Source organism: Helcococcus sp. KG196 (assembly GCF_046035495.1).
Taxonomy (GTDB): Bacteria; Bacillota; Clostridia; order Tissierellales; family Peptoniphilaceae; genus Helcococcus; species Helcococcus ovis.
The window spans coordinates 1-55,646 of record NZ_JBFNFI010000003.1 but is presented as its reverse complement, the minus strand read 5'-3'; the positions used below and the strand labels follow the sequence as shown (position 1 = coordinate 55,646).

Here is a 55,646-nt window from a genome sequence, read left to right as displayed (position 1 = left end):
AAGGAATTTAATCAAAATATTGAAGTTATTGGACTTGTGAAAAATGATAAACATAAAACCCGTGCAATAATTTATGAAAATAGAGAAATACCGATAGAAAATGATACGGCGATTTATAGATTTTTATATGGTATTCAAGAAGAAGTGCACAGATTTGCAATAAATTATTTCAATACAGTTCATAAGAAAAAAATGTTTGAATCTGAACTTAAAAATATTCAAGGTTTAGGGCAAAAAAGAATTTTATCATTATTAAAAAAGTTTGGCTCTATTTCTAATATTAAAAATGCAACAAAAGAAGACTTAATTGAGGTTGAAAATATAAATGAAAGTGTGGCGAACAATATTATAAAATATTTTGGAGAGAAAAATGGCTAAAAGTGTTAAATTATCAGAATTAGTACAAGAATTAGACTTGAAAGTAATCATGCCTGCAAAGGATTATGAAGAAATTGAAATATCAAATGGAGATGTAAATAGACCCGGGTTACAATTATCAGGATTTATGGAGGCTTTTCCATATAAAAGAATTCAAATAATTGGTAACGTAGAATATAACTACTACATGCAAATGACACCTGAATTAAGATATGAAAGATTTAGAGGGATTTTATCAGAAGAAATTCCGTGTATAATTTTTTCATACAATAGAGAAGTTACACAAGATATTTTAGATTTAGCAAACTATTACAATAAAACTTTAATTATTTCTGAATATGCTACAACAAAATTAATCAGTAAATTGAGTATGTCACTTGAAAAGCATTTAGCTGAAGAATTAACAATTCATGCCGGATTAATGGAAGTTTATGGTTCCGGAGTTTTAATAAAAGGACAATCGTCTGTAGGAAAATCTGAAACAGCTTTAGATTTAGTAATCAGAGGACATAGACTTGTAGCGGATGATGTGGTAGATATTAAGAAGATAGATAACCAACTATATGGTACTTCTCCTGAAAACATTAGACATTTTATGGAAATAAGAGGTTTAGGAATTTTAGATATTAGAAGATTATATGGTGTAGGGTCTGTTAAAATTGATTCTAGGATTGATTTGGTTATAGAACTTGAAAAATGGGATGAAAATAAAGAATACGATAGATTAGGTTTAGAAGATGATTCTGACTTTATTTTAGGTGTAGAAGTCCCAAAATTAACTGTTCCGGTAAAACCTGGTAGAAATATTGCTATGATACTAGAAGTTGCCGTTAGAAATTTAAGACAAAAGAATTTAGGATATAATTCAGCAAAATATTTAACAAGCCGATTATTTAATGATATGAATCCTAGTGAAACAAAAAATAATCATTATGTAAATATGTATGAAAATTTATAATTTTTAATTGCCATATATATTTAAATGTTATATAATGTTTATGTTTAAAAAAATAACAAATGAAAGGCAGATTATGGAAAAAAGTTTTAGATTTTATGTTGCCTTGTGGAGTACTAAATTTATAATTAAATTTATGAATTTTATAGGTAGAAGAGCTACATATTTACCGGGAATGATAGCATATAAAATGTGTCCTGATATATTAAAATATATGAAAGTGCCTAAAACTACTATAGCCCTTACAGGAACGAATGGAAAAACAACTACTGCAAATATGATTTCTGATTTTTTGAAAAAGAAAAATATTTCTTTTATTCACAATAATTATGGATCAAATACGGTTGAAGGTATAATAGCATCATTTATTAAATTTTCAGATTTAAAGGGAAATTTAGATTATGAATATGGAATCATAGAAGTTGATGAAAGGTCATCATATAGAGTTTATGAGTATTTTACACCTGATTATTTGATTGTAACAAATCTTTTTAGGGATTCATCAAAGAGAAATGCTCATGCAGATTATATTTTTAATATTTTAGAAGATTCCGTATCTGAAAAAACTAAATTGATATTAAATTCAGATGATTTGATAAGCTCATTATTAGATAAGAATAGAGAAAAGACATTCTTTTCAATTAATTTACTTGATGGAGAAGAAGAGGAAAGAAATTCTAGGATAAAAGATATAGAAAATTGTCCGAAATGTAATCACAGATTAACTCCTGAATTTATTAGATATAATCATATTGGTAGATATCATTGCGATAACTGTGGGTTTGAAAATTTCAAATCAGACTATTTAGTTAAAAGTGCAGATTTAGAAAATAGAGTTGCAGTAATCGAACATGACACTAAAGAATACAAATTTAATTTACAAAGCAGTAATATTGTTGATTTGTATAATTTATTAGCGGCTATTTCGGTCTTAAGTGAAACGGGATTTTCTATGAGTGAGTTAAGTGAAAATTTTGAAGATGTTGAAGTAGTTAAATCCAGATATAATGATTGTATGATTGGAAATACAAGATTAGTTTACATAATGGCTAAAGCAATAAACCCAATATCTGCATCGAGAACTTTCGATTATATTAGAAAGCAATCAGGAAATATAGCTGTTATTTTTGGAAATTCGAAACATGATATAGGCTATAAAAATTCTGAAAACACATCATGGTTGTACGATTTAGATTTTAGATACTTAAAAGATTCAGAAAATATAAAACAATATATTACATGTGGTAAGAGATTTAAGGATCAAGAAGTAGCATTGCTATTATCCGGCATTAAAAAGGATAAGATAGTAAGTATTGAAGGTTGGAATGGTGTGGCTCAAGCAATAGATTATGACAATATTGATACAATATTTTTACTAAATGATATTGATACATTAGATTTGACAGGTAAAGTAAAAAAAGAAATAGAAAATATATTGCAAGAGAGGTTAGAAAAATGAAAATAGAAGTATTATATCCTGATATTGCAAATTTATTTGGAGAAATGGGACATATAGACTTTATAAGAAATATATTTCCATATGCTCAATTGGTAAAAACACATATTACAGAAAAACCCAGATTTTTAACAGAAAAAATAGATTTAATCTATTTAGGACCTATGGCTGAGAAATATCAAGAACAAATTATAGAAAAATGGCTGCCTTATAAAGCTAAAATAAATGAAAAGATTGAAGAAGGAAATATATTTTTGTTTATTGGAAATGCTATGGAAGTATTATTTGAATATATCGAAAAAGATAACGGTGAAAAAATAAATGGATTGGGTATATTTTCCTATTATGCAAAAAGACAGATGATGAGCCGTATTAATTCGCTATATCATGGAAAGTATAAAAATGATATAGAAATAATCGGATTTAAGACACAATTCACATATGCTCATCCAATTAAGGCTAATGTGCCGTATTTATTTGAAACAATAAGAGGACTTGGAATGGATAAAGAAACTAAAAATGAAGGTATCCATTACAAAAACTTTTATGGAACATACTTAATAGGACCGCTATTGGTTATGAATCCTGATTTCACAATAGATTTCATGAAAAATTTTGTAGAAAATCCAAAATTGGAGTATTATAAAGAAATGAAAGAAGCTTTTAATATAAGATTAGAAGAATTTAAGGATTCAAAGACAACATTATAAAATTATTTGAAATTAATAAAATACTGTTATTAAATTTTGAAATTTAATTTAAAAGGTGAAAATGATGAAAAAAAATACTTTTGGAAGTAAACTTGTAAGATTACAAGAGAAGTTAAGAATTATAAAATTAAAAAACAAAGAGAGAAGTTATTTAAAATATAAAATGGAAAAAAATGGATATTATGAAGGTTCTGATGAAGAATATAATAAAGTTGTAGTTCCGTTTTGGTCCAAATATGGAATGAAGCCGGATAAAAAATGGTTTCAATATTCCGGATATAAAAAACAGAAATTTGATCCATATATGATACCGGATGATTTTTATTATGCAGAATTAAATAGATTCTTAAATGACTCAAGATATGATGAATTTTTAGATAATAAAATTTATTTTGAATATTTCTTACCAGAAGCAAAAAAAGCAAATACAATTATTAAATATGCTCATGGGTTTTATAGAACGAAGGAAGATAAATTAGTATCGAAAAGAGAAGCTATTAATATTTTAAAAAAATATGGTAAGATCATAATCAAACCTTCAGATAAAATGAAGGGTATAGGAATAGATTTAATTGATTTTAGTTCTGATGAAGAAAAAGCGATATTAAAATTTGAAGAAAAAGTTAAAGGTGGAGATTTTGTTGCTCAAGAATTAATCAAACAATCTGAACAAATGAATAAGTTGAATCCTTCAAGTGTAAATACTATTAGACCAATGACTTTTATTATAAATAACGAGGTTGTTGTTTTATCAAAGATTTTGCGAATCGGTGCTGAAGGGGCTTTGGTTGATAATTACTCTAGTGGGGGAAAATCCAGACCTATTGATGATGAAGGATACTTAGAAGATTACGAGTTTGTAAATGATAGAAAAGTTGATTTTGATGTAAATGGCAATAAAATTCAAAAAGAAAAATTAATTGGATATGAAAAAGTCGAATTATTAGCAAAACAATATCATAAAAAATTTCCACATTTAAGAATAATTGGATGGGACTTTGCGATTGATGAAAATTATGAACCGGTTCTAATTGAATTAAATGGATATGTTGGAGATAATCAAAGAGAAGATGGCCATGGAACATTTGGAAAATATACAGAACAAGTATTAAACGAGTATTTTGAAAACAAAAAAAATAAAATATAGATTTAAGATATTTTGAGAGGAAAGTATGGTGAATATTACTAATTTTGCTAATAAACTGTTATTAGAACTAAGATATATGGTATATAGAAAAAGACAAAGAGATATACTAAATAAAAATATGAAAGATTATGAGTATTATGAAGGTTCAAAAGAGGAATATGAAAAAGTTGTATTACCATTTTGGGAAAAATACGGAATGAAGCCTGATATAAGATGGTTTCAATTTTTTGGATACAAAGACCAGAAATTTAATCCTCATTTTATTCCTGATGACTTTTTTTATACTGATTTATATAAATTCTTAAATGATGTAAATTTTGATGAAAAATTACAAAATAAAATATTTTTAGATTCAATGTTGCATGATGTAAATAGACCTAGAGCTGTATTAAAATATGAAAATAAACTTTTTGTAAGTGAAAATAATGAGTTTTTAACTAAAGAAGAAGCATTACAAACATTGAAAAAAGAAGGGAAAGTTATCGTAAAACCTTCAGATGATATGCAAGGTAATGGTGTTGAAATACTTAATTTTACTGATAATGAAAAAAAGGCAAAAAAACTTTTTGAAGAAAAAGTAAAATTAGGAGATTTTATTGTTCAAGAGTTGGTAAAACAATCAGACCAAATGAATAGACTTAATAAATCAAGTGTTAATACATTTAGAATTACAACATTATTAATTAATGATAAAGTTGAGTTTGTATCTTCTATTGTTAGATATGGTCAAGAGGGTTCTATTGTTGATAATATGGCTAGAGGAGGCATATCTAGAGTTTTAGATAAAGATGGATACATGTCAAAACAAGCTAAAATTCACGAAAAATTATTTACCACAGAAGATTTTAAATCTGAAAAACTAGAAGGATTTAAAGAAGCATTAGCTCTTGCAAAAAAATTACACCCTAGATTTTCACACGCCAGATATATAGGATGGGACTTTGCAGTTGATCAAAATAATCAACCTGTATTCATTGAATTAAATGCATATCCTGTAAATAACCAAAGACAATATGGACCTGCATTAGGAGATTTTACAGCACAAATTTTAGATGAGTATTTAGAATACAAGAAATCAAAAAAATAATATTTTTAGTTTAATAAGTTAATGTATTACAAGGGTTTTTTATTTAGTAGTTTCATTAAGATTAAACTATTTTAAGAGGTCATATGATTAAAAAAATATTAAATTCTAATTGGAAAGGTATATTAACTGTATTAAATGATATGTCTAAAAGATCTAAAAGATTGAGAATAGATATATTTGTTGATATGTATAAGATGTATAAAAAGTATGGATATACATGGTTAAATTATTACACTTACAATTTTGATAGAGTAAAAAATTTAGAAATTAGAAGGACTTTTTTATCTCAATATGGTGATAATAGTAAAATTTATAGAGAGTTTATAAAAAAAGAGAATATTAAATATCTTAAGGATAAGATGCAATTTAATAAAAAATTTACTGAATTTCTAGGTAGAGAAATAATTAATTTAGAAGATAGTAATCTTGATGAATTTAAATCGTTTATTCAAAGAAATCCGATATTTTTTGCTAAAGATCCTGTGTTAATGGGGGGTAAAGGTGTAGAGAGAGTGGTTTATAGTGAAAATGATAGCGTGGATAAGTTATATGAAAGATTGTTATCAGATGGAAAAATAATTTTAGAACAATCAGTAATTCAACATCCGGAAATGAAAAAATTATCTTTAAATTCACTAAATACTGTTAGAATAGGAACAGCCATCGATAAAGACGGAAATATAAGTATATTATACAATGTGTTAAGAGTATCTGGAAATGACAGCTATCTAGATAATGCAAGTCAGGGAGGGTATTGGACTTTATTAAATGAAAATGGGGTTATAGATAAACCATTATATAGAGATTTGCCAAAGGAAGATATAATTGAGATAAACCCAATTACTAAATTTAATTATATTGGATTTAAGATACCATACTTTGAAAAAGTAAAAGACCTTGCTGTACAAGCTGCTTCTATATGTAAAGATCTAAAATACGTAGGATGGGATATTGCTATTACTGAAAAAGGACCAATCCTAATAGAAGGTAACGATTTTCCAACCACAGAACTCTACCAAGCCCATGTTCATATGAAAGATGGGAAAGGTAAAGTTAAACTTTTTGAAGAAAAATTGGGGATTAAGTTGAGGTAGAAGTTAAAATCTGCTATAAAACAACTTTATAGTTGTTTTATAGCAGATTTTTTTCTAATAGAATTCATTATTTCTGATAATAAATATTCATAAATTATATGAGTTATATCATTGTCTCAATTAATCATTATAGCATTCATTAAAACTATAGTAGTAAAGCTGTTCTATTTGTGTTTTTATTAGTAATAGTAGTAAATTACATAGAATAAATTATTTAATTAAATTACCACCTAAAAGTTAAAAAATGCAAAAATAAGATGTAAATCTCAACATAACAATATACAAAATTGATTATATAAAAATGTACATGAGGTTGTGATAAATTTTGTGTATAAAAATCTTTCTAATTAAGTTAATATAAACTTAATTAGGAGGATTTTTTTGTGGAAAAAAAGACTGGAAATACAATAAAGTAGATCAGCAAAACAATTAATAGAGTCATACAATATAAAAGCGGCACAATATATACAATATGCATTAAAAGATTTGTTGTGAGACACAATAGAAAGTATGTTAAAATCAGGGGGTTATTTGCTATTTTTGTAATAGTAACAATTTAATTCTAATTGATGGCTATTATATATAAGTATATAGTTTTATTTATATTTTATCGGACTTTATTTATTAAAGAGATCTTTATTTATTAATTACAATTTGTCAACAACCGGAGACATTATTAATATTAATTAAAAATATATTTTTGTTATTATCTATATGAGGAGGATAGTTTATGTTTAATGATAAGGAAATATACATATTGCGACTTTTTTTACAAAATAAATATATACATTTTGATTCTATCGCTGAATCTATGTCTATTTCCAGTAGAACTGTGAGCAGAATAATATCTGGCTTAAAGGTTAAATTAACAAAATACAATATGGATTTTAAATTCAATAACCATAAGGGATATAAGTTAAATATAAAATCCAAGAGAGACTATTTTAATTTACAAAAAGATTTAACATTGTTATCTAAAGCAACAGTTGAACTCAAAATAATAGAAGAGATATTAAAAAATTCTCCAATTACTATTACGAGTTTAGCTGAAAGGTTATATTATAGTGAATCAATAATAAGTTCGAAACTTAAACAAGTAGATAAATTACTTAGTAGATATAAATTAAAATATTATTCAAAGCCTAATTATGGAATAGAGATTCAAGGTAATGAATTGGAAATTAGAAATTTTTTGATTAATGAGTATATGATATTTAGCGATAATAATATAGTGGATTGTATTTTAACAGATTTTACAGGATATTATTTTAATAAAATATCTGATATTGTTACAGCTACTTTAATTAAACATCATTTGATTTTATCTGATATGGATTATTCGAATCTTTTGGCAACTACTATAGTAGCTATGTTTAGAAGTAAGTCTACTCAAAATCTCTTAAATAATCAATATGAAGATTATTCTGATCTGGTGAAGGATATTGTAATTTCTGTCAATAATTGTTTTGACATGGAAATTGGATTAAATGAAATAGGATATATAAGTTCTAATACTATTTTCTCAAGAAGTAGTGATTTAAATGATTTATCTAATAATAAGTTAAAAAATATAATTGATATGGCTATAAGTATAATTGATAAAGAGAATCCAAATTACTATAAATTTAATAATCATTTTTACAACTTATTGTTTATACATATAGATTTGTTGATAAAGAGATCTAAGGGGGCGAAGATATTTATTAATCCATTGTTAAATAATATAAAGCAAGAATATATTGTTGAATTTAATGATGCAATAAAGCTAGGGGGGTTAATAAATAGGTATTTTGGGTTAAAAATCAGTGATGATGAAATAGGTTATTTAGCGATACATTTAGCATCTGTAAGTAATCGTGAAAGCAATAATAAGACTGCCATCATTATTTGTAATTATGGAGTTGGGACATCTTTAATAGTGAAAGAAAAAATTGAAAAAGCAAATCAAGGAGTTAATATTATAGGAGTCTATCCTTCGACATATTTAGATTTAGCTTTAGAAATTAAACCAGATTATATAATTAGTACTATTAAATTAAAAAATTATCAGTCAAATATACCTTTAATTGATGCAAGTGATATTTTAATAAATAAAAACTACAAATTAGATTTTAATAAAGGAGATGATTTTAAATTTTTTTTTAATGAGAAAAATTTTTTTGATGTAGATTATCAATCTAAAGAAGAGCTAATTAATGATTTAAAAAATAAAATAAAAGCTTCTACCAATATTAGTGACTATGTTTTAGATGCTGTTATTGAAAGAGAAAATTTGTCAACTACAGAGACCGGCTATTTATTTGCTATGCCTCATGCTATAGTTGAAGGAGATTTTGATTCAATAATAGCAGTTTTTAGAAATAAGGGTAATATTCATTGGACTTTGGGAGAGGTAAGGTTAGTATTTGTATTGATATTAAACAGGAAAGACTTTGAGAAAATTGAAATATTAAAAAAAATTTACAAGAGGATAAATGATAAAAGACTGATAGATAACCTGTTATTAGCTTCAAATTATCAAGAATTTTTAGAAATTTTATATCAAGGAGATTTATATGAATGAGATTCTTACAAAAGATTCTATTATCTTAAATGCAAATATTACATCAAAGGATGAATGTTTTAATTTTTTAGTAAAAAAGGCTATAGATTTAAACATTGCGACAGATCATGATGAGTTATATAAAAGTTTTTGGATTAGAGAAAAAGAAATGAGTACAGGCTTTACTGATGGCATAGCTATACCACATGCAAAGAGTTCGTGTATTTTAAGGCCGGCAATAATTTTTATAAAAAATAATACGGGAATTCAATGGGAAAGTCTTGACGGAAAATTAGTAAATATAATTATATCAATAATAGTTCCACAAAACTCAGAAAATGATTTACATTTGAGGTTGTTGAGTAAATTAGCAAAAAAATTAATGGATGAAAATTTTAGAGCTCAGATTTCATTTAGTAATAGCGTTAATGATATTTATCAAGAACTAAGCATAGTTTTGATTAATACATAAAAATTAGGAGGTATGTAATGTATGTAATAGGTATTTCAGCTTGTCCAACAGGTATAGCACACACTTATATGGCGGCAGATGCGATAGAAAAAGCTGCGAAAAATATTGGAGCAAGCTATAAAGTTGAAACTCAAGGATCAATTGGCATTGAAAATAAACTTAGTGATGAAGATATTAGGAATGCGGATATTATTGTAATAACTGCAGCTGTCGCTGTTAGAGAGTTTGAGAGATTTGAAGCATTCAAAGATAAAATATTTGAGGTTTCACTTCAAAATGTAATAGTTAATGGTGATGAACTTATAAAAAATGAAATGATAAATAGAGGGGTTTTGAAATGAAAAAAAATCTTGAAAATATTCAAAAACATTTAATGACTGGTATTTCGTATATGATGCCAATTATAGTAATAGCAGGGGTAACTTTAGGTCTAACCTCGTTATTAGGGCAAACTTTATTTAATATAAATGTAGGTTCTAAGGAAATTATTAAGGAATCTACAGGATTAAAATACATATTATGTTGGTTAAATCAAGTTGCTGGGAAAGGAATGTTTAGTTTAATGTATCCAGTTTTAGCAGGATATATCGCTTTTGCTATAGGAGATCGTCCTAGTCTTGCACCAGGTATGTTAGGTGGTTATTTGGCGGTGAATTTAAATGCAGGATTTATCGGAGCGGTGATGATAGGCTTTTGTTCTGGATATATTATAAAAGGATTAAATTCAGCTATTAAAATTGATAGAAAATATGTAGGGGTAAAGTCATTATTTATACTACCCGTTCTTGGAGGGATATTTACAGCAATAATTTCTTATCTTGTTATTGGACCAATAGGATCAGGTTTTTCAGTTTTGAGTAAAACGTTTGTAAATTCAATTGGGAAGGGAGGAGGCTCCTTGTTGTCTGCAATATTAGGTGCTGCAAGAGCATTTGATTTTGGCGGACCAGTTAATAAAATGGCAGGCACAATTGGAAAACAGTTATATTTTGATACAGGTTATTCGTATATTGCTCTAATGCTAGGAGCTTTAATACCACCTATTGGTATAGGTATTTCAACTATTATATCTAAGTTATTTTTTAGAGAGGATGTTTTTGATCCACAATTACAGGCTGGCGGACTAGCTTGCTTAATTTTAGGATTATTAGGAATTTCTGAGGGTGTACTTCCATTTATAATAATAGATCCGATGATTATCCCTATTTGTATGGTAGGAGCAGGTGTTGGTGGAGCGATAGGATTTTCTTTAGGAGCTGAAGTATTTCCAGGTTCATCTTATGGATTCTTTATGTGGCCTATAGTTAAGAATGTAGGAGGATTTTTAATTGCCTTATTAGTTGGCGTAGCTGTAGTTTCAATTTTAATGATTATCCATGAAAAGAGATTATATAATAAAAAGAAAAAATCAATGGAGGTAGCATAGTGTCATATGTTAATTTGAAAGAGGTATTAAGAAATACTAGAAAAGAAAATTTTGCTGTAGGAGCATTCAATTTTAATGGGTATGAAGATGTCCAAGGAATAGTAAATGCAGCTGCAAAATTACGATCTCCTGTTATTGTTTCAGCCTCTATGAGTGTAGTTTCATATTTTGGATTAAAACAAATTGTTGGAATGGTTAAAGGTATTGCTGAATCTGTAGAAATACCTGTTTGCTTGCACTTAGATCATTCTACATCTGTAGAATTATGCAAGGAAGCAATTTTAGCTGGATTTGGATCTGTTATGATTGATTCTTCTTCAAAGAAAATGGAAGAAAATATTAAAGATACTATTGAAGTAGTAGCTTATGCTCGTAAGTATGGTTCTAGTGTAGAAGCTGAGATAGGGCATGTTGGAGGAGTAGAAGAAAATATTGTTGTATGTGAAGAAGATGCTTTATTAACAACACCTCAAGAAGCAAAAGAATTTTATGATGCTACTAAAGTTGATGCTCTTGCAGTTGCAATTGGAACTGCTCATGGTTTTTATAAGAAAGAGCCAAAAATTGATTTTTCAAGGCTAGAAAAGATAAGGGCTTTATTGCCTTGTCATTTAGTTTTACATGGAGGGACAGGAGTTTCTGATGAGGATTTTAAGCTTTGTGTAGAAAAAGGTATGAGCAAAATTAATGTAGGCACAGAACTTAAGAAAGTTTACACAGATTCTATTAGACAACAATGTAAATTAGTTAGTGAAAAAGAAATAGATCCCAAGAAAATTACTAAAGAAGTGAAGGTTAATATAGAAAAGGCTGTTACAAATAAAATTTTAGTTTTTTCAAGTAATGATAAGATATAAATTGTTTTTTTTATATAGAATTAAAATTGACTTCTAATTATTCTATTAATTTTTAGAGGTCAATTTTAATTATAAGGAGTTTTTATGAAAGAAAAAATTTGTATAATAGGGCAATCTGGGGGACCTACTGCTGTTATAAATGCATCTTTATATTATTTGGTGAAAGAGGCAAAAAATGCTGGCTTTAATAAAATATATGGAATGTTTTATGGAATAGAAGGTCTTTTACAGGAAAAGATTATTCGTTTAGATTTTCTATTAGATTGTGGAAAACTTGATAAAATAGTAAATCGTCCATCTTCATTTTTAGGATCTTGCAGGTTTAAATTGAATAGTTTCAAAGATAAAAGTAATCTTATATGCATATTAGAAAAGTTATATATAACAGATATGTTTTATATAGGAGGAAATGATTCAATGGATACAATTTTACAATTATCTTTGTGTGCAAGAGAATTTGGATCTAAAATTAATTTTATTGGCATTCCTAAGACTATAGATAATGATTTAATAGGAACTTATTATTGTCCTGGGTATTTATCGGCATGTAAGTATATATTGACCAGTCTTGAAGAAATTTATTTAGATTCAAATGTTTATGATGATAAATCTGTTACTATTGTTGAATTAATGGGGAGAGATACAGGATGGTTAGCTGCTTCTGCAAGCTTATTAAATACAGCTGAACAAAAAAAGGTAGATCTAATATATTTACCGGAGATTGCTTTTGATTTAAAATATTTTATCGCAAATATTAAAAAATTATTAAAACATAAAAAACATTTATTAGTGGTTGTTTCGGAAGGAATAAAAGATGAGTTTGGAAATCTATATTCTTTACCTCAGAATGAATGTGAAGATTCTTTTGGTCACAACACTAATACTGGTTGTGGAAATGTATTGAGAAAATATATTCAAAAAGAATTATCAATAAAGGCTAAGAGCATTGAACTTGGAATTCTTCAAAGATGTGCTGGCCATATACAAAGTGAAGTTGATATAATTAATACTCAAAAATTTGCTCATAAGGCAATAGAACTTTCTTTAGACAATGAAAGTGGTGTTTTTGTTGGAAGTTACATAGACGATAATAGCCAATTAAAATTGAATAAAGTAGATATTTCATTAGTAGCAAATAAAACAAAAAAAGTTCCAACAGATTGGATTGATTCTAAAAATGGGCAAATAAGTGAAGATTATATAAAATATATTAATAAAATCTTCACTTATAAGCGTTTATATGATTAATAATAGAATATACCTGTTAATCTCAACATAACAATATACAAAATTGATTATATAAAAATGTACACTTATTTCTTCCTATATAAAATTCAATTTACAGGATGATACACCATCCTGAATTAAGGAAAGTCGAGCGTCTGTGTTTTATTCGTTTTTCTTATCTAAAATACCATATCTTTATATATTTTCTAGTACTTAACATATAAAATCATGTCATATAAATGATAAGTTTGAAACAAAAGTTTTATACGTTGTATAAAAAGAGTTGTAGAATTGAGAGCATTAGAGGATTTATATATGTAATAAGACACAACTGCAAAATAAATTTTTTATTATTTTGCAATTGTGTTTTTTTATTTTTTTACTAAAAAATATTTATTTTTTAAATACAAAACAAAAAACAAAAAAATTATAATTGAAAAAAAATAGGCAAAAGCTTAATTAAATGTAATGATCTAATAAATAGTCTAAAAAGGCAAAACTAGAAAATGTTTAGATAACAGAATTAATATCTATGAATAGATTAATAAAATATATATTTCATTATTTTAAATAAATTATGAAAACACATTCCAAAAATAATTGACATAATAAAATTAAAGTTATATAATCAAAGCAGAAAGAATATACAAAAAAAAATATATTGAATAAAAAAACAAAATGAAAAATATTAATATATTAAGAGGATGGTATGGAAGATAGACTACAAATTTTACTTAACTCTAGTGTTATAAATGAAAAAACGTATAAAAACAGCTTGAATATATATGAAAAATATTTTAAGAAAAAAAATTATGATAAAGATAAAGTGTCTGTTTTTATGACTCATTTCGCTATGGCATTAAGTAGAGTTGAAAATAATCAAATGATAGAAAAGTTAGATGAGCATGTTTTCAAACAAGTTATTGAGTCGCAAATGTATGAAATGGCGAATAATATATGGATTAGTATAAAAAAAGATTTGCTTGAATCTGGGATTATTATTTCGGAAAATGAACAAGGATATTTTTTATTGCATTTAGCAAATATATTTAATTTACAAAATTAACAGAAAGGAGCGAAAATGTTAAGAATAGTAGTAGGCGGGCAAATAGATAAAGATAAGATTTTTTATAAAATAAAACAACTTGCTGGAGAACGGGTTGAACTTGAAATTAAAAATGATTTAGATGCAGCCTTAGCGATGAAAAATAGTGAATATGACTATTATATTGGAGCTTGCAATACTGGTGGTGGTGGAGCTTTAGCTATGGCTATAGCTTTATTAGGGCAAGAAAATTGTTCTACATTATCAATGCCGGGTTTTATAAAAGATGAATCATTTATAAAAGATGAAGTTCATAAAGGTAAAAAAGCTTTTGGATTTACAGCTCAACATATTGATGATGTACTTCCAGTACTTGTAAAAGAATTATTAAAAAATAATTAATAGGAGAAGTTATGAATTATTTTAATTATATTATAATTATGACAGTTGGTGCATTAGCATCATTATTGGCAAATAAAGGGGTAGCGGTTTTCAATGATGGATTTAGACCCGTTGTTCCTCAATATTTTGAAGGTAAAATAAGTAGAAAAGAACTAGCTGCGACATCTTTTGCAATTAGTTTTGGTTTAGTAGTAGGTTTTGGTATTCCAACATCAATAGCAGCATCAATAATTTTGATACATTCTATATTACTTGCTACTGATATTATCGGAACTTTTTTTAAGGATAATTTAATAGGATTAATTGGTTCTTTAGTTGTTGGTGCTTTGTATGGATTAGGAATTCTTGTTGGATTGCAATTTATTGTTGACTTATTTGCTAAGTTACCATTTAATTTTTTAGGTAGTTTGGGTCAAGTATCATCTCCGGTTGTGGCATCATTTGCCATTTTTCCTGCTGTTGTTGTGGTAAATCAGCATGGATTTAAAAAGGGGTCTATTGTTGGAGTTATTACTGTAATAGTTTGGTTTTTAATAAAAAAATTTGGAACATTTAAGCTTGGACAGGCAAGTGTAGCATTAAATGCAGAGGGAATTGCCATGCTTGTCGGGACAATTATTATGATTATATTTGCTGCACAAATTAAATCAAATAGTTCAACAAAAAATCAAGATTTAACGACTTTGTTTGAGGATAAAGTTAAAAAAATTCAAAATAACTGGTGGTTGTTAGCTTTGATGGGAGGATTAGTTTCTTTAGGAACAAGTCAACTACTTATCGCAGGAGATCCTACTTCTTTAGCACTTTTAGCTGAAAAAGGATATACAAATGCAGCAATGGCAGCTTTTGCAAGAGCGGTTGGGTTTATACCTTTAGTGTTTACTACTGCGATAGTTACTGGGGTATATGGACCGGTTGGGTCAACATTTGTATTTGTAACAGGAATATTATTACACGGTAATCCTATACTTGCATTTTTAGCTGGATCAGTTGTAATGGTTGTAGAAATATTCTTAATAAATATTTTTGCAAAAGTTATGGATAAATTCCCTGGAGTTAGAGATATGGGAGAACATATTAGAACTTCTATGAGTAGAGTTCTTGAGTTAGCATTACTAGTTGGTGGGGTTACAGCAGCAAATAGTATGGCACCAAACATAGGTAGTTTATTTGTAATAGGATTCTACCTATTAAATAAAAAATCGAAAAAACCTATTGTTGATTTGGCAGTAGGGCCAGTTGCAGCTATATTATTTGGAATATTATTAAATATTTTATTATTATTAGGTGTATGGATGCCACCAAAAGCATAGTATGAAAAAATAAATATATATTAAATATTGCAAAAAATTTATTTTATGAGATATAGTTAGGAGTAATTATGTTAAAAGATGGACTAACATTAATTCATGAACATATAACAATTAATTTATCTAAAGTTAAAGGAACGGATGATACGAATCTTAATTGTAAAGAAGAAACTATAAAAGAATTAAAAGAATTATATGAATATGGTGTTAGAAATATAATTGATGTAACAAATTTAGGTATGGGAAGAAATGTGGAATATGTAAATGAAGTTTCTAAAAGAACAGGGATAAATATAGTTCAATCTACCGGTTTCTATAAAGAGCCATTTTTACCGGATATTGTTTACAAATATAATGTTGAGGAATTATCTAAATTTATGATTAATGAAATAGATAATGGAATAGATGGGACAGATACTAAAGCTAAAGTTATAGGAGAAATAGGTACTAGTAAAGATTCTTTTGAAGAAATGGAAAAGAAGATATTTGAAGCTGCAATAATTGCACAAAAAAAAACAGGAGTAGTAATATCAACGCATACTTCTTTAGGAACAATGGCTGTAGAACAAGCGAAATTATTTAAGGAAAGAGGTGTGAATCCCAAAAAAGTAATAATTGGGCATCAAGATTTATCAGAAAATCTTAACCAAATAAAATATCTTATTTCTGAAGGTTTTTGGGTAGCATTTGATACTATAGGTAAAAATAATTATGTACTAGATACTGAAAAAATAAAATTCTTATATGACTTACAAGAAAATAAAATGATTGATTCTATAGTGATGTCAATGGATATTACGAGAAAATCAAATTTAAAATATAAAGGTGGGATAGGATACACATATTTATTTACAAGGTTTATTCCGATGATGAAAGAAAATGGTATAACTGATGAGTTTATAAATAAAATATTCTATGAAAATCCGAGAAAAATATTTGGAGTATGATATGAAGACATATCCGTTAGAAAGTATGAATTTAGAGGAAGCTATAAAAAAACAGCATGAATTTATAGACTGTATTTCAAAAGTTTTTAAATATAATGAAACTCTTATGGCAGGGGATTTTGGATTAAATATCAAGAATAATCAACCATTATTTACTAGAAAAGTTGAAAAAGTATTTGCTGATTTTTTTAACTCTGAATCTGCTGTTTTAGTTAGAGGAAGTGGTACAGGAGCTATTAGAGAAGCTTTAGCAAGTATATTAAAACCGGGAGATAAAATTCTTATACATAAATCTGAAATATATAGTACTACTAAAAACTCTTTTGAAATGATGGGATATATTATTGTAAAAGCTGATTTTAATGATTTAAATAATTTAAAGGAAGTTTTACATAATAATAAAGATATAAAATCTTGTTTAATTCAATATACTAGACAGGAAATTAATGATAAATATGAAATGAAGGACGTTATTGAAACGATTAAAAATAATTCAGTTGATATAAAAATAATTACAGATGATAATTATGCTGTTATGAAAGTAAAAAAAGTTGGGACACAGCTAAATGCGAATTTATCTTGTTTTTCATTATTTAAGCTATTAGGACCTCAAGGTATAGGTATTGTTATAGGGGATAAGATATTTATTGATAAAATAAGAGAATTTCATTACTCTGGTGGTAGTCAAGTTCAAGGAACGGAAGCGATGGAAGCTATGAGAAACTTTATTTATGCACCTGTTCAACTTGCAATTCAGTCTATTCAGATAGAAAAAATTTATAATAGGTTGAAATTAGGAGAAATTAATGAAGTTGAGGATGTAGTTATTGCAAATGCACAATCAAAAGTAATTTTAATAAAGTTTAAGGATAAAATCGCAAAAAAGGTTTTGGATATTGCTGGAGAATATGGAGCAATACCATATCCCGTTGGTTCGGAATCTAGATATGAAATAGTACCTTTATTTTATAGATTATCAGGAACAATGAGAAAGACTAATGGTGAATATGAAGATTATTGGATTAGAATAAATCCAATGAAAGCAAGTGCTGATACAGTAATAAAAATTTTAAAAAAATCGATAGAAAAGGTGAAAAATGTTTTTAGATAAGGTAAAAAGTAGGAATAAAAGATTAATAGATATAGCTGTAAAAATGCATCAAAAAGGTGAAATTATGCCGGATAGTTATATCATAGATATTGACACCTTATTGAGTAACGCTAAAAAAATGTTAGAAGTTGCAAAACAAAATAATGTGAGATTATTGTTTATGTTAAAGCAACTTGGTAGAAATCCTTATATAGCTAAAAAACTTGTAGATTTAGGATATGAGGGAGCTGTTGTAGTAGATTATAATGAAGCTAAAATTATGATGCGTAATAATATTCCTATTGGAAATATTGGCAATTTAGTTCAAATTCCACAAAAGATGATAGGAGAAATAATAGACTATGGTGTAGATGTTATTACTGTTTTTTCAATTGAAAAACTTACTCTAATAAATGAAATAGCAAAAACTAAAAATAAAGTTCAAAAAATTATAATTAAAGTGTATTCTGATGATGATATTTTTTATTCGGGACAAGAGTCAGGCATTTATATAGATGATTTACAACAATTTTTAAGTGAAACAGATAAATTATCAAATATTAAAATTGTTGGGGTAACATCTTTCCCTGCTTTTTTATATGAAAAAAAATCAAAATCAATAGAAAAACAAAATAATTATTTTACAATAATGAAAGCAAAAAATATTCTTGAAAAAAGTGGAATCGAAGTTAATCATGTAAACTTGCCTTCTGCAACATGTATAAAAAATATTAAAGAAAATTTTGATATGGAAAATTTAGTGGGAGAACCCGGCCACGGACTTTCTGGGACAACACCTGCTCATGTTTATGAAGATTTAGATGAAATTCCATGTGTGGTCTATTTAACGGAAATCTCTCATAATTTTAAAAAAAATGCATTTGCATATGGTGGAGGATATTACAGAAGATCTAATGTTTATAATGCTTTAGTGGGGAATTATGAGTGTCTAAGTCAAGATAAAATCATAAAAATGGACAATGATAGTATAGATTATTATTTTCAGCTTGATAATAATCATAATGTTGGTGATAGTGTTGTGATGGCATTTAGATTTCAAATTTTTGTAACAAGAAGTAAAGTTGTTTTAATAGAAAATATAGAAAATAATTATAAAATAGTGGGGGTTTATGATTCTTTAGGGAGAAAATATGATGAATAAAGGAAGATTTATAATAATTGTTTTAGATAGTTTTGGAGTAGGTGCTATGGACGATGTTTTTGAAGTTAGACCATCAGATATTGGCTCAAATACATTGCTTCACTTGATAGAGTATCCTAAGGAAAAGCACTGGGATAATTTATTAAGTTTGGGATTAATGAATATACTTAATTTAGAAATTGGTGATTATTTTAAAAAATCTAAAAAAGCAATTTTTGGTAAAAGTGATTTAGTTCATTTTGGTGCTGATTCATATTTTGGGCATCAAGAAATCATAGGAACAAGACCGAAAAAACCTCTATTTCAAAAATTATCCGAATTTATTAATGATTTAGAAAGTGATCTTAATAAAAAAGGATTTAATGTAGAAAGAGTAAAAAAGAATAATTTAGAATTGTTAAAAGTAAACAATAGTATATTTATTGGTGATAATATGGAAACTGATCTTGGGCAAGCTATAAATGTAGTAGGAGCTTTAGATTATTGCGGATTTGGAATGATTGAAGAAGTCGGTCATATAGTTAGAAAACATGTTAAAGTACCTAGAGTAATTGCCTTTGGGGGTTCAGATGTAACAATAGAAAGAATAGCTGAAAATATAATAACTAAAGATGGGTTTATAGGAATTGATGCTCCAAAATCAGGGGTGTATAATAAAAATTATCATGTTATTCATATAGGATATGGAGTAGACAAAACTGAACAATTACCGGTTAAAATTGGAAATAAAGGTATAATCAATCATCTTTATGGAAAAGCTGAAAATATAATTTATTCACCAAATGGAACAAAATTTCCTTGTGTAGATACTAATGATACATTTGACGGTTTAATAAAAGATTTAAAAGAATATGATAATGGATTTTTTATGGTAAATATTCAAGAAACAGATTTAGCAGGGCATGCAATGAATCCTGAAAAGTATATAGATGTATTAAATATTGTTGATATAAGAATTAGGGAAGTTATTGATATATTAAATGATGATGATATACTTGTTATTATGGCTGATCATGGAAATGATCCGACAATTGGACATTCAAGACATACTAGAGAATGTGTACCTTTGCTTATTTTTAACAAAAAAAATGAAAAACTTGTAGATATAGGTCATAGAAAAACTATGGCGGATGTTGGCCAAACAGCAGCAGAATATTTTGGTGTAAAATTAAATAATGGTGAATCATTTTTAAAATATATTGATAACCTATAAAAATTTTCAAGAGAAAACACAAAAAATCACATGCTTATTTTTTATAGATAAAGTTTTATACATTTTTTTAAAAATTATATACTATCAAAATAGAATGTTAATAAAATATATTTATTGGCACTCTATTTTGATTTTTTATAATATTAATTTAATAGGAGGGAATAATAATATTATTAATTACTTTGTTTTGAATTTCTTCTATAAATTCTATATCAATAAAATCTTCTATTATTTTTTTTATAAGTATGTTGTCCTTATGGACTATTATTACTGCAATTGTATTAATTGAATCATCAACATCCAAATCTTTTGTAATTATTTGATTGTATTTGTCTTTTAATTCATCGCCATTCCAAACTGCAAAGTCAATTTTTCCTGATTCCAGATTTTCTACAAGTTGATTATAAGATATTTTTTTTATATTAACATTTTTATCTTTACATAGCAGATATGTTAAAGTTTCTTGATCTAATGAGTCTGAATCTATTCCTGCGGTCATTTCGTCTTCGATAGTTTTAAAATTAGGATTTTTAAACATCAAAACATGTTTACTTAAAAAACTTTGATGCTTTAATTCTTTAGCGATTATAAGATCTGGATTATCTTGAATAAATCTTAAAGCTGCAAATTTTGATGTGATTGTAAAATCATATCTGCCATTTAAAACCATATTAATACGATTTTTAGAACCTCTCATATAGGTCATATTGATTGGAATTTTAATATTATTTTCTATTGATTGAATTATAGCTGTACTTAGTCCTTCATATCTTTTAGAATATGGAAGAGGCATGGAGCCTATTATGAAATTTATACCTGCTATTTTGAATAATCCAATAATATCTTTTTCTATAATGAATGTACCTAGTTGACCTCGAGACAATAAATTTATAAGTTTGTTATCTATCAAGTATTTTATTGAATTCTGAATAGTGCCTCTAGAAACACCAATTTCTTTAGAGTATTCTGTTACAGTTTTTATTTTTTCATTAGTATCGCTATATATAAACTTTTTTGCTAATTCTGAAGTAGCATAACCACTTTTAGATAATAAATTATTTTTGTTATTCATATTTTTTCCTAGTATTCTTTTTTATAATATTGTATCAAATTTGTATAATTTTATATAGTTTTTTATTCTTTTAATTCGAGTTTTACTTAAACATAAAACTACTAAAAGCAATATTAAATGAACAGTAGTTAGTTGTTTTTATATAAAATATATTTTTAGAAAATCATTAGAAGAAAAGAATGTATTAAAAGATGTAACTTATTTACATGTCATTTTTGCGATTTTCAATTTTTGAGAGGTAATTTAATTAAGTTGCAAATTTCTATTTATAAGCCTAAAAGACATTAACCCTAAAACATATATATACTTGATAATAATTAAATTTAAAATATGAAAAGAAGCACCTATAATAAATTAGTGTTGATTTATAATGTATCTGTATTACTATTCGTGTGTATAATGATATTTAATTAAGAATTTAATAAAATCAAAGACACAGTCTCAAAAAAATTTTTAATACTCTGTTAATCTTTGTAAAAAACAGGATCAGAAATCTCCTAATTTCTAATCCTGTTTTTCCATTTTATCTAAGTTTAATCCCCATTTTTTCTTCAAAAACCTTTACAAATCCCTTTCCGTCTTTCATATGCACATATGCTTGGAATAAATCTGGACCCGGGAATTCGTTAGCTTCTATAATAAGAGGACCATTTTTTGAAATTGCAATATCCCATCCGATGTATTTAAGCTCTTTATGTAAGCCGGCTGCCTTAGTTGCTAATTCTTTCAATTCTTTTATCATAGGAACTTTGAATCCCATATAATCAAATCCTGTCAATCTGTTTTTGGTAATTATTGACTCTAGAGGAATATTCGTATATAAGGGCTTATCTATAACTCCATCTTCTGATAATAAAGTCCAATATCCTCCTAAGCTGCCATTATCAAGATAACTATCCGATTGAGAAACTCTTAAAACCATATATATTATACTAACTTCACCTTGCTTGTTAATTACTGTACCTGTTCTAATAGTGTTAATTGAGTTTAAAGAAAGTTTATTCATTTCTTCGTGTTGTTCAATGCCTTCCTCGACTAAATATTTGTTTTCTTTTAATAGTCTATTGAATAAATCATCCAAGTTATCTATATTTTTAATGTTTATTCTTTCTACTCCCTTTCCGCCACAAGAAAAAGGATCTTTGGCGAATACTACATTATATTTACTTGCAAAAATCTTAAAATCTGAAATATTTGCTTTTTTTAGATTTAAAAAATCTCTTCCTAAAAATTCTTTATATTCCTCAACAAATTCATCCTTATCTGTGAGATATTTGTATGAATCTTCATTTATAAATTCTCTATAAATTTTACTATTATCTTTATACAGGGTAAAATAACTATTTCTAATTTCTTTATCCTTAACTCTGTCAAAATTACTGCTGTAATATGTCATCCATGTATTTCCATCATTTTTGTATGACTTATACATATCTATAAATAAATCTAATTTATTTCGACCGGATCTTTTCGACATATCTCTTAAAACTAACCAAATATTTTTCCAATCTGCACTAAATAATTTTTTTAACATTCTACTTAACCTTCTTTATAAATCTATGATATAACTTATTTACAATTTCCATTACTTCGGGAATTCTTGCGAAAATAATTAGGATGCCAAATATTATTATTGACATAATTATCGAAGTTAATAAAGCTAATATAAAGTTTATATTCTGTATTGAATTGTAAATTAACATGGTAAATATTCCCATGATAATACTTATTATTAATATTTTAATTATTTTATTTAAAAACAACTTAAATTCAATTTTTCCGTAGTGATTTCTGAAGGAATATATTTCATATGAAGCTGCTGAAATAGATGCTACTGCTGTAGCGATAGATAATCCGTTTAGTCCCCAGAAATATGATAAAACTACATCTAAAACAATATTTAATACTACTTGTATAAGTGTAGCATAAATAGGAATCTTAGTGTTTTGAAGAGAGTAAAATCCTCTGTTTACTATTTGTTTGATAGATAATCCTAAAATGGTTGGTGCATAGAAGAATAAAACTCCTGAAATAATAGTAGTTGATTCTTTATTAAATACACCTCTCTCAAGTAATATTTTTACCAATGGTTTAGATAAAATCATAATACCAATCATTGAAGGAATAATAAGTATATATGATGCTGTCAAACCACTCATCATAGTTTTTTTCATTTCTTCAATTCTATTTTCACTTGCAAGATTACTCATAGAAGGATAAATTGATGTTGTAATTGATACAATTATAACACCGGATATTATTTGAAATATTAAAGTTGCATATTTCATTGATGAAACACCACCATTTGGCATTATTATTGAAGCTAATGATTGATCAGTAATAGTTAATAAATCCATTGCCGATATTGAAATTAAAAGTGGTATAGCAAATTTAATTAGTTTATAAATATATTTATCCCTAAAATCTAAAATTATTTTATGGGAATAATATTCAGATTTTATAGCTGAAGGGAATAAGAAATATTTTAAAAATTCTGTAATTAATATTCCGTAAGCTATTATGTAGTAATTTTTTAATTTTATAGAAATAATTAAAGTAATTACATGAAAAAAATTCATAATTATCCCAGGAGTTTCAGCTATTATAAATCTGTTTTTCATTTGTAAAAATGCAATGAATACTGCTGAAATCATCGTTGGATATAGTGAAAATGCAAAAATACGCGTAAATTGTATGCTTATTTCTCTTTTCTCTCCTGAATATGCTGGTGCAAATATTGATACAAGTATAGGAGCTATGAATATAATAATTGCTATAAATATTGTTGAGATAAGCATAATAATATTTAATAAATTTGATGTAAATAATTTTGCTTTATTTTCTCCGTGTTTTGTTTTTATTTCAGTATAAATCGGTATATAGCCTGCTACCAATGATGTCAAAATTGACCCGAATAAAATAAATGGAATAGTGGAAGCTGTGCTATATGCATCCATAATACTGTTTGTTCCAAGAAAATAAGCGAAAGCTTGCTCTCTAATAAGTCCTGTTAATTTGGATAATAATGTTATTACCATTAAAATAATTGTAGTTTTTCTCATCTTAACCTCTCTATACAAGATTATAGCATATTATATATAAAAAAATTAAGATATAAAATTAAAGTATGATAGAAAAAATAATTTGATAATAATATATAATAGTGATAACATATAGTTATAGATCTTCAGGGCGGGGCGTAATTCCCTACCGGCGGTAAAGTCCGCGAGCGTAAGCAGAATCGGTGAAACTCCGATACCGACAGTATAGTCTGGATGAAAGAAGGTATATTAATTGGCGGTATTTTAAATACTGTTATTAGTTATGTTTTTTAATGCCCCGAAGTATCGGGGTGATTTATTTTTAAAATTGCTCCAAAAAGATATTTAGGGAGGGATTTTATGAAAGTAATTAAAAATAAGATTGAAATTTTTTCAATTAATAATATGGTGAAAATATCAATTTTTGCAGCTATGGCAGGATTACTTGCGTTATTTAAGTTTCCAATACCTATAGCTCCATCATTTATGACGGTAGATTTTGGCGATGTAGCAACACTTTTAAGTGGTTTTACATTAGGACCGGTATTAGGGGGGATAACTGTAATATTAAAAAATTTAATAAATCTAATGTTAAATGGTACTACTACAGCTTATGTAGGAGAGTTATCAAATACAATAGTTGGTGTTACATTTGTAGTTATTTCATCCTTAATTTATTGGTGTAAAAAAACTAGGAAAGCAGCTATTTTAGGTCTAGTATTTGGCATAATTGGGATGAGCTTTATAGCTACGTTTTCAAATTATTTTGTAATATTTCCAATTTATGCAAAAATTTTTCATATACGGGTAGACGGTTTTGTAAAATTTGTACCAAAATCATATAATATTGTGAAAAATTATTATGATTTAATGGTTTTATCTGTATTACCATTTAATATAGTAAAAGGAACCTTAAATGCAATAGTTACTTTTTTAGTTTATAAAAAAATTTCAAAAGCAATGAAAAAAATTTAATGGGATAAAATATGAGAATAGACAAATATTTATCTAATAGTGGAATAGGTACGAGAAAAGAAGTTAAGCAATATATTAAAAATGGTTTGATTTTGTTAAATGATAAAGTAGTTTTGAAATCTACTCAACAAGTTGATGAAAATAAAGATAAGATTAAATTTAAAAATCAGGAAATTATATATAAAAAATACATTTATTTAATGATGAATAAACCACAAGGATATATTTCTGCAACTAAAGATTATAACGATACTGTTTTAGATCTTCTAGATGAGAAATTTCAAAATAAGGATATATTTCCTGTGGGTAGATTAGATAAAGATACAGAAGGTTTATTAATTTTAACAAATGACGGTAAATTGGCACATGAACTTTTATCACCTAAAAAAAAGGTTGATAAAAAATATTATGCTAAAGTTGATAATATACTAAGTGAAGAAGATATTGATAAATTTAAAGATGGTATTTATTTAGAAAAAGAACAGTATCTTACAATGCCTGCAAAATTAGAAATTATTTCTAATTATGAATGTTACGTTTACATTAAAGAGGGAAAATATCATCAAGTAAAAAGAATGCTGAAATCTTGTGGTAAGGAAGTTTTATATCTAAAGAGAATTTCAATGGGAAATATAAATCTGGATGAAACTTTAGATTTAGGACAATATAGAGAATTAACGGAAAAAGAAATTGAAATATTAAAAAATAATTAGAGGGTTTATGAATAATGTTACAATTATAGGTGTTTGTGGTGGCTCAGCATCTGGAAAAACAACAATAGTTGATAAATTGAAAAAACAATATGATAATGATTTAGTTGTATTAGGTCATGATTTTTATTACAAGGCTCATAATGAACTAAGCTACTCTCAAAGAGCTGAGCTTAATTATGATCATCCAAGTGCTTTTGATACGGACAGATTAATAGAGGATATAAAAAAATTAAAAAATGGTGAAGAAATTTACAGGCCGGTATATGATTATACAATTCATAATAGATCTGATGAAGTTGTTTTGGTAAAACCAAAGCCTGTTATTGTAGTAGAAGGTATTTTGATACTTGAAAATAAAGAACTTAGAGATATGATGGATATTAAAGTATTTGTTGAGACTGATGCTGATGAAAGAATATTACGCAGGATTCAAAGAGATGTAATGAAAAGAGGTCGAAGCCTCGAATCAGTGATAAATCAATATCGTGATACTGTAAAGATAATGCATGATACTTTTATTGAGCCATCTAAAAAATATGCTGATATAATAATTCCTCGAGGAGGACAAAACATTATCGGCATAGAAATGTTAATGAATACAATTTCTAGAATTGTAAAAAGTCATAATAAAAAGATTGACAAATAAAAATAATTATAATAGTATATTATTTATAAATACTGACGAAGAAAAGAAGAGTAGTAAATATTAATTTTTTACAGAGAAAGCTCGTTTGCTGAGAGAGCTAAAAAGCATATTTACGAACATGGTCTTGGAGTTTGATATATCGAATGGAAACTTTAGATATATCCGGAGTTCTTTCCGTTATCAAAAGAAAGTAGTGAATACGCTACTTGTTAAGGAAATAGCTGTGAAGTTATTTTGAAATAAGGTGGTAACACGTTAATGGACGTCCTTATATGCTTAGGCATATAGGGATTTTTTTATTTTTGAACTTTAAGATTTCCAAAGTATTTATAATTTCTTTAGCTTATAAATGAAATGGAGAAAGATATGATTAAAATAGAAAATTTAAATGTTACATTTGAAAATGGAAATAGTGTTTTTAAGGCTTGTGATGATGTAAGTTTGAAAGTATCAAAAGGTGAAATTTTTGGGATAATAGGATTAAGTGGTGCCGGTAAATCAACACTTATTAGATGTATCAATGGATTACAAAAACCTGATAGCGGAAGTATTAAAATACAGGGTGATGATATAGTAAAATTATCAAAAAAAGAATTGAATGAAAAAAGAAAAGATATGTCTATGATATTTCAAACATTTAATCTTTTTAATCAAAAAACAGTATATAAAAATATTTCATATCCTTTGGAAATAGCAGGATTTAGTAAGAAGGATATAAAAAGTAGAGTGGAAGAATTATTAAATTTTGTAGATTTGAATTCAAAAAAGGATGAATATCCATCAAAATTATCAGGTGGACAAAAGCAAAGGGTTGCCATTGCTAGAGCTTTGGCGGTAAATCCAAAAATATTACTTTCTGATGAATCTACTTCAGCGTTAGATCCTGCAAACACAAAAGTAATACTTGATTTATTAAAGAAAGCTGTTAAAAAATTCAATTTGACAATTATTTTAATTACTCATCAAATGGAAGTTTGCAGAGATATATGTGACAGGATTGCAGTTATGGAAAATGGAAAAATTATTGAAGAAAATACTACAGAAGCATTATTTATTAATCCTAAACATGCAATTACTAAAAGTTTTATAAGAGGAAATGCTGAAGAATCTAAAAACGATATAGAATATGAAGATAATAATTTTTATTCAAAATATGTTGTATTGAATTTCAATCACACTATCTCAAAAAAAGCAATAGTTAGTGAAGTGATAAAAAAAACAAATATAGATGTAAATATCCTTTCAGGTAAAATTAACAGATTAAGTGAAAAAGCAGTTGGTTTTTTGGAGGTAGAATTAATAGGTTCAGATAGTAGTGTAAAAAATGCTATAGAAATATTTCAAAGTTTGGGTGTTATAGTGGAGGAGAAAAATGATTAAGATTTTATTTAATTCTATTTTAGAAACGACATTTATGGTTTCAATATCAATATTTTTAGCATTTTTAATAGGCTCTCCACTAGCCATATTATTATTTATATCAAGACGAGATGGCTTAAAACCGAATTTCGCATTATTTAGGTTTTTAGATATATTAATTAATATATTGCGTTCTGTACCTTTTGTAATACTAATGATAGTATTGATGCCTTTAAGTTCATTAATATTTGGTGAAAGTATCGGAACAACGGGATCGTTAGTGCCGCTGACATTCGCTTCATTTCCATTTATTGCTAGACTTTTGGAAGCTTCATTCTTAAAAGTTGAGAAAGGAATAATCGAAGCGGCAGAATCAATGGGAAGTAAAATATCGGAAATTATATTTAAGGTATTGATTCCGGAATCTTTACCAAATATTGTAAATGACATTACAATTACAATTATTAATTTAATTGGATATTCTGCAATGGCAGGCTCTCTTGGTGGAGGTGGGCTAGGTAATATGGCGATTAGATTTGGTTTATATAATTTTAAGGCTGACTATTTATTTTCAGCAGTTGTAACAATAATTATTTTAGTTCAATTAATTCAGTATGGTGGAACTAAATTATCAAAAAAATTAAACAAAATATAGGAGGAAATTATGAAGAAAAAATTATTAAGTTTATTATTGGTTTTTGTTATTTTATTAGTAGGATGTGGAACAAAAGTAAATGATTTGGATAAAACGAAAAAAGTTAAAATTGGTGTAAGTCCGGTTCCTCATGAAGAAATTACAAAAGTTGCACAAAAACTATTAAAAGAAGAAGGCATTGAATTAGAAATTAAAGTTTTTGATGATTATATTCAACCAAACTTAGCATTAAATGATGGCTCACTAGATGCTAACTTTTTCCAACATTTACCATATTTAGAAACTTTTAATAAAGAAAAAAATACAAAATTAGTAAGTGTTGCTTCAGTTCATGTAGAACCAATTGCTTTATATTCAAAATCGGTTAAAAATATAAATGACTTTAAGGATGGAGCTGAAATATTAATTCCGGCAGATGCTTCAAATGGTTCAAGAGCGTTGTTCTTACTTGAAAAAAATGGATTAATAAAGCTTAAAGAAGGTTTGAAAAATCTAGTTACAGAACAAGATATATTAGAAAACAAAAAAAATATTAAATTCACACCAATTGATGCAGCTTTAATACCTAAGGCGTATAAAGAAAAGGATGGTGCTGTAATTAACTCAAACTATGCAATACAAGCCGGATTAAATCCATTAAAGGATGGATTAATTATTGAAGGGTCTGAAAGTAAATATTCAAATGTGATTGCAGTAAAAAAATCTAATAAAGATAAAGAAGTAATTAAGAAAGTAATAAAAGCATTTCAATCAAAAGAAGTTAAGGAATATATCGAAAAGAGCTTCAAAGGTGCAGTTGTGCCAGCGTTTTAATTATTAAGATATATAATATTTTTTAATATTTAAAATTTAATAAAAATCTTAAAAAGGGTTGTTACAAAATAATTTTTTTAATTATTTTTTAGTAAAATCTCTCTTATCATGATTAATCAACTAAAAGGGGCTATTGCAAAATAACTAAAAAAGTTATTTTGCAATAGCCCCTTTTTTATAAACATATAATTGTATGGTGCGGGTGAGAGGAGTCGAACCCCCACATCCGAAGATACTAGATCCTAAGTCTAGCGCGTCTGCCAATTCCGCCACACCCGCATGGGGTGAGTAATGGGATTCGAACCCACGATACCAGGAGCCACAACCCTGTGCCTTGCCACTTGGCCATACTCACCACATAAATTTATTGAATACCTATATAATATATTATAATTTTTAAAATTTGTCAATGTTTTTTAAAATGTTTTACATTTATTTAAAAAAGTGATAGAATATTTTAAATTTTATCATTAAGGGAGGTGCTTATGACTAAATATAAAAGTAAACTTAGTTTACCATTTAAAATTTTTATTGCACTAATTTTAGGGGTCTTATTTGGAATTGCTATGACAGGGGATTCTCAAATAGCTGTTACATATATTAAGCCATTTGGTGATGGATTTTTAGCTCTAATTAAAATGGTCGTTATACCATTAGTTTTTTGTTCTTTATTAGTAGGGGTCGGATCGCTTAATAATATTAAACAGTTGGGAAGGTTTGGAATTAAAACTATTATATTTTTCATGTTTACAACCAGTATTGCTGTGATGTTGGGATTGGTTTTATCTAATTTATTAAATGTATCCTCCGGATTTTCTATGAATACAAATATTATAAATAAATCTGATGTTATAATGAAGAAAGCCCCAACAATTGCTGAGACTATTATAAATATTATTCCGTCAAATCCGATTAAGTCATTGGTAGACGGGAACATGTTACAAATTATAACTTTTGCTATTATTTTAGGCATTGCATTGTTGGAATCGGGAGAAAAGGGAAGAGAAGTATTTGGTATATTTGAAACTATTGCAAATGCTATGTATAAGATAATTTCGTGGATTATGAAACTTGCACCTATAGGAGTATTTGCTTTAATCGTACCTGCTATAGCTACAAATGGAGCAGTTGTTATAGGTTCGCTATTGAAATTGATATTGGTAGCTTATTTTGTATCAATAGCACATATAATTTTAGTTTATGGATTATCCGTTAAGCTAATAGGAAAAATAAATCCATTAAGATTTTTTAAAACTGTAATCCCTGCGATGCTAACAGCTTTTTCAACATCATCGAGTTCTGGAACATTACCTGTTTCGATGAATGTAGCTGAAAAATTAGGGGTATCAAAAACTGTAACATCGTTTGTATTACCTTTAGGCTCAACTATAAATATGGATGGGACAGCTATTTATCAAGGAGTATGTGCAATATTTATAGCTAAAGTTTTTGGGGTGGATTTAACAGTTGGTCAACAATTAGTAATAATATTATCTGCAACATTAGCTTCTATAGGTACAGCAGGAGTTCCCGGGGCAGGAATGATAATGCTGGCGATGGTTTTACAAAGTGTAGGGTTACCTGTTGAAGGCATTGCTTTAGTTGCTGGTATCGATAGACCTCTTGATATGATGAGAACTGTAGTAAATGTAACAGGGGATATTACTTGCTCGGTTATAGTTGCCAATACTGAAAATAAAATAAATCATAAAAATTAGTAGCTGTTGCAAAATAATTATTTTTGGTTATTTTGCAACGGCTTTCAATTTTAATATAATTTCAGTTTTTTATATGTACAATAAGGATTTAGAAAATGATTATATCAGAATTTGTATTTAGGTATATATAATATTAAAGAAAGGTATTATCAAATAAATTGAAAAATCGATGTTACATAATATGTTAAAAAATTTTAATATTATATATTAAAATAATAATATTTTAATATATAACTTGAAAAATAACATCATTTTTAGTATTATATTTAGGTACTAATTTTAGCAAGGAAGTGAGAGGTTGCTTGAAACGCTGCTTCTAAGCGGTTTAAGGGAATTCACACTGAGTTAGTTCAAATAAAAATTTGAGCGAGATAGCTTCGCTTTTTTTAATTAAAACGGTTAGTACACCCGGAAGAGAGTATGGCTATCAAGAATATAGGAGGAAAAATGGCTAAACAAAAAATAAGAATTAGATTAAGAGCTTACGATCATGATGTTATTGATTCATCAGCAGCTAAGATCGTAGATGCATGTAAGAGAAGTGGTGCAGACGTATCAGGTCCTATTCCACTACCTACAGAAATTGAAAAGGTAACAATAATCAGAGCTACTCATAAGTACAAAGATTCAAGAGAACAATTTGAACAAAGAACACATAAGAGATTAATCGATATTGTTAACCCAAATGGTAAAACATTAGACGCTCTTAAAAAATTAAATCTACCAGCTGGTGTAGATATAGAAATTAAGCTATAAAACTTAGTATGATTGTGCAAAATGCATAATCCACTGTAAGAAAGGGGAAAAAATGAAAGGTTTATTAGGAAGAAAACTTGGTATGACACAAATTTTCGATGAAAATGGTAGTGTTACACCAGTTACAGTTGTAGAAGCTGGTCCTGTAGTTGTTACTCAAATTAAAACAGAAGAAAATGACGGCTACAAGGCAATTCAAGTTGGTTTCAAAGAAAGAAAAGAAAAACATTCAAACCAACCAATGAGAGGACATTTTGCAAAAGCTAATGTTGAATTAAAGAGATACTTAAGAGAATTCTTAGTAGATAATACTGATGATTATACTCTAGGACAAGAGATTAAAGTAGATGTTTTCAATGATAAAGAAATCGTAGATGTAATCGGTACCTCAAAAGGTAAAGGAACACAAGGTTCAATCAAGAGACATAACTACAGTAGAGGTCCTGAAGCTCATGGTTCAAAATCACATAGAGTTGCAGGAGCAAGATCAGCAGGTTCTGATCCGGCTAGAGTGTTTAAGGGTAGAAAAGGCTCGGGTAAAATGGGTCACGATAGAGTTACAGTACAAAATCTAGAAATAGTTAAAGTAGATCTTGAAAGAAATCTACTACTTATTAAAGGTGCTATCCCAGGACCTAAGGGTGGACTAGTAACTGTTCAAGAAGCTAGAAAAGCATCAAAATAGGAAGGAGATAGCATATGGCTAATGTTAATGTATTAGATATTAAAGGAAATAACGTTGGAAGCATTGAATTACCAGAATCTTTATTTGGTGTTGAAATTAATGAACACGTTGTTTATGAAGTAGTAAAAAATCAATTAGCAAACAAAAGACAAGGTACACAATCAGCTAAAACTCGTGCAGAAGTAAGTGGTGGTGGTAAAAAACCTTGGAGACAAAAAGGTACAGGTAGAGCAAGACAAGGTTCTATAAGATCTCCTCAATGGAGAGGTGGAGGTATTGTATTTGCACCAAAACCAAGAGATTACTCATATGCAGTACCAAAGAAGGTTAGAAGATTAGCATTAAAATCTTTATTAACTTCAAAAGTAGTTGAAGATGAAATTATAGTATTAAACGAATTAAACTTAAATGAAATTAGCACAAAAAATGCTAAAACAATATTAGAAGCAATTAAAGCAGACAAAACAGCATATGTTGTTGTTGCTGAAGCTAATGAAAATGTATATAAATCATTCAGAAACGTTCCTGGTGTTGAAGTTGTAGTGGTAAACAACATGAATGTATATGATTTAATTAGACATAATTCATTAATCATTACAGAAGCTGCTGTTAAAAAAGCAGAGGAGGTATTCGCATAATGAAATCACCTTTTGATATTATATTAACTCCGATAGTAAGTGAAAGATCAATGGAGTTAATGGAACAAAAAAAATATGTATTTAAAGTAAGTAAAAAAGCAAATAAGTCAGAAATTAAAGAAGCAATTGAAAAGATTTTTGATGGTGTTAAAGTAGAAAAAGTTAACACAATTAATATGTTAGGAAAAACTACAAGATATGGTAATAAAGTAGGTAAAAAATCTGACTGGAAAAAAGCAATAGTTACATTAAAAGAAGATTCAAAAACAATTGAATTTTTCGAAAATATGTAAGATAGGGGGATGAAATGGCTATAAAAAAATATAAACCAACTTCTGCTGGGCTTCGTTCAATGTCAGTTTTATCTTATGATGAAATTACAAAGAAAGCACCGGAAAAATCATTGACAGCTCCATTGAAAAAATCAGGTGGTAGAAATAACTTAGGTAGAACTACTTCAAGATTTAGAGGTGGTGGAAATAAAAGAAAATATAGAATTATAGACTTTAAGAGAGATAAAGAAAATATACCAGGAAAAGTAGCTTCTATAGAATATGATCCAAATAGAACAGCAAATATAGCTTTAATCCACTATGTTGATGGTGAGAAAAGATATATCTTAGCTCCAAAAGGATTAAAAGTAGGAGCAACAGTTGAAGCTGGTGAAAATGCTGATATTATTATCGGTAATGCAAAACAATTAAAAGATATACCAGTTGGTACAACAATCCACAATATCGAATTAAAACCAGGTAAAGGTGGACAAATGGCTAGAACAGCTGGAGCAGAAGCTCAATTAGCTGGTAAAGAAGGAAAATATGGTATCGTAAGATTACCTTCCGGGGAAATTAGAAGAGTTGATATTAGATGTAAAGCAACAATTGGTCAAGTTGGTAACTTAGAACATGAATTGGTAGTTTTAGGTAAAGCCGGTAAATCAAGATATATGGGCAAGAGACCTCACGTAAGAGGTTCAGCAATGAACCCTGTAGATCACCCACACGGTGGTGGTGAAGGTAGAACACCTGTAGGTAGACCACAACCAATGACACCATGGGGTAAGAAATCTCGTGGAGTTAAGACAAGAGACTTAAAGAAGCAATCTAATAAAGATATCATAAGAAGAAGAAAAGGTAAATAGATCCAGGAGGTAAAGAATGGGTAGATCTCTAAAAAAGGGACCATTTTGTGATGACCACTTAATGAAAAAAGTGGAAGCTTTAAATGAAGCAAATGATAAAAAAGTTATTAAGACATGGTCAAGAAGATCAACAATATTTCCAGAATTTGTTGGCCATACAATAGCTATACATGATGGAAGAAAACATGTTCCAGTATATGTAACAGAAGACATGGTAGGACACAAATTAGGTGAATTCGTACCAACGAGAACATATAGAGGACATGAAAAAAATGACAAAACAAGTAAAGTTAAGAAATAGGGGGATAGAATGGAAGTAAGATCAGAAGCAAAATACGTACGTATTTCACCATTAAAAGTACATTTTATCTGTAGAGAAATAGTTGGTAAAAATGTTGATGAAGCATTAAATATTTTAAGATTTACACCAAAAAAAGGTGCTAAATTATTAGAAAAAGTATTAGTATCAGCTATTGCTAACGCTGAAAACAACCATAATTTAAACAGAGATTTATTAGTTGTAGAAAAAGCTTGGGCAAATGATGGTCCAACCATGAAGAGAATTAGACCTAAAGCAAAAGGTTCAGCTTATCCAATACTTAAAAGAACATCACATATTGGTGTTGTTGTAAGAGAAGAAGAATAGGAGGAATGTATGGGTCAAAAAGTTAATCCACATGGTATGAGAGTTGGGATTATTAAAGATTGGAATTCCAAATGGTTTGCAGATAAAAAAGATTTCGGAAAATTATTAGCAGAAGATAATAAAATTAGAAAATATATTAAAAAAGAACAATATCAATCAGGAGTTTCTAAAGTTGATATTGAAAGAACATTAAATAAAGTGAAAGTTACAGTTTACACAGCTAAACCTGGTATGATTATTGGTAAAGGTGGTGCTGGAGTAGAAGACTTAAAAGTTGCTATTGAAAAAATGACAGGAAAACAAGTAATTGTTAATGTCGAAGAAGTAAAAAATACAGGTGTTAATGCTCAATTACAAGCAGAAAAAATTGCAAGTGATTTAGAAAGAAGAATTACATTCAGAAGAGCTATGAAACAAGCAATTCAAACAACAATGAAATCAGGAGCAAAAGGTATTAAAACTCAAGTTTCCGGTAGATTAGGTGGAGCAGATATGGCTAGAACAGAAGGATATTCGGAAGGTAATATTCCTCTACAAACATTAAGAGCTGATATCGATTATGGATTTGCAGAAGCAGATACAACATACGGAAAATTAGGTGTTAAAGTTTGGATTTATAAAGGTGAAATCTTACCAGGACAAAAAGCTGTAGAAGAAGTTAAACCACAAAATTCAAAAAATAACAACAGAAATTCTAAAAATAGAAATAGAAAAGAAAAAAACAATAGATAAGAGAATTTACGCTCCAATTATTTTTAATTGGTAGAAGGAGGATAAATTATGCTAATGCCTAAAAGAGTAAAGCGTCGTAGAGTTCATAGAGGCAGAATGAAAGGTAACGCTCAAAGAGGTAACCAACTTGCATATGGTGATTATGGTTTACAAGCATTAGAACCACACTGGATAACTTCAAATCAAATTGAAGCAGCCAGAAGAGCTATGACAAGATATATTAAAAGAGGTGGTAATATCTGGATTAAGATATTTCCAGATAAACCAGTTACAAAAAAACCTGCAGAAGTAAGAATGGGTTCCGGTAAAGGTGCTCCTGAATATTGGGTAGCAGTTGTTAAACCGGGAAGAATTATGTTTGAAATGGGTGGAGTTGCTGAAGACGTAGCTAGAGAAGCTATGAGACTTGCAAGTGCAAAATTACCTATTAAAACAAAATTTGTTACTCGTGCAAGTTCTGGAGAAAGCGAGGGAAATAAATAATGAAAGCTACAGAAATAAGAAAATTATCTGATAAAGAACTTAATAATAAATTACTTAGCTTAAAAGAAGAGTTATTTAACTTAAGATTCCAAGCAGCTACAGGACAAATTGAAAGTATGAGTTCAATCGGAAAAATTAAACAAGATATAGCAAGAGTAAAAACAATCATAACAGAAAGAAAATTAAACTTAAATAAGGAGGCTTAATATGGAAAGAAATAATAGAAGAACCATTATCGGTTTAGTAGTATCTGATAAAATGGATAAGACTATTTCAGTAGAAGTATCAAAGTCTGTTAAGCATCCAATTTATAAGAAATTTGTAACAAGAAGTAAAAAAGTAAAAGCACATGACGAAAATAATGTTGCTAATATAGGCGACAAAGTTCTATTAATGGAAACAAGACCTTTATCAAAAACAAAAAGATTTAGACTTGTTGAAGTATTAGAACAAGCTAAATAACTTTTATTTCTGGAAAGGAGAATTTGAATGATTCAAGCAGAAACACGTATGAGAGTTGCAGATAATTCAGGTGCAAAAGAACTACTAGTTATAAAAGTATTAGGCGGATCAAAAAGAAAATACGCTAACATTGGTGACGTAGTAGTATGTTCAGTTAAAAGTGCTACTCCAGGTGGAGTTGTAAAAAAAGGTGCAGTTGTTAAAGCAGTTATCGTTAGAACAGTAAGTGGTATTGATAGAGAAGATGGTTCATACATCAAATTTGATGACAACGCTGCAGTTATCGTGAAAGATGATAAAAACCCAGCTGGTACACGTATTTTTGGACCTGTAACAAGAGAACTTAGAGCAAATGGATTTATGAAAATAATATCATTGGCTCCGGAAGTTTTATAAGGAGGCTAAAATGCATATTAAGACTGGTGATAAAGTACAAGTTATTAAAGGTAAAGATAAAGGTAAAGTTGGTAAAGTATTAGAAGCATTACCAAAGAAAAATAGAGTTGTTGTTGAAGGTGTTAATGTTCAAATTAAACATAAAAAACCTACACAAGCCGGACAACAAGGTGGAATTATTGAAACCGAAGGTGCAATTCACGCATCAAACGTTTTATTATTTGATGAAAAATTAGGCAGAGGTGTTAGAACAAGAACAGAAATCGTTGACGGAAAGAAAGTTCGTGTTTCAACAAAATCTGGTAATAAGTTAGACAAGTAGGAAGGAGAAACAATGGCTTCAAGATTAAAAGAATTATATAAAAATGAAGTTTTACCTGCGTTAGTAAAAGAGTTTGAATATAAAAATGTTATGCAGGCTCCAAAACTTGAAAAAATAATAGTAAACATTGGTTTAGGTGAAGCTAAAGATAATGTAAAACTATTAGAATCAGCTGTAGAAGAATTGAGAACAATTACAGGACAACATCCAGTAATTACAAAAGCTAAAAAATCAATTTCTAACTTTAAGCTACGTGAAGGACAATCAATCGGATGTAAAGTAACTTTACGTGGAAAAAGAATGGAAGACTTTTTTGATAAATTAGTTAATATTGCATTACCTAGAGTTAGAGACTTTAGAGGTGTTTCATCAACATCATTTGATGGTAGAGGAAATTATGCTTTAGGTATTAAAGAACAATTAATTTTCCCAGAAATCGTATTTGATAAAATTGAACAAATAAGAGGAATGGATATAATTGTTGTAACTACTGCTGAAACTGATGAAGAAGGTAGAGCATTACTAGCAAAATTAGGTATGCCCTTTAAGAAGTAAGTAAGGAGATAATATGGCTAAAAAGTCAATGATTGCAAAACAACAAAGAAAACAAAAATTCTCAACAAGAGAATACACAAGATGTAGTCTATGTGGTAGACCACATTCAGTATTAAAAAAATATGGAATTTGTCGTATATGTTTTAGAGAACTTGCATACAAGGGTGAAATACCTGGTGTGAAAAAATCAAGTTGGTAAGAGGGAGGTATATACTTATGATGACTGATCCAATAGCAGATATGCTATCAAGAATTAGAAACGGTAATTTAGCAAAACACAAATCAGTAGAAGTTCCAGCATCTAATATTAAAAAAGACCTTGCTCAAATTTTATTAGACGAAGGATATATTAAAGGTTTTTACGTAACAGAAGATGATAAACAAGGAATTATTACAATTGACTTAAAATATGTTGATGAACAAAGAGTAATTTCAGGATTAAAGAGAATTTCAAAACCTGGACGTAGAGTATATGTTGCAGCACAAGATATACCTCAAGTATTGAACGGTTTAGGTACTGCAATAGTTTCTACATCAAAGGGAATGATGACAGATAAAAAAGCAAGACAAGAAAATGTAGGTGGCGAAGTAATCTGCTACGTTTGGTAGTATTTCAACAAGGAGGAAGATATGTCAAGAATTGGATTAAAACCAATAGAAATCCCTGCTGGTGTTGAAATTAAATTTAACGATGGACTAGTAGAAGTAAAAGGTCCTAAAGGAAATTTAACACAAGAAGTAGGCAGAGGATTCGAATTAGAATTTGAAGAAAATCAAGTAACAGTAAAAAGACCTTCAGAATCAAAACAACATAGATCATTGCACGGATTATACAGAACATTAATCGCAAACATGATTATAGGGGTAACTGAAGGATATAAAAAACAATTAGAAATAATTGGTACTGGATATAGAGCACAAAAACAAGGTAATAAGTTAAACTTAAGCTTAGGTTTTTCACACCCTGTAATTTTAGAAGATCCAGAAGGAATAACAACTGAAGTACCTAATGAAAGAGTTATTATTGTTAGTGGTATCGACAAACAGTTAGTTGGTAACTACACTGCAAAAATAAGAGCATTTAGATCACCAGAACCATATAAAGGAAAAGGTATTAAATACTCTGACGAATACATTAGAAGAAAAGTTGGTAAGACTGGTAAATAGGAGGGAGTGATTATGTCAAAATTCAGTAAAAAAGAAAATAGAAAAGCTAGACATTTAAGAGTTAGAAAAAAACTTAGTGGTACTCCTGACAAACCAAGACTAAATATGTATAAGAGTAATGCTAACATCTATGCTCAAATTATTGATGATGTTAATGGAGTAACTTTAGTAAGTGCTTCAACATTAGACAAAGAATTAAAAGGTGAAAATGTAGGGGCAAATATTGAATCAGCTAAAAAAGTTGGAGCATTAGTTGCAAAACGTGCATTAGAAAAAGGTATAGAAAAAGTAGTATTCGATAGATCAGGTTATATATATCACGGCAAAGTAAAAGAACTAGCAGAATCAGCAAGAGAAGCTGGTTTGAAATTTTAGTCGGGAGGAAACATGAGAAAAGATAAAAAACAAAACTTATCAGAATATGAAGAAAAAGTTGTTGATATCGCTAGAGTTACTAAAGTAGCTAAAGGTGGTAGAACAATGAGATTTTCAGCATTAGTAGTTGTTGGAAACAGAAAAGGCTCTGTAGGAGTTGGTATGGGTAAAGCAAATGAAGTACCAGAAGCTATCAGAAAAGGTGTTGAAGATGCAAAGAAAAATGCTGTAAATATTAATGTAGTTAACGGAACAATTCCTCACGAAATTTACGGGTCTAAAGGTGCTGGTTTAGTACTGTTAAAACCTGCTAAAGAAGGGGTTGGTGTTATCGCTGGGGGTCCAGTTCGTGCCGTATGTGAATTAGCTGGTATAACAAATATTCGTGCTAAATCATTAGGTTCATCAAATGCTAAGAGTGTTGTTAACGCAACAATAGCTGGATTAAAAGCAATCAAGACAGTTGAAGAAGTAGCTAAACTTCGTGGTAAAAGTGTTGATGAAATACTAAACTAGGAGGATAAAATGGCTAAATTAGAAATAAAACTTATTAAAAGTAAAATCGGTAGATTAGAAAAACATATTAGAACTGTTGAAGCATTAGGGTTAAGAAAAATTGGACAAACTGTAGTTAAAGAAGCAACACCAGCTATATTAGGTATGGTTAAGTCAATTGACTTTATGCTTGAAGTTAAAGAAGTGAAATAGGAGGTGTACGATGAAATTACATGATTTAAGACCGGCACCAGGTGGAGAAGTTAAGAGAAAGAAAAGAGTTGGACGTGGTCACGCTTCAGGATGGGGAAAGACATCTGGACGTGGACAAAAAGGACAAAAGGCTAGATCAGGTGGTGGCGTAAGACCAGGATTTGAAGGTGGCCAAATGCCTTTATTCCAAAGATTACCAAAAAGAGGTTTTACAAATAATTTTGCAAAACAATATGGTGAAGTTAACTTATCTCAATTGAATAGATTTGAAGAAGGAACAGAAATAACACCAGAATTATTATTTGAAGCTGGATTAGTAAAAAGAGCAAAAGCTAAAGACGGTATTAAGATTTTGGGTTCTGGAGAATTAGAAAAGAAACTAGTTGTTAAATCCCATAAGTTTACTAAATCTGCAGAAGAGAAAATTAATTCTCTAGGGGGAAGGGCAGAGGTGATTTAAGATGTTTAGAACATTTGCAAATGCCTGGAAAATTGAAGATTTAAGAAAAAAATTAATTTTTACATTATTGATGTTAGTTGTATTCAGATTAGGTAATGTTTTGCCATTACCTTTTGTTGACATCAAAATTGTTAAACAAATCTATTCTGGAGCAGCAGGTTCAATACTTGGAATACTTAACCAAATAACTGGTGGTGGACTAGCAAGTTTATCAGTATTTGCTTTAGGGGTTGGACCATATATTACATCATCAATTGTTGTTCAATTGTTAACATTCGCAATTCCTCAATTGGAAGAATTGTCAAAACAAGGTGAACAAGGAAGAAAGAAAATTCAAAAAATAACAAAAGTTTTAGGATTAGTGTTAGCAATTTTACAAGCATACGGTATCGTTATTGGTATTTTTAGTACAGTATTTACTGCTCAAGGATTTTTACCTAAATTTATTGTAATTACCGCATTAGTTGCCGGTTCACAATTTATCGTATGGATTGGTGAAATGATTACAGAACATGGTATTGGTAACGGTGTTTCTATGATAATTTTCTTAGGAATAATTTCAAGATTACCGGATTCAATTATTGGATGGGTAAGAACATTATTATCAGGACAATTTTCACAAGTATGGTGGAAAGCATTAATTCTGTTAGTAATAACATTATTATCAGTAGTATTTGTAGTTTTACTAACACAAGGTGAAAGAAGAATTCCAGTACAATACGCTAAAAGAGTTGTTGGTAGAAAAATGTATGGTGGATCATCGACTCATATTCCAATTAAGGTTAATATGAGTGGTGTTATGCCTGTAATTTTTGCTTCATCATTATTAGCATTACCTCAAACAATAGCATTGATAACTGGTGGTGGATTTGCAAGTTTCGTACAAAAGTATTTGAATTCAAATTCAACTATAAGTGTATTGACGTTAGTTGTTGTACAATTTTTACTAGTTATAGTATTTGCATACTTCTATAATTCAATACAATTTAACCCATATGAATATTCAAAAAATTTACAACAAAATGGTGGATTTATTCCAGGTATTAGACCTGGGAAACCAACCACAGACTTTTTAGCAAAAATAGTAAGCAGAATTACATTAATAGGTGCTTTAGGATTAGGTATTATTGCCGCTGCACCAAGATTATTTGGACATTTTATGGGTATTGCATTAATGTTAGGTGGTACATCAATAATTATCGCTGTTGGTGTAATTATTGAGACTGAAAAACAATTAGAAGCAATGATGCAAATGAGACATTATAAAGGTTTCTTAAATAAATAAGGGGAAAGTTATGATATTAATATTATTAGGACCTCCGGGGGCTGGTAAGGGATCCCAAGCTACAAAAATCATTAATAATTTTGGAGTAACACATATTTCAACGGGAGATATATTCAGAAAAAATATTAAAGAAGAAACAGAACTTGGATTAAAAGTTAAAGAGATAATCGCATCAGGTTCTTTGGTATCTGATGAATTAACAAATGAATTAGTATTTGATCGTTTATCTAATGAAACCTTAAATGCTGGATTTATGTTAGATGGGTATCCTAGAAATATTAATCAAGCAAAAGCTTTGGACGAATGGTTGTCAAAAAATAGTAGAGAGCTTACAAAAGTTATTTATATAGATGCAGATATAGAAGTTTTAATTTCAAGAATATCTGGAAGAAGAGTATGTAAAAACTGTGGAGCAACATATCATGTTACAAATCTTCCTCCAAAAGTTGAGGGAATATGTGATGTTTGTGGTTCACAATTAGTTCAAAGACCAGATGACAATGAAGAAACCGCTAGACAAAGAATAGAAATATATGAAGAACAAACTTCACCATTGATTAATTATTACGAAAAAGTTGGTAAATTACAAAAATTTAATGGTAATAATGAAATTGATGAAGTTTATGTAGAAATAGAAAATTCTCTGAAGTAATTCATATGAGCTTAACGAAAAAAAATAGATGTGAATTTGTTTTGGGTCAGCTTTGTGTATCAAAGCAGGGACGTGACAAAGGAAAAGTATATATCGTGTATGAGTTTGTAGATGAGGATTATATTCTATTAGTTAATGGAAAAGATAAAAAAATCAATAATCCAAAAAAGAAGAATAAAAAACATTTACAAATAGTAAATCAAAGTATTGAAGATTTTGAAAAATTAAAATCTATTGATAAAATTGATGACTTGTTAATTAAAAGAAATATTAAATTGAAATTACAGGAGGAAGCTTAATCTATGTCAAATAAAGAAGTAATAGAAGTTTCAGGTAAGATAAAGGAAGCTTTACCAAATACAATATTTATTGTAGAACTTGAAAACGGACATGAAATACAAGCTCACATTTCAGGAAAATTAAGAATGAATTATATAAGAATTCTTCCGGGTGACGAGGTTACAGTTGAAATGTCACCTTACGATCTAACCAAGGGAAGAATTACTTGGAGAAAGAAATAGGGGGATTTTATGAAAGTAAGACCATCAGTAAAAAAAATGTGTGAAAAATGTAAAATTATCAGAAGAAAAGGTAAAGTAATGGTAATTTGCGAAAATCCAAAACACAAACAAAAGCAAGGTTAAGGAGGCAGGACTTTGGCAAGAATATCAGGCGTTGATCTACCAAGAGAAAAAAGAGTAGAAATTGGATTAACATATATCTTCGGAATTGGTAGAGCAAGATCAAATAAAATATTATCTGATGCTGGAGTAAATCCTGACACAAGAGTTAAGGATCTTACAGAAAGCGAATTATCAGCAATTAGAGATCAAATTGAAAAGTATACACTTGAAGGAGATCTAAGAAGAGATATTAGTATGAATATTAAAAGACTTCGTGAAATTAACAGTTATAGAGGACGTAGACATAAAATGAATCTACCTGTTAGAGGTCAAAATACTAAAAATAATTCAAGAACTCGTAAAGGTAAGAAAAAATAGGGGGTAGAATTTGGCAAAAGCAACTAAAAATGCACGTGGCAAACAAACTCGTGTAAGAAAAAGAGATAGAAAGCAAATAGAAAGAGGCCAAGCTCATATCAATTCAACATTCAACAATACAATGGTTATGTTAACAGATATGAATGGTAATGCTATTTCTTGGGCATCAGCTGGTCAATTAGGATTTAAAGGTTCTAGAAAATCTACTCCATTTGCTGCACAACAAGCAGCTGAAGAAGCAGCTAAAAAAGCTATGGAACATGGTTTAAAAACTGTAGAAGTTTTTGTTAAAGGACCAGGATCAGGAAGAGAGTCAGCAATAAGAGCTTTACAAACTGTAGGTTTAACAATCAACAGAATTAAAGACGTAACTCCGATACCTCACAATGGTTGTAGACCACCAAAGAAGAGAAGAGTATAGGGGGAGGATTTAAGATATGGCAAGATATAAAGGACCGGTACTTAAAAGAGCTAGAGCATTAGGATTAGCACCACAAGTATTAGGAATTAATAAAAAATCAAATAAAAATCCTGGAAAAGGAAAAAACAAATTAAGTGAATATGGATTACAATTAAAAGAAAAACAAAAAGCTAAATTTGTTTACGGAATTTTAGAAAAACAATTTAGAAAAGTATATAAGACAGCTGAAAAGATGTCTGGTATTACAGGTGAAAATCTTTTACAATTATTAGAATTAAGATTTGACAATGTTGTTTACAGAATGGGATTTGCTAAAACTAGAAATGAAGCAAAACAATTGATTTCACACGGACATTTCTTAGTAAATGGAAGCAAAGTTGATATTCCTTCATATAGATTAGCACAAGGTGATGTAATTACTGTAAGAGAAAAATCAAGAAGAAATGGAATATTTAAATATACAGAAGATAAAGTATGGAATCAAGCTAAATGGGTTAGCGTTGATACAGAAAAATTAGAAGGAAAAGTAGAATCTAATCCAAATAGAGAAGATATTGATTTTGAAATAAATGAACAATTAATAGTTGAGTTGTATTCAAGATAATAGTTTAAAGCACAGGAGGCAAATCCGTGATAGAAAAGCTAAATACAAAGATTGAAATTTTAGAAATAAACGAAGAAAAAAATCTAGGTCGTTTCGTAATCTCTCCATTAGAAAGGGGTTACGGGACAACTTTGGGAAATAGTATGAGAAGAGTACTATTGTCTTCACTACCAGGATCAGCAATATCAAGTATTAAGTTTGATGAAGGTGTATTACATGAATTTACAACAGTAAAGGGTGTAATAGAGGATGTTCCGGAAATAATTTTAAATATAAAAGGAATAGCCATAAAAAAACTTTCGAATAACAACGAACCAATTAATTTAAGATTAGATGTTGAAGGACCAAAAATTGTAACAGCCGGAGATATAACAGGCGATTCTGATTTAGAAATAGTAAATAAAGATCATTATATTGCAACAATTAATGATGAAGGATCTATACATATGGATTTAACTGTTGTAGATGGTACAGGATATTCTGTAGCTGAACAACATAAAATGGAAAATGCTCCAATTGGATTGATTTCTATAGATTCATCATTCACACCGGTAACAAAGGTTAACTTTATTGTTGAAAAAACAAGGGTTGGTCAAATAATTGATTTTGATAAATTAATATTAGAAGTTACAACAAATGGTACAATTACACCTCAGGAAGCTGTTGCTGATGGCTCAAAAATCTTAATTAATTATTTAAACTTCTTTACAGAATTACCAAATATTGATCAAGAAGTTGTAGTAACTGAAGACGATGAAGAAGATAATGAAGATGAAACTCAACAATTACTAAGCTTAACAATAGAAGAACTTGATTTAAATTTAAGAGCATTTAATTGCTTGAAGAGAGCAGGTTTGAATACAGTAGAACAAATACTTGAAGTTCCAATGGATCAACTAGCTAAAATTAAAAATTTTGGTAAAAAGTCATTTGTTGAAGTTAAGGAAAAAATTGAAAGTTTAGGACTAAGATTATTAGATGATAATGAGGATGAGTAATTAGGAGGCATTATGTCAAATTTAAGAAAATTAGGTAGAAGAACTGACCACCGTAATGCAATGTTAAGAAACCTTGTTCAATCACTTTTAGAAAATGGTAGAATCCAAACATCAGTAACAAGAGCTAAAGAAGCTCAAAGAATTGCTGATAAAATGATTACATTAGCTAAAAGAGGTGACTTACATGCAAGACGTCAAGCGTTAGCTTATATCTATAAAACAGATGTTGTAAAAAAATTATTTGACGAATATGGTCCACAATATAAAGAAAGAAATGGTGGATATACAAGAGTATTAAAACTTGGACCAAGAAGAGGGGATGCTACAGAAATGGCAATCCTAGAATTAGTTTAATAAATTTTATAATGTATGGGCAGAGTATTCTGTCCTTTTTTTATATTTAAGAGTAATTGTTTAAATAAAACTTTTGTGGTAATATATATTAGTATAGGTATGGAGGGAAAAATGAAAAATAAAAAACATTTATTATATATATTTATTTCATTTATAATTATTTATCTAATAGGAGTATTTATTTTTAGCGAATTTTCTTATCCATGTACCAAAATAAATGGAAATAACAAAAGTTTTGTGTTGTTAAATAACTTATTTAAAAATGAAGAAAATAGCAATTTAAAATCTAAATTGCAGATTGAGGGTAGAAATAATAAAAAATTGGATATCAGATATTCTGATATTGAACTTAATAAAAAAATAAAAAAGGTTAATAATGCCCCTAATCAAAACGCCTTAATTTGGCCAATTGATATTTTTAAAAGTCATAATTATAGTGTAGAGTATGATGTTGTTTATAATAAAAAAGCATTAGAAAATATATTAAAATCATCAGATTTTAAAAAAAATACGATAAATCCTGTTGATGCTAAAATTGAATATAATGGAAAAGATTATATTATTACTGATCATAAATTGGGAGATAATTTAAATATTGATAAAACAATTTTATCCATAAATGATGCATTAGTTAAAGGAAAAAATAAGCTTATTCTTGATAAAGAGTATATTAATCCAAAATTATTATCTGATTCTAAACAAATTAAAGAAGATTTAAATAAAATAAAGAAAATTGCGAAATTAAATTACTTATTTGATTTTGAAGATAGAAAATTTGAATTAAAAGGTAAAGATATTTTTGAAATGTATAATGTAGAGAATGGAAAATATGTTTTAGACAAAGAAAAAATAGAAAAATACGTAATTAAAATAGCTAGACAAACAAATACTTATGCTAAAGAACATAAATTTAAGGCTACTGGATTGGGAGAAATTACTGTTCCGGGAGGAATTTATGGATGGAAAATGGATGTAGATAAGACCGTCGAAAATCTTATCAAAATGATAGGTGCAAATGAGGGTGGTAGAGTTAAAATTGTATATGAGATGGAAGCAATGCATAGAGGAAAAGATGATATAGGAAATACATATATAGAAATAGATCTTTCCAGACAACATATGTGGTTTTATAAAGATGGAAAACTTTTAGTTGATACGGATATAATATCTGGTGATGCAAGATCAAGAAATGCCACTACTCCAACAGGTGTAAACAAAATATGGTCTAAAGAAAGAGGAAAGAAACTTGTAGGCTCAAATGCTATTACCGGAGAGGATTATGTATATCCTGTTGAATATTGGATGCCGGTTGGTTGGACTGGCTCAGGTATACATGATACAAGTACAAGAGAAGAATATGGTGGAAGTATATATAAAACATGGGGAAGTAGTTCATGTATAAATACACCACCGGCTGCTATGAAAAAAATATTTGAAAATGTACCAATTAATACTGCTGTAGTTATATATGAAAGTAGTACAAATTTATCACCAACAGAGTTTGAAAAGCAAGAAATGATTAGAAAAGGTGAAGCTAAGGCGGATGTAGATTAATGATAGAGATTAAAAATTTAAATTTTAAATATAGTGATGATGAAGAATATGTTTTAAAAAATATAAATTTAAATATAAAAAAGGGCGAGTTTGTGTCTATTTTAGGGAGAAATGGATCAGGTAAATCAACATTAGCAAAATTATTAAATGCACAAATATTACCTGTTGAAGGAGATGTTATTATTGATGAAGATAACACAAAAACATCAGATATATGGAAAATACGTGAGAAAGTAGGAATGGTTTTTCAAAATCCTGATAATCAGATTGTTGCTACTGTTGTTGAAGAAGATGTGGCATTTGGACCGGAAAATCTTGGAATACCAAATCCTGAATTAAGGCATAGAGTTGATGAATCCTTGAATGCTGTTGGTATGTATAAATACAGAAAACATGCTCCTCATATGCTATCAGGCGGACAAAAACAACGTGTTGCAATAGCAGGGGTTTTGGCGATGAAACCCGAGATTGTTGTATTTGATGAACCCACATCAATGCTTGATCCTACGGGAAGAAAAGATGTAATGAATCATGCATTAAAACTAAATAAAGAAGAGAAAAAGACGGTGATTAATATTACACATTATATGGATGAGGCCGTATTATCTGATAGAGTTGTAGTGATTGATAGAGGAAATATAGTTTTGGATGGTAGTCCAAGAGAAGTATTTAGTCATGTTGAAAAAATTAAAAGCTATGGGTTAGACGTTCCTCAGGTAACAGAATTGGCTTATTTATTAAATAAATCAGGAATAAATATTTCTAGTGATATTTTAACAATTGATGAGTTGGTAGATGCTTTATGAGTATAGAATTAAAAAATGTAAAATACAAATATAATTCATCCGATGATAAGTATGCATTGGATGATGTTAATTTAAAAATAAATAAAAATGAATTTATTGGAGTTATTGGGCATACCGGATCCGGTAAATCTACAATGGTACAATTATTTAATGGGTTAATTTATCCTACAGAAGGTACAGTTAATGTTGATGGAGAAGATGTATCAGAATCTAATAAATCAAATTTAAAGCAAGTAAGACAAAAAGTAGGTTTAGTTTTTCAATATCCGGAATATCAATTATTTGAAGAGACTATAGCTTTAGATATAGCATTTGGACCTAAAAATTTAAATTTACCTGAAGAAGAAGTGAAAAAAAGGGTAAAAGAATCTATGAAATTAGTAGGTTTGGATTATGAAAAATATAAAGATGAATCTCCATTTGACCTATCTGGAGGACAAAAAAGAAGAGTTGCCATAGCATCTATCTTAGCAATGCAACCAAGATATTTAATTTTGGATGAACCTACTGCAGGATTAGATCCACAAGGAAGAGATGAAATTTTAGGGGAATTAAGAAAAATTTATGAATCAGATGATGAACTTACAGTTGTTGTGGTATCACATTCTATGGAGGATATTGCAAAAATTGCAGATAGAGTTATAGTAATGTCTGATGGTAAAGTTTTTGATGACAATATCCCGGAAATTATATATAGCAATGGAGAAAAATTAGAAAATATAGGACTTGATATTCCTCAGATAACGAAAGTAACGAGTTTATTAAAAGATAAGGGTTATAATTTTGATAAAACAATTATAAATGTAAAAGATGCATATGAAATATTGTTAAAACAGCTAGGAGGTAAAGATGAATAATTCACCACTAGGGCAATATGTTCCGGGAGATACAATTGTTCATAAATTAGATCCTAGAATTAAGATTATTTTAGTATTTATGTACATGATTACATTGTTTTTGATTAATAATTTAATCTATTATATTCCAATGTTTTTATTTGTATATTTAACTATTAAAATTGCAAACCTAAGCTTTATTAGCATATTAAAATCACTAAAATCTATAATATTTATTTTAGTTTTTACAACTATAATTCATATATTTTCTACTCCGGGAAGAGAATTATTTGGATTTATAGGTCTAACTATTACTTGGGAAGGCATAGAAAGAGCGATATATATAGGCGTTAGACTTATACTTTTAGTAATCGGTACATCATATTTAACTTTAACAACTAGTACAACTAAATTAACAGATGGAATAGAAGCTTTATTAAGTCCTTTAAAAATTGTAAAGTTTCCGGCACATGAGATGGCAATGATGATATCTATTGCCTTGAGATTTATTCCTACGTTATTTTATGAAGCAAATAAAATAAGAAAAGCTCAATTAGCAAGGGGAGCGGAATTTGATTCAGGAAATATAATGAAAAAAGCTAAAAGCATGATACCATTATTAGTGCCATTATTTATCAATTCATTTAGAAGAGCTAAAGAATTAGCTATTGCAATGGAATCCAGAGGGTATAGAGGATCTGAAGGGCGTACAAGATTGAATCCATTAAAGTTAAAAAAAATGGACTATATTGTATTTGCAATTGTAGCTATATTTTTTGTTTCTTTGGTTGTAGCGGGAATGTTTTTATGAAAAATATAAAGTTGACAGTAGCTTATGATGGCTCAAATTTTAACGGTTTTCAAATTCAACCAGATGTAAGAACTGTACAAGGAGAGCTTGAAAAAGCTTTGAAAAGATTAAACAAAGAGGAAATATCAATTATTTCAGCGGGTAGAACAGATGCCGGAGTACATGCTACAATGCATGTATCAAATTTTTTAACAAATTCAGTATTACCGGCAGAAGCATATAAATTTAAATTAAAAAAATATTTACCATCTGATATATCAATTATTGAATCGAAAGAGGTTAAAAAAGATTTTCACTCTAGATTTGATGCTAAATCGAAAAAATATAGATATGTAATCTGCAATTCGAAAGTTTTCTATCCACATCAAAGGAATTATAAACTTCATATAAAGCATGATTTAGATATAAATAATATGAAATTAGCTGCAAATTTATTAAAAGGAGAACATGATTTTTCAGCATTTATGAAGTTGGGGCAAGATAAAAATCCTGTAAGAAATATTACAAACATTGAAATTTATAGATTAGATGAGGATATTATTTTAGAATTTGAAGCTCAATCTTTTTTACATAATCAAATAAGAATTATGGTTGGATTGCTGATAGATATAGGTAGAGGGTTTAGAGAAGTAAATTATGTAAATGAAATTTTTGAAAAAAAAATTGAAAGAGCCGCAAAAACTTATGGACCACAAGGATTATATTTAGTAGAAATAAAATACTAAATAATTTGACAAATAGTGATAAAAACTATATAATATATAGGTATTTAAAGAGAATCTTGATTCTTTTTAGATATCTACGATCTAAAATCGCAGCGTCGATGTGCGATAAAGAAATCGTCGAATGTACAAAATCGCCACCTCATTTGGCGAGTTCTAAATTAATGAGGCTAGATATAAAAAAGAAACAGGAGGATAAAAATGAGCACATTTTTAGCAAAACACAATGAAGTTGAGCGTAAATGGTATGTTATTGATGCAACAGATAAAGTTTTGGGTGATGTAGCATCTAAAGTTGCTTCTATTTTAAGAGGTAAAACAAAACCAATTTACACACCACACGTAGATACAGGTGACTACGTAGTTATCGTAAATGCTGATAAAATCAGAGTAACAGGTAACAAAGCAAACTATAAAGTTTACAAGCACTACACAGGTTATGCTGGTGGTTTAAGAGAAATCCCTTATAAAGATGTTTTAGCAAAGCATCCAGAAAGAATCTTAGAACATGCAATTAAAGGTATGTTGCCTAAAAATTCATTAGGTAGACAAATGTTTAAAAAATTACATGTATATGCAGGACCGGATCACAAACATGGTGGTCAAAATCCGGAAGCATTAGAAATTTAAGGGAGGTATCATGAGCGAACAATTTTACGGTACAGGAAGAAGAAAATCTGCTGTAGCAAGAGTTAGACTTTTACCTGGACAAGGAACATTCACAATTAATGGAAAAGATATTGAAGAATATTTTGGATATGAAACACTTAAAGAATTAGCAAAATCTCCTTTAAAATTAACAGAAAAATTAGGACAATTTGATGTTAAAGTTAACGTTAAAGGTGGTGGATTCACAGGTCAAGCAGGAGCTATCAGACATGGTGTATCAAGAGCTTTATTAGAAGTTGATGAAGAATTAAAGCCAGTATTAAAAAGAGCAGGTTTCTTGACAAGAGATTCAAGAAAGAAGGAAAGAAAGAAACCAGGTTTAAAGAAAGCAAGAAAATCATCACAATTCTCAAAGAGATAATATCATACAAATTACAAAACGTTGGAATGCTTATATTCCAACGTTTTTTAGTTGTATATATAGCTCACAATTCGTGAGCATTTTTGTACGTAGCCTACAAGTAGCCTACAAGTAGCCTACAAAATTTTATTTTAATAATTCTATATTTTTTGATAGATTTTCTATTATTGCATGAGTATATACTTCTTCAGTTATATCTTTACCTGCGTGTCCTAATATTTGTCTTATAGCAATTTTGTCTGCACCATTAATTTGTAAATATGTTGCAACTGTATGCCTTGTATCATGAGGCGTATGTTTCATATTTAATGATGTCATTATTCTTTCAAATCTCTCTCTTTTAAAATTACTATACTTAAACCTTTCATCAAATTTATTTCTTATCAAGTATTCCTTATCAGGATCATATCTTTTTTCAATAAATTTTTTAATTTTGGAATGGATAGGAATTTTTCTATTTATACTATTTTTTGTTTTATTTCCACCTTGTAAATAACCTTCTTCTAAATGAACATTTTTTGTTTTTAACATTAATAATTCATTTATTCTAAATCCAGTATATAAAAGTATTAATATTATATCTAAATCATTAAAATTATTTATGTTATCCCATAATGTTTGTATTTCGTCCATTGTAAATACTTTTTCTTTTACATCAGCATTATCAATTTTAACAAATGATTTAATTCTAAGTTTATTGGTTATTTTTTTTAATTGAGGTATATCTTCGCAATAGTATGAATATAACTGATTAAACAACACTATGATTTTTCTTTTAATTCCATTACCTATACTTTTATCATCAAGTATATTTTGTAAATCATCAGATGCAATATATATCAGTGCTTTATTATGAAGAATTGATACATGATTAAAAGCAGCTTGATAGCCTAATATAGAACTATTTGATAAATCTGGAAATTTCCATTTTTTGTAATTTTCATAAGACTCTAAAAGAGTGAATTTACTTAGATCAACATCATAGGGATTTGTATTATATTCTGATAAAGCATTTAATGCATCAGCATATTTTGCATAATAGCCTATATATTTCCTAATTTGTTTGCCATCTGGACTTGAGTTAATAGTAATTCGTGCGGCATATTTTTTTCTTCTTTTACCATTTAGTGTACAAACACTACCAAATCCATTAGGTAATTTTAATCTTTTTGCCATAAAAAATACTCCTTTCTTGTAATTGTGTACAACGAAACGAGTATATGCTATAATATTTATGTAGTCAGTGTATAGCAATATACTCTTTAATTAGTCCCTATTTGTTACCAGCAAATAAGGGCTTTTTTTATTTAAATTGATTTTTTAATTATATTTTTTAATGAATCAAGAGTTTTAATTATATCTATACTCGTGTAAAACTCGTACAAAACTCGTATAAATCTCGTACAAAACTCGTGTAAATTTACCCTCCTAATTTTTGTTTTTTAATTGCGTTGTTTTTTATTTTATTTATTATCTACTATATATTCTAATACCTCTTCATTAACACCCAATAAATTAGCATATTGTTCTTTAGTATACTCAAAAAGAGGATCTATTTCTTTGTTTAGTAATTTAAACGCAAAGTAGTCTGCTTCTCTTTCATAAATAGATTTATTAATGCTTAATTTAGAATAATTAATTATTTCAACATCATGAAGTAATGCATGTCCTATTTCATGAGCGATAACAAAATTTTTAATATTTTCATTAACTGTATTTGAAAGAAAAATATATTTTTCTTTTGCAGTTTGTAAAAAAAAAGTTTTATTTGAGGTGGATTTAATTATTTTTATATCTAAATAGTCTAAGATGTCAGAGATATTATTTGTTCCTACTTTATTTACTAAATCTAAAACTATATCATCAATAATTTTCTTTTTCATATATATCTCCTAATTTTTTTCTTTTATTAATTAGATAGCTACTATAATTTATTAATTCTTGTTTTTCATATTCTGTTAAATCTGTAGATTTATTAATTAATTCAGAAATTGGATTGTCATTATTTAAATTATTATTTTCTGACAAGAAAAATGTAGCGATTGAACCTGTAAGCATACCTATAGAACCTATACCAACAATCATTAATAATCCTGCCAACATTCTTCCAGTTAAAGAAGTAGGGGAAATATCTCCATATCCAACTGTTGTAGCTGTAACAAATGCCCACCATATAGCATCTTCAAATTTATAATTTTCTAAAATAGTCATGGCAATAGCACCTAAAAAAATCAATATTATGTTAAAACCTAAAACGTAAATTAATCCATTTTTCTTTAAGAATTTTTTTGTGTATTTATATAATCTTCCTGATATTCCAACAAATCTAAATAATCTAGTTAATTTAGTTAACCTGGTTAATTTAGTAATTCTAAAAAGTTTAGCAACTCTAAAAATCTTAAAGACTGAACTAAAAGGTATTATAGAAATTAAATCAGGGATATTATTTTTAAAAAATTCTTTTTTATTTTTAGAAAATATTAATCTACCAAAATAATCTATTATAAAAATATACAAAATGAATTGGTCTATAAAATATAATGTATAGTTATTTTCTAAATCAATTTTGTTTAATAAATCTAAAATAGTAATTACAATGGCAATAAGAGCTAAAACAGAAAAAATAACATCATATATAATTTGCTTCTTTTTCATTTCAATGTTCCTTTAATGTCATTATATAAATCTATTAATTCTTCATCTGACATAGAATTCAAATTCATACCACCATAAGCAGCTATTTTCTTATCTTCAAAAAATTGTAAAATCTCATCTCTTGTAATAGGGTAAAGAACTGCCATTTCTTTAGAGTTAGTTAATATACGTTCCTTACCTAATTTATTAGAAGAATTGTAATAATGTAATAGTTTTATTTCATCATTACTTAAATTATTCATATTTTTAGAAGGTATGTAATTAATAGAATTTAAATTAACTTCTGAATTACTATCAACTGATTTAATTAATTCGTCAAAATCAATATGTATAGCTTTAGAAACGGCTTGATAAGTTTCTAAACTTGGTGTTATAGCTGCTCCAGTTTTTGGATTAAGATTTTTTTCTAACATAGAAATATAACCTTTACTTAGACCACTCATTTCAGAGAATTTGTCCATTGATATATTTTTTTCTTTTCTGAATTTATTGATAATTTTTCCTAATGTAATCATAAATACCTCTTTTCATCTAAATTGTACAACACACTAAACAATTAATCAATATTTTTTGTTAAACAGACTTGACAACGATAAAAATAAAGAGTATTATTTGTTTAGTATATTAAACGAATAAAAAGGAGGTGAACATATGAAGAATAGATTAAAAGAATTTCGAGAAAGTTGTAAAATGAGCCAAGAAGAGCTATCTGAAAAAACTAAAGTATCAAGAACTACTATTAGTAAAATAGAAAACAACGAAAATGTAACAGTTAAAACTTCAACATTAATATCTATTGCAGATGCATTAGGTAAGACAGTTAGAGATATTTTTTTTATAAATTAAGTTTAATAGATTAAACTATAAAAAAATTGTAAC

Annotated in this window: 73 protein-coding genes, 2 tRNA genes, 1 riboswitch and 1 other annotated feature (1 of these 77 running past the window's edge); of the genes, 66 read left to right on the top strand and 9 right to left on the bottom strand. The window is 28.2% G+C overall.

From position 1 onward, the window contains the following. The 20 genes from uvrC to ABGF45_RS02240 all read left to right on the top strand — a co-directional run. Positions 1 to 378 carry the final stretch of an excinuclease ABC subunit UvrC gene (gene uvrC, locus ABGF45_RS02335; protein WP_134743841.1) on the top strand. It extends 1,455 nt beyond the left edge of the window, so the window shows 378 of its 1,833 coding nt (coding positions 1,456–1,833); its start codon lies off the left edge, out of view; the stop codon is at positions 376 to 378. After that, the gene (hprK, locus tag ABGF45_RS02330) at positions 371 to 1,336 is read left to right on the top strand and encodes an HPr(Ser) kinase/phosphatase (protein WP_134743842.1); all 966 of its coding nucleotides are present in this window, start codon (positions 371 to 373) and stop codon (positions 1,334 to 1,336) included. Before uvrC ends, hprK begins: the two co-directional genes overlap by 8 nt. Before the next feature lie 73 nt (positions 1,337 to 1,409). Continuing rightward, positions 1,410 to 2,792: a MurT ligase domain-containing protein gene (locus ABGF45_RS02325; RefSeq protein ID WP_167554068.1), complete on the top strand. Its 1,383-nt coding sequence runs from the start codon at positions 1,410 to 1,412 to the stop codon at positions 2,790 to 2,792. After that, positions 2,789 to 3,499: a hypothetical protein gene (locus ABGF45_RS02320; RefSeq protein WP_134743843.1), complete on the top strand. Its 711-nt coding sequence runs from the start codon at positions 2,789 to 2,791 to the stop codon at positions 3,497 to 3,499. The genes ABGF45_RS02325 and ABGF45_RS02320 overlap by 4 nt, the downstream gene beginning before the upstream one ends. Before the next feature lie 64 nt (positions 3,500 to 3,563). Beyond that, entirely contained in the window at positions 3,564 to 4,646 is a 1,083-nt protein-coding gene (locus ABGF45_RS02315) for a sugar-transfer associated ATP-grasp domain-containing protein (RefSeq protein ID WP_167554067.1), read from the top strand. 25 nt (positions 4,647 to 4,671) lie between these two features. Next, entirely contained in the window at positions 4,672 to 5,733 is a 1,062-nt protein-coding gene (locus tag ABGF45_RS02310; RefSeq protein ID WP_134711554.1) for a sugar-transfer associated ATP-grasp domain-containing protein, read from the top strand. Positions 5,734 to 5,816: 83 nt separating this feature from the next. Beyond that, complete coding sequence (locus ABGF45_RS02305; RefSeq protein ID WP_134711553.1) at positions 5,817 to 6,827, top strand: sugar-transfer associated ATP-grasp domain-containing protein; 1,011 nt, start codon at positions 5,817 to 5,819, stop codon at positions 6,825 to 6,827. A gap of 730 nt (positions 6,828 to 7,557) precedes the next feature. Further along, a complete protein-coding gene (locus ABGF45_RS02300) occupies positions 7,558 to 9,390 on the top strand; it encodes a transcription antiterminator (protein ID WP_134743844.1) in 1,833 nt (610 codons plus the stop codon). Next, positions 9,383 to 9,841 (top strand): PTS sugar transporter subunit IIA, encoded by a 459-nt coding sequence (locus tag ABGF45_RS02295; RefSeq protein WP_134743845.1) that lies wholly within the window; start codon positions 9,383 to 9,385, stop codon positions 9,839 to 9,841. The genes ABGF45_RS02300 and ABGF45_RS02295 overlap by 8 nt, the downstream gene beginning before the upstream one ends. A 17-nt stretch (positions 9,842 to 9,858) precedes the next feature. Then, a complete protein-coding gene (locus ABGF45_RS02290; RefSeq protein ID WP_134743846.1) occupies positions 9,859 to 10,182 on the top strand; it encodes a PTS fructose transporter subunit IIB in 324 nt (107 codons plus the stop codon). Next, positions 10,179 to 11,267 (top strand): fructose-specific PTS transporter subunit EIIC, encoded by a 1,089-nt coding sequence (locus ABGF45_RS02285; RefSeq protein WP_134743847.1) that lies wholly within the window; start codon positions 10,179 to 10,181, stop codon positions 11,265 to 11,267. The genes ABGF45_RS02290 and ABGF45_RS02285 overlap by 4 nt, the downstream gene beginning before the upstream one ends. Next, positions 11,267 to 12,124 carry a class II fructose-bisphosphate aldolase gene (locus tag ABGF45_RS02280; protein ID WP_134743848.1) on the top strand — a complete coding sequence of 286 codons (858 nt, stop codon included), beginning with the start codon at positions 11,267 to 11,269 and terminating at the stop codon, positions 12,122 to 12,124. The genes ABGF45_RS02285 and ABGF45_RS02280 overlap by 1 nt, the downstream gene beginning before the upstream one ends. 84 nt (positions 12,125 to 12,208) lie before the next feature. Then, complete coding sequence (locus tag ABGF45_RS02275) at positions 12,209 to 13,372, top strand: diphosphate--fructose-6-phosphate 1-phosphotransferase (RefSeq protein WP_134743849.1); 1,164 nt, start codon at positions 12,209 to 12,211, stop codon at positions 13,370 to 13,372. A 688-nt stretch (positions 13,373 to 14,060) separates the two neighbouring features. Further along, on the top strand, positions 14,061 to 14,417 hold the full coding sequence (locus ABGF45_RS02270; RefSeq protein WP_134743850.1) for a PRD domain-containing protein: 357 nt from the start codon (positions 14,061 to 14,063) through the stop codon (positions 14,415 to 14,417). Between the two features lie 15 nt (positions 14,418 to 14,432). Beyond that, positions 14,433 to 14,798 (top strand): DUF2620 domain-containing protein, encoded by a 366-nt coding sequence (locus ABGF45_RS02265; protein WP_134743851.1) that lies wholly within the window; start codon positions 14,433 to 14,435, stop codon positions 14,796 to 14,798. Between the two features lie 11 nt (positions 14,799 to 14,809). Next, positions 14,810 to 16,111, top strand: coding sequence for a YhfT family protein (locus ABGF45_RS02260; protein WP_134743852.1), 1,302 nt, complete (start codon positions 14,810 to 14,812; stop codon positions 16,109 to 16,111). Between the two features lie 68 nt (positions 16,112 to 16,179). Beyond that, entirely contained in the window at positions 16,180 to 17,055 is an 876-nt protein-coding gene (locus ABGF45_RS02255; protein ID WP_134743853.1) for a phosphotriesterase, read from the top strand. A gap of 1 nt (position 17,056) precedes the next feature. Beyond that, on the top strand, positions 17,057 to 18,166 hold the full coding sequence (locus ABGF45_RS02250) for an aminotransferase class V-fold PLP-dependent enzyme (protein WP_134743854.1): 1,110 nt from the start codon (positions 17,057 to 17,059) through the stop codon (positions 18,164 to 18,166). Next, on the top strand, positions 18,153 to 19,307 hold the full coding sequence (locus ABGF45_RS02245) for an alanine racemase (protein WP_134743855.1): 1,155 nt from the start codon (positions 18,153 to 18,155) through the stop codon (positions 19,305 to 19,307). Before ABGF45_RS02250 ends, ABGF45_RS02245 begins: the two co-directional genes overlap by 14 nt. Next, entirely contained in the window at positions 19,297 to 20,520 is a 1,224-nt protein-coding gene (locus ABGF45_RS02240; protein ID WP_209021571.1) for a phosphopentomutase, read from the top strand. The genes ABGF45_RS02245 and ABGF45_RS02240 overlap by 11 nt, the downstream gene beginning before the upstream one ends. Positions 20,521 to 20,668: 148 nt before the next feature. Here ABGF45_RS02240 and yhfZ read toward each other — a convergent pair whose 3' ends face one another. The 3 genes from yhfZ to murJ all read right to left on the bottom strand — a co-directional run bounded on the left by yhfZ (position 20,669) and on the right by murJ (position 24,654). After that, on the bottom strand, positions 20,669 to 21,592 hold the full coding sequence (gene yhfZ / locus ABGF45_RS02235; RefSeq protein ID WP_134743856.1) for a GntR family transcriptional regulator YhfZ: 924 nt from the start codon (positions 21,590 to 21,592) through the stop codon (positions 20,669 to 20,671). Between the two features lie 523 nt (positions 21,593 to 22,115). Continuing rightward, positions 22,116 to 23,126 (bottom strand): sugar-transfer associated ATP-grasp domain-containing protein, encoded by a 1,011-nt coding sequence (locus ABGF45_RS02230; protein WP_134743857.1) that lies wholly within the window; start codon positions 23,124 to 23,126, stop codon positions 22,116 to 22,118. Between the two features lies 1 nt (position 23,127). Then, on the bottom strand, positions 23,128 to 24,654 hold the full coding sequence (murJ, locus tag ABGF45_RS02225; protein WP_134743858.1) for a murein biosynthesis integral membrane protein MurJ: 1,527 nt from the start codon (positions 24,652 to 24,654) through the stop codon (positions 23,128 to 23,130). A 117-nt stretch (positions 24,655 to 24,771) separates the two neighbouring features. Then, positions 24,772 to 24,883, top strand: a riboswitch (FMN riboswitch). A 110-nt stretch (positions 24,884 to 24,993) separates the two neighbouring features. On the opposite strand from murJ, the gene ABGF45_RS02220 reads away from it, so the two are divergent. The 6 genes from ABGF45_RS02220 (at position 24,994) to ABGF45_RS02195 (ending at position 29,794) form a co-directional block, all read left to right on the top strand. Continuing rightward, positions 24,994 to 25,608, top strand: coding sequence for an ECF transporter S component (locus ABGF45_RS02220; protein ID WP_134711550.1), 615 nt, complete (start codon positions 24,994 to 24,996; stop codon positions 25,606 to 25,608). An 11-nt stretch (positions 25,609 to 25,619) separates the two neighbouring features. After that, on the top strand, positions 25,620 to 26,321 hold the full coding sequence (locus ABGF45_RS02215; protein WP_134743859.1) for a pseudouridine synthase: 702 nt from the start codon (positions 25,620 to 25,622) through the stop codon (positions 26,319 to 26,321). Positions 26,322 to 26,328: 7 nt separating this feature from the next. Further along, complete coding sequence (udk, locus tag ABGF45_RS02210; RefSeq protein WP_134711548.1) at positions 26,329 to 26,967, top strand: uridine kinase; 639 nt, start codon at positions 26,329 to 26,331, stop codon at positions 26,965 to 26,967. A gap of 29 nt (positions 26,968 to 26,996) precedes the next feature. Next, positions 26,997 to 27,240: a binding site (T-box leader), on the top strand. A 93-nt stretch (positions 27,241 to 27,333) separates the two neighbouring features. Beyond that, positions 27,334 to 28,347, top strand: coding sequence for a methionine ABC transporter ATP-binding protein (locus ABGF45_RS02205; protein WP_134743860.1), 1,014 nt, complete (start codon positions 27,334 to 27,336; stop codon positions 28,345 to 28,347). Then, positions 28,340 to 28,981 (top strand): methionine ABC transporter permease, encoded by a 642-nt coding sequence (locus tag ABGF45_RS02200; protein ID WP_134743861.1) that lies wholly within the window; start codon positions 28,340 to 28,342, stop codon positions 28,979 to 28,981. The genes ABGF45_RS02205 and ABGF45_RS02200 overlap by 8 nt, the downstream gene beginning before the upstream one ends. A 9-nt stretch (positions 28,982 to 28,990) precedes the next feature. Continuing rightward, positions 28,991 to 29,794 (top strand): MetQ/NlpA family ABC transporter substrate-binding protein, encoded by an 804-nt coding sequence (locus ABGF45_RS02195; protein WP_134711545.1) that lies wholly within the window; start codon positions 28,991 to 28,993, stop codon positions 29,792 to 29,794. Between the two features lie 194 nt (positions 29,795 to 29,988). Here the strand turns inward: ABGF45_RS02195 and ABGF45_RS02190 are convergent. Together ABGF45_RS02190 and ABGF45_RS02185 are read right to left on the bottom strand one after the other, a co-directional pair. Next, a tRNA-Leu gene (locus ABGF45_RS02190) sits at positions 29,989 to 30,073 on the bottom strand. Between the two features lies 1 nt (position 30,074). Next, positions 30,075 to 30,149: transfer RNA gene (locus tag ABGF45_RS02185), tRNA-His, on the bottom strand. A 130-nt stretch (positions 30,150 to 30,279) separates the two neighbouring features. Between ABGF45_RS02185 and ABGF45_RS02180 the strand changes: the two genes are divergently transcribed. The 39 genes from ABGF45_RS02180 (at position 30,280) to rpsI (ending at position 52,112) form a co-directional block, all read left to right on the top strand. Continuing rightward, positions 30,280 to 31,512: a dicarboxylate/amino acid:cation symporter gene (locus ABGF45_RS02180; RefSeq protein WP_134743862.1), complete on the top strand. Its 1,233-nt coding sequence runs from the start codon at positions 30,280 to 30,282 to the stop codon at positions 31,510 to 31,512. 447 nt (positions 31,513 to 31,959) lie between these two features. Then, positions 31,960 to 32,268: a 30S ribosomal protein S10 gene (gene rpsJ / locus ABGF45_RS02175; protein ID WP_134711543.1), complete on the top strand. Its 309-nt coding sequence runs from the start codon at positions 31,960 to 31,962 to the stop codon at positions 32,266 to 32,268. Positions 32,269 to 32,320: 52 nt separating this feature from the next. Continuing rightward, positions 32,321 to 32,953: a 50S ribosomal protein L3 gene (gene rplC, locus ABGF45_RS02170; RefSeq protein ID WP_134711542.1), complete on the top strand. Its 633-nt coding sequence runs from the start codon at positions 32,321 to 32,323 to the stop codon at positions 32,951 to 32,953. A 14-nt stretch (positions 32,954 to 32,967) separates the two neighbouring features. Continuing rightward, entirely contained in the window at positions 32,968 to 33,591 is a 624-nt protein-coding gene (gene rplD, locus ABGF45_RS02165; RefSeq protein WP_134711541.1) for a 50S ribosomal protein L4, read from the top strand. After that, positions 33,591 to 33,884, top strand: coding sequence for a 50S ribosomal protein L23 (gene rplW / locus ABGF45_RS02160; protein ID WP_129481407.1), 294 nt, complete (start codon positions 33,591 to 33,593; stop codon positions 33,882 to 33,884). The genes rplD and rplW overlap by 1 nt, the downstream gene beginning before the upstream one ends. A 14-nt stretch (positions 33,885 to 33,898) precedes the next feature. Continuing rightward, positions 33,899 to 34,732, top strand: a complete 834-nt coding sequence (gene rplB, locus ABGF45_RS02155; protein WP_134711540.1) for a 50S ribosomal protein L2 — start codon at positions 33,899 to 33,901, stop codon at positions 34,730 to 34,732. Between the two features lie 16 nt (positions 34,733 to 34,748). Next, positions 34,749 to 35,033 carry a 30S ribosomal protein S19 gene (gene rpsS, locus ABGF45_RS02150; RefSeq protein WP_134711539.1) on the top strand — a complete coding sequence of 95 codons (285 nt, stop codon included), beginning with the start codon at positions 34,749 to 34,751 and terminating at the stop codon, positions 35,031 to 35,033. Positions 35,034 to 35,042: 9 nt separating this feature from the next. After that, entirely contained in the window at positions 35,043 to 35,378 is a 336-nt protein-coding gene (gene rplV, locus ABGF45_RS02145) for a 50S ribosomal protein L22 (protein WP_134711538.1), read from the top strand. Between the two features lie 9 nt (positions 35,379 to 35,387). Continuing rightward, the gene (gene rpsC / locus ABGF45_RS02140) at positions 35,388 to 36,110 is read left to right on the top strand and encodes a 30S ribosomal protein S3 (protein WP_134711537.1); all 723 of its coding nucleotides are present in this window, start codon (positions 35,388 to 35,390) and stop codon (positions 36,108 to 36,110) included. Positions 36,111 to 36,158: 48 nt separating this feature from the next. Next, positions 36,159 to 36,593 carry a 50S ribosomal protein L16 gene (rplP, locus tag ABGF45_RS02135; protein WP_134711536.1) on the top strand — a complete coding sequence of 145 codons (435 nt, stop codon included), beginning with the start codon at positions 36,159 to 36,161 and terminating at the stop codon, positions 36,591 to 36,593. After that, complete coding sequence (rpmC, locus tag ABGF45_RS02130) at positions 36,593 to 36,799, top strand: 50S ribosomal protein L29 (protein WP_134711535.1); 207 nt, start codon at positions 36,593 to 36,595, stop codon at positions 36,797 to 36,799. The genes rplP and rpmC overlap by 1 nt, the downstream gene beginning before the upstream one ends. Before the next feature lies 1 nt (position 36,800). Then, on the top strand, positions 36,801 to 37,055 hold the full coding sequence (gene rpsQ, locus ABGF45_RS02125) for a 30S ribosomal protein S17 (protein WP_134711534.1): 255 nt from the start codon (positions 36,801 to 36,803) through the stop codon (positions 37,053 to 37,055). 27 nt (positions 37,056 to 37,082) lie between these two features. After that, the gene (gene rplN, locus ABGF45_RS02120; protein ID WP_134711533.1) at positions 37,083 to 37,451 is read left to right on the top strand and encodes a 50S ribosomal protein L14; all 369 of its coding nucleotides are present in this window, start codon (positions 37,083 to 37,085) and stop codon (positions 37,449 to 37,451) included. Positions 37,452 to 37,461: 10 nt separating this feature from the next. After that, positions 37,462 to 37,773 carry a 50S ribosomal protein L24 gene (gene rplX / locus ABGF45_RS02115; protein WP_134711532.1) on the top strand — a complete coding sequence of 104 codons (312 nt, stop codon included), beginning with the start codon at positions 37,462 to 37,464 and terminating at the stop codon, positions 37,771 to 37,773. A gap of 12 nt (positions 37,774 to 37,785) precedes the next feature. Next, a complete protein-coding gene (rplE, locus tag ABGF45_RS02110) occupies positions 37,786 to 38,328 on the top strand; it encodes a 50S ribosomal protein L5 (RefSeq protein ID WP_134711531.1) in 543 nt (180 codons plus the stop codon). Between the two features lie 13 nt (positions 38,329 to 38,341). Further along, a complete protein-coding gene (locus ABGF45_RS02105) occupies positions 38,342 to 38,527 on the top strand; it encodes a type Z 30S ribosomal protein S14 (RefSeq protein WP_005398628.1) in 186 nt (61 codons plus the stop codon). Positions 38,528 to 38,544: 17 nt separating this feature from the next. Then, positions 38,545 to 38,937: a 30S ribosomal protein S8 gene (gene rpsH / locus ABGF45_RS02100; protein ID WP_134711530.1), complete on the top strand. Its 393-nt coding sequence runs from the start codon at positions 38,545 to 38,547 to the stop codon at positions 38,935 to 38,937. Between the two features lie 21 nt (positions 38,938 to 38,958). Next, entirely contained in the window at positions 38,959 to 39,495 is a 537-nt protein-coding gene (gene rplF / locus ABGF45_RS02095) for a 50S ribosomal protein L6 (RefSeq protein WP_134711529.1), read from the top strand. A gap of 9 nt (positions 39,496 to 39,504) precedes the next feature. Then, a complete protein-coding gene (rplR, locus tag ABGF45_RS02090; RefSeq protein ID WP_134711565.1) occupies positions 39,505 to 39,870 on the top strand; it encodes a 50S ribosomal protein L18 in 366 nt (121 codons plus the stop codon). A 12-nt stretch (positions 39,871 to 39,882) separates the two neighbouring features. Continuing rightward, a complete protein-coding gene (gene rpsE, locus ABGF45_RS02085; protein ID WP_134743864.1) occupies positions 39,883 to 40,386 on the top strand; it encodes a 30S ribosomal protein S5 in 504 nt (167 codons plus the stop codon). A 9-nt stretch (positions 40,387 to 40,395) separates the two neighbouring features. Beyond that, entirely contained in the window at positions 40,396 to 40,578 is a 183-nt protein-coding gene (gene rpmD, locus ABGF45_RS02080) for a 50S ribosomal protein L30 (RefSeq protein ID WP_134743865.1), read from the top strand. A gap of 10 nt (positions 40,579 to 40,588) precedes the next feature. Further along, entirely contained in the window at positions 40,589 to 41,038 is a 450-nt protein-coding gene (gene rplO, locus ABGF45_RS02075) for a 50S ribosomal protein L15 (RefSeq protein ID WP_134711526.1), read from the top strand. 1 nt (position 41,039) lies between these two features. Further along, positions 41,040 to 42,323 (top strand): preprotein translocase subunit SecY, encoded by a 1,284-nt coding sequence (gene secY, locus ABGF45_RS02070; RefSeq protein ID WP_134711525.1) that lies wholly within the window; start codon positions 41,040 to 41,042, stop codon positions 42,321 to 42,323. 10 nt (positions 42,324 to 42,333) lie between these two features. Then, on the top strand, positions 42,334 to 42,975 hold the full coding sequence (locus ABGF45_RS02065; protein WP_134711524.1) for an adenylate kinase: 642 nt from the start codon (positions 42,334 to 42,336) through the stop codon (positions 42,973 to 42,975). A gap of 5 nt (positions 42,976 to 42,980) precedes the next feature. Continuing rightward, on the top strand, positions 42,981 to 43,274 hold the full coding sequence (locus ABGF45_RS02060) for a hypothetical protein (RefSeq protein ID WP_134711523.1): 294 nt from the start codon (positions 42,981 to 42,983) through the stop codon (positions 43,272 to 43,274). A gap of 3 nt (positions 43,275 to 43,277) precedes the next feature. Continuing rightward, a complete protein-coding gene (gene infA / locus ABGF45_RS02055) occupies positions 43,278 to 43,496 on the top strand; it encodes a translation initiation factor IF-1 (RefSeq protein WP_134711522.1) in 219 nt (72 codons plus the stop codon). A 9-nt stretch (positions 43,497 to 43,505) separates the two neighbouring features. Further along, positions 43,506 to 43,619, top strand: a complete 114-nt coding sequence (gene rpmJ / locus ABGF45_RS02050) for a 50S ribosomal protein L36 (RefSeq protein WP_005398614.1) — start codon at positions 43,506 to 43,508, stop codon at positions 43,617 to 43,619. A 12-nt stretch (positions 43,620 to 43,631) separates the two neighbouring features. Further along, positions 43,632 to 43,976: a 30S ribosomal protein S13 gene (rpsM, locus tag ABGF45_RS02045; protein ID WP_134711521.1), complete on the top strand. Its 345-nt coding sequence runs from the start codon at positions 43,632 to 43,634 to the stop codon at positions 43,974 to 43,976. Between the two features lie 10 nt (positions 43,977 to 43,986). Continuing rightward, entirely contained in the window at positions 43,987 to 44,397 is a 411-nt protein-coding gene (rpsK, locus tag ABGF45_RS02040) for a 30S ribosomal protein S11 (protein ID WP_134711520.1), read from the top strand. A 16-nt stretch (positions 44,398 to 44,413) separates the two neighbouring features. Continuing rightward, positions 44,414 to 45,001 carry a 30S ribosomal protein S4 gene (gene rpsD, locus ABGF45_RS02035; protein ID WP_134711519.1) on the top strand — a complete coding sequence of 196 codons (588 nt, stop codon included), beginning with the start codon at positions 44,414 to 44,416 and terminating at the stop codon, positions 44,999 to 45,001. Positions 45,002 to 45,027: 26 nt separating this feature from the next. Further along, complete coding sequence (locus ABGF45_RS02030) at positions 45,028 to 45,999, top strand: DNA-directed RNA polymerase subunit alpha (RefSeq protein WP_134711518.1); 972 nt, start codon at positions 45,028 to 45,030, stop codon at positions 45,997 to 45,999. 12 nt (positions 46,000 to 46,011) lie between these two features. Continuing rightward, positions 46,012 to 46,353, top strand: coding sequence for a 50S ribosomal protein L17 (gene rplQ, locus ABGF45_RS02025; protein WP_134711517.1), 342 nt, complete (start codon positions 46,012 to 46,014; stop codon positions 46,351 to 46,353). Between the two features lie 111 nt (positions 46,354 to 46,464). After that, complete coding sequence (locus ABGF45_RS02020; protein WP_408112578.1) at positions 46,465 to 47,907, top strand: L,D-transpeptidase family protein; 1,443 nt, start codon at positions 46,465 to 46,467, stop codon at positions 47,905 to 47,907. Beyond that, positions 47,907 to 48,713 (top strand): energy-coupling factor transporter ATPase, encoded by an 807-nt coding sequence (locus tag ABGF45_RS02015; protein WP_134711515.1) that lies wholly within the window; start codon positions 47,907 to 47,909, stop codon positions 48,711 to 48,713. The genes ABGF45_RS02020 and ABGF45_RS02015 overlap by 1 nt, the downstream gene beginning before the upstream one ends. Continuing rightward, positions 48,710 to 49,570: an energy-coupling factor transporter ATPase gene (locus ABGF45_RS02010; protein ID WP_408112579.1), complete on the top strand. Its 861-nt coding sequence runs from the start codon at positions 48,710 to 48,712 to the stop codon at positions 49,568 to 49,570. Before ABGF45_RS02015 ends, ABGF45_RS02010 begins: the two co-directional genes overlap by 4 nt. Continuing rightward, positions 49,563 to 50,360: an energy-coupling factor transporter transmembrane protein EcfT gene (locus tag ABGF45_RS02005; protein ID WP_134711513.1), complete on the top strand. Its 798-nt coding sequence runs from the start codon at positions 49,563 to 49,565 to the stop codon at positions 50,358 to 50,360. The genes ABGF45_RS02010 and ABGF45_RS02005 overlap by 8 nt, the downstream gene beginning before the upstream one ends. Continuing rightward, a complete protein-coding gene (gene truA, locus ABGF45_RS02000; RefSeq protein ID WP_134711512.1) occupies positions 50,357 to 51,085 on the top strand; it encodes a tRNA pseudouridine(38-40) synthase TruA in 729 nt (242 codons plus the stop codon). Before ABGF45_RS02005 ends, truA begins: the two co-directional genes overlap by 4 nt. A gap of 198 nt (positions 51,086 to 51,283) precedes the next feature. After that, positions 51,284 to 51,712, top strand: a complete 429-nt coding sequence (gene rplM / locus ABGF45_RS01995) for a 50S ribosomal protein L13 (RefSeq protein ID WP_134711511.1) — start codon at positions 51,284 to 51,286, stop codon at positions 51,710 to 51,712. Between the two features lie 10 nt (positions 51,713 to 51,722). Next, entirely contained in the window at positions 51,723 to 52,112 is a 390-nt protein-coding gene (gene rpsI, locus ABGF45_RS01990; RefSeq protein ID WP_134711510.1) for a 30S ribosomal protein S9, read from the top strand. Positions 52,113 to 52,238: 126 nt separating this feature from the next. Here rpsI and ABGF45_RS01985 read toward each other — a convergent pair whose 3' ends face one another. From ABGF45_RS01985 to ABGF45_RS01970, 4 genes are all read right to left on the bottom strand, one after another. After that, positions 52,239 to 53,288, bottom strand: coding sequence for a tyrosine-type recombinase/integrase (locus tag ABGF45_RS01985; RefSeq protein WP_408112580.1), 1,050 nt, complete (start codon positions 53,286 to 53,288; stop codon positions 52,239 to 52,241). A gap of 287 nt (positions 53,289 to 53,575) precedes the next feature. Then, positions 53,576 to 53,995 carry an ImmA/IrrE family metallo-endopeptidase gene (locus tag ABGF45_RS01980; protein WP_408112581.1) on the bottom strand — a complete coding sequence of 140 codons (420 nt, stop codon included), beginning with the start codon at positions 53,993 to 53,995 and terminating at the stop codon, positions 53,576 to 53,578. Further along, complete coding sequence (locus tag ABGF45_RS01975; protein ID WP_408112582.1) at positions 53,976 to 54,767, bottom strand: potassium channel family protein; 792 nt, start codon at positions 54,765 to 54,767, stop codon at positions 53,976 to 53,978. Before ABGF45_RS01975 ends, ABGF45_RS01980 begins: the two co-directional genes overlap by 20 nt. After that, a complete protein-coding gene (locus ABGF45_RS01970) occupies positions 54,764 to 55,282 on the bottom strand; it encodes a helix-turn-helix domain-containing protein (protein WP_408112583.1) in 519 nt (172 codons plus the stop codon). The genes ABGF45_RS01975 and ABGF45_RS01970 overlap by 4 nt, the downstream gene beginning before the upstream one ends. Positions 55,283 to 55,418: 136 nt before the next feature. Between ABGF45_RS01970 and ABGF45_RS01965 the strand changes: the two genes are divergently transcribed. Then, complete coding sequence (locus ABGF45_RS01965) at positions 55,419 to 55,613, top strand: helix-turn-helix transcriptional regulator (RefSeq protein WP_408112584.1); 195 nt, start codon at positions 55,419 to 55,421, stop codon at positions 55,611 to 55,613. Positions 55,614 to 55,646 lie beyond the last annotated feature (33 nt).

Excerpts from the sequence above, each read along its gene's own strand:
- ABGF45_RS02285 (WP_134743847.1), top strand. The coding sequence starts at position 10,179 with ATGAAAAAAAATCTTGAAAATATTCAAAAACATTTAATGACTGGTATT.
- ABGF45_RS02020 (WP_408112578.1), top strand. The coding sequence starts at position 46,465 with ATGAAAAATAAAAAACATTTATTATATATATTTATTTCATTTATAATT.
- rplM (WP_134711511.1), top strand. The coding sequence starts at position 51,284 with ATGAGCACATTTTTAGCAAAACACAATGAAGTTGAGCGTAAATGGTAT.
- rpsQ (WP_134711534.1), top strand. The coding sequence starts at position 36,801 with ATGGAAAGAAATAATAGAAGAACCATTATCGGTTTAGTAGTATCTGAT.
- rpmD (WP_134743865.1), top strand. The coding sequence starts at position 40,396 with ATGGCTAAATTAGAAATAAAACTTATTAAAAGTAAAATCGGTAGATTA.
- ABGF45_RS02230 (WP_134743857.1), bottom strand. The coding sequence starts at position 23,126 with ATGTTAAAAAAATTATTTAGTGCAGATTGGAAAAATATTTGGTTAGTT.
- ABGF45_RS02180 (WP_134743862.1), top strand. The coding sequence starts at position 30,280 with ATGACTAAATATAAAAGTAAACTTAGTTTACCATTTAAAATTTTTATT.
- ABGF45_RS02270 (WP_134743850.1), top strand. The coding sequence starts at position 14,061 with ATGGAAGATAGACTACAAATTTTACTTAACTCTAGTGTTATAAATGAA.
- rpsC (WP_134711537.1), top strand. The coding sequence starts at position 35,388 with ATGGGTCAAAAAGTTAATCCACATGGTATGAGAGTTGGGATTATTAAA.
- ABGF45_RS02310 (WP_134711554.1), top strand. The coding sequence starts at position 4,672 with ATGGTGAATATTACTAATTTTGCTAATAAACTGTTATTAGAACTAAGA.
- truA (WP_134711512.1), top strand. The coding sequence starts at position 50,357 with ATGAAAAATATAAAGTTGACAGTAGCTTATGATGGCTCAAATTTTAAC.
- rplF (WP_134711529.1), top strand. The coding sequence starts at position 38,959 with ATGTCAAGAATTGGATTAAAACCAATAGAAATCCCTGCTGGTGTTGAA.
- ABGF45_RS02260 (WP_134743852.1), top strand. The coding sequence starts at position 14,810 with ATGAATTATTTTAATTATATTATAATTATGACAGTTGGTGCATTAGCA.
- hprK (WP_134743842.1), top strand. The coding sequence starts at position 371 with ATGGCTAAAAGTGTTAAATTATCAGAATTAGTACAAGAATTAGACTTG.
- rpsH (WP_134711530.1), top strand. The coding sequence starts at position 38,545 with ATGATGACTGATCCAATAGCAGATATGCTATCAAGAATTAGAAACGGT.
- ABGF45_RS02250 (WP_134743854.1), top strand. The coding sequence starts at position 17,057 with ATGAAGACATATCCGTTAGAAAGTATGAATTTAGAGGAAGCTATAAAA.
- ABGF45_RS02265 (WP_134743851.1), top strand. The coding sequence starts at position 14,433 with ATGTTAAGAATAGTAGTAGGCGGGCAAATAGATAAAGATAAGATTTTT.
- ABGF45_RS02325 (WP_167554068.1), top strand. The coding sequence starts at position 1,410 with ATGGAAAAAAGTTTTAGATTTTATGTTGCCTTGTGGAGTACTAAATTT.
- ABGF45_RS02005 (WP_134711513.1), top strand. The coding sequence starts at position 49,563 with ATGAATAATTCACCACTAGGGCAATATGTTCCGGGAGATACAATTGTT.
- ABGF45_RS02305 (WP_134711553.1), top strand. The coding sequence starts at position 5,817 with ATGATTAAAAAAATATTAAATTCTAATTGGAAAGGTATATTAACTGTA.
- rpsE (WP_134743864.1), top strand. The coding sequence starts at position 39,883 with ATGAGAAAAGATAAAAAACAAAACTTATCAGAATATGAAGAAAAAGTT.
- ABGF45_RS02195 (WP_134711545.1), top strand. The coding sequence starts at position 28,991 with ATGAAGAAAAAATTATTAAGTTTATTATTGGTTTTTGTTATTTTATTA.
- rplB (WP_134711540.1), top strand. The coding sequence starts at position 33,899 with ATGGCTATAAAAAAATATAAACCAACTTCTGCTGGGCTTCGTTCAATG.
- secY (WP_134711525.1), top strand. The coding sequence starts at position 41,040 with ATGTTTAGAACATTTGCAAATGCCTGGAAAATTGAAGATTTAAGAAAA.
- ABGF45_RS01980 (WP_408112581.1), bottom strand. The coding sequence starts at position 53,995 with ATGAAAAAGAAAATTATTGATGATATAGTTTTAGATTTAGTAAATAAA.
- ABGF45_RS02240 (WP_209021571.1), top strand. The coding sequence starts at position 19,297 with ATGATGAATAAAGGAAGATTTATAATAATTGTTTTAGATAGTTTTGGA.
- ABGF45_RS02275 (WP_134743849.1), top strand. The coding sequence starts at position 12,209 with ATGAAAGAAAAAATTTGTATAATAGGGCAATCTGGGGGACCTACTGCT.
- ABGF45_RS02200 (WP_134743861.1), top strand. The coding sequence starts at position 28,340 with ATGATTAAGATTTTATTTAATTCTATTTTAGAAACGACATTTATGGTT.
- rplD (WP_134711541.1), top strand. The coding sequence starts at position 32,968 with ATGGCTAATGTTAATGTATTAGATATTAAAGGAAATAACGTTGGAAGC.
- ABGF45_RS01970 (WP_408112583.1), bottom strand. The coding sequence starts at position 55,282 with ATGATTACATTAGGAAAAATTATCAATAAATTCAGAAAAGAAAAAAAT.
- rpsD (WP_134711519.1), top strand. The coding sequence starts at position 44,414 with ATGGCAAGATATAAAGGACCGGTACTTAAAAGAGCTAGAGCATTAGGA.
- ABGF45_RS02065 (WP_134711524.1), top strand. The coding sequence starts at position 42,334 with ATGATATTAATATTATTAGGACCTCCGGGGGCTGGTAAGGGATCCCAA.
- rplQ (WP_134711517.1), top strand. The coding sequence starts at position 46,012 with ATGTCAAATTTAAGAAAATTAGGTAGAAGAACTGACCACCGTAATGCA.
- ABGF45_RS02105 (WP_005398628.1), top strand. The coding sequence starts at position 38,342 with ATGGCTAAAAAGTCAATGATTGCAAAACAACAAAGAAAACAAAAATTC.
- ABGF45_RS02245 (WP_134743855.1), top strand. The coding sequence starts at position 18,153 with ATGTTTTTAGATAAGGTAAAAAGTAGGAATAAAAGATTAATAGATATA.
- ABGF45_RS01975 (WP_408112582.1), bottom strand. The coding sequence starts at position 54,767 with ATGAAAAAGAAGCAAATTATATATGATGTTATTTTTTCTGTTTTAGCT.
- ABGF45_RS02315 (WP_167554067.1), top strand. The coding sequence starts at position 3,564 with ATGAAAAAAAATACTTTTGGAAGTAAACTTGTAAGATTACAAGAGAAG.
- rplX (WP_134711532.1), top strand. The coding sequence starts at position 37,462 with ATGCATATTAAGACTGGTGATAAAGTACAAGTTATTAAAGGTAAAGAT.
- ABGF45_RS02220 (WP_134711550.1), top strand. The coding sequence starts at position 24,994 with ATGAAAGTAATTAAAAATAAGATTGAAATTTTTTCAATTAATAATATG.
- rplE (WP_134711531.1), top strand. The coding sequence starts at position 37,786 with ATGGCTTCAAGATTAAAAGAATTATATAAAAATGAAGTTTTACCTGCG.
- rpmJ (WP_005398614.1), top strand. The coding sequence starts at position 43,506 with ATGAAAGTAAGACCATCAGTAAAAAAAATGTGTGAAAAATGTAAAATT.
- ABGF45_RS01985 (WP_408112580.1), bottom strand. The coding sequence starts at position 53,288 with ATGGCAAAAAGATTAAAATTACCTAATGGATTTGGTAGTGTTTGTACA.
- rpsS (WP_134711539.1), top strand. The coding sequence starts at position 34,749 with ATGGGTAGATCTCTAAAAAAGGGACCATTTTGTGATGACCACTTAATG.
- ABGF45_RS01965 (WP_408112584.1), top strand. The coding sequence starts at position 55,419 with ATGAAGAATAGATTAAAAGAATTTCGAGAAAGTTGTAAAATGAGCCAA.
- murJ (WP_134743858.1), bottom strand. The coding sequence starts at position 24,654 with ATGAGAAAAACTACAATTATTTTAATGGTAATAACATTATTATCCAAA.
- udk (WP_134711548.1), top strand. The coding sequence starts at position 26,329 with ATGAATAATGTTACAATTATAGGTGTTTGTGGTGGCTCAGCATCTGGA.
- yhfZ (WP_134743856.1), bottom strand. The coding sequence starts at position 21,592 with ATGAATAACAAAAATAATTTATTATCTAAAAGTGGTTATGCTACTTCA.
- rplO (WP_134711526.1), top strand. The coding sequence starts at position 40,589 with ATGAAATTACATGATTTAAGACCGGCACCAGGTGGAGAAGTTAAGAGA.
- rplC (WP_134711542.1), top strand. The coding sequence starts at position 32,321 with ATGAAAGGTTTATTAGGAAGAAAACTTGGTATGACACAAATTTTCGAT.
- ABGF45_RS02010 (WP_408112579.1), top strand. The coding sequence starts at position 48,710 with ATGAGTATAGAATTAAAAAATGTAAAATACAAATATAATTCATCCGAT.
- ABGF45_RS02215 (WP_134743859.1), top strand. The coding sequence starts at position 25,620 with ATGAGAATAGACAAATATTTATCTAATAGTGGAATAGGTACGAGAAAA.
- rpsJ (WP_134711543.1), top strand. The coding sequence starts at position 31,960 with ATGGCTAAACAAAAAATAAGAATTAGATTAAGAGCTTACGATCATGAT.
- rpmC (WP_134711535.1), top strand. The coding sequence starts at position 36,593 with ATGAAAGCTACAGAAATAAGAAAATTATCTGATAAAGAACTTAATAAT.
- ABGF45_RS02060 (WP_134711523.1), top strand. The coding sequence starts at position 42,981 with ATGAGCTTAACGAAAAAAAATAGATGTGAATTTGTTTTGGGTCAGCTT.
- ABGF45_RS02015 (WP_134711515.1), top strand. The coding sequence starts at position 47,907 with ATGATAGAGATTAAAAATTTAAATTTTAAATATAGTGATGATGAAGAA.
- rplW (WP_129481407.1), top strand. The coding sequence starts at position 33,591 with ATGAAATCACCTTTTGATATTATATTAACTCCGATAGTAAGTGAAAGA.
- rpsI (WP_134711510.1), top strand. The coding sequence starts at position 51,723 with ATGAGCGAACAATTTTACGGTACAGGAAGAAGAAAATCTGCTGTAGCA.
- ABGF45_RS02205 (WP_134743860.1), top strand. The coding sequence starts at position 27,334 with ATGATTAAAATAGAAAATTTAAATGTTACATTTGAAAATGGAAATAGT.
- infA (WP_134711522.1), top strand. The coding sequence starts at position 43,278 with ATGTCAAATAAAGAAGTAATAGAAGTTTCAGGTAAGATAAAGGAAGCT.
- ABGF45_RS02255 (WP_134743853.1), top strand. The coding sequence starts at position 16,180 with ATGTTAAAAGATGGACTAACATTAATTCATGAACATATAACAATTAAT.
- ABGF45_RS02290 (WP_134743846.1), top strand. The coding sequence starts at position 9,859 with ATGTATGTAATAGGTATTTCAGCTTGTCCAACAGGTATAGCACACACT.
- ABGF45_RS02295 (WP_134743845.1), top strand. The coding sequence starts at position 9,383 with ATGAATGAGATTCTTACAAAAGATTCTATTATCTTAAATGCAAATATT.
- rplP (WP_134711536.1), top strand. The coding sequence starts at position 36,159 with ATGCTAATGCCTAAAAGAGTAAAGCGTCGTAGAGTTCATAGAGGCAGA.
- rplN (WP_134711533.1), top strand. The coding sequence starts at position 37,083 with ATGATTCAAGCAGAAACACGTATGAGAGTTGCAGATAATTCAGGTGCA.
- rplV (WP_134711538.1), top strand. The coding sequence starts at position 35,043 with ATGGAAGTAAGATCAGAAGCAAAATACGTACGTATTTCACCATTAAAA.
- ABGF45_RS02300 (WP_134743844.1), top strand. The coding sequence starts at position 7,558 with ATGTTTAATGATAAGGAAATATACATATTGCGACTTTTTTTACAAAAT.
- ABGF45_RS02320 (WP_134743843.1), top strand. The coding sequence starts at position 2,789 with ATGAAAATAGAAGTATTATATCCTGATATTGCAAATTTATTTGGAGAA.